This window comes from Bradyrhizobium sp. AT1, assembly GCF_001590795.1.
Taxonomy (GTDB): Bacteria; Pseudomonadota; Alphaproteobacteria; order Rhizobiales; family Xanthobacteraceae; genus Bradyrhizobium.
This window is the reverse complement of the sequence record NZ_JXDL01000001.1, coordinates 2,408,428-2,460,177: the sequence shown is the minus strand read 5'-3', so window position 1 is coordinate 2,460,177 and position 51,750 is coordinate 2,408,428. Positions and strand designations below refer to the sequence as shown.

Genomic DNA, 51,750 nt, shown 5'->3' with positions numbered 1-51,750 from the left:
CGACGTGCGCGCGGCGATGACGAAGGATTTCAACGCCAAGCCCGATGCCATCAGGGCGCAGGACAACGCCGCCGAGCTGACGCACAGCATCCTGCTCTCCGTTCCGGAGTTGCTGCCGAACGGCGGCACCGCCGAGCTCTCCTACGTGTTCGGCTACAAGTCCAAATCGCTGATCCAGGTCGGCGCGGTCTGGTCGAAGGGGACCGACGCGGCGATGACGCCGGAGAAGCTGTTCTCCAACGCCAACATCCTGCGCGCCCACTTCATGGGCGAAGGCTTCAAGCCCGAGTCCATCGCGGTCAACATGCCCGTCGCCGGCGGCATCGTGATGTTCCGCGGCAGCGACGCCAAGGATCGCTCGGTGATCCTGCTGCTGCAGGGCACGTTCGAGAACAAGGAGAACAACCAGCGTCTGCTGACGCCGACCAGCCTGCTGCTGTTCTACGTGGCCGACGCCAAGAGCCCCGACATCTTCAAGCTGCCGCCCGGCCAGTTCTGATGCCGGACGGCGGCACGACATTCTCCCACCCGGTTGTGGATCGGCGCCAATGCCGATGAAGAGGATCTGACATGCGCGGACCATCTGCGGCGCAAGACAATGACGAGCTGACGACGTTGCGCAAGCTTTCGCGCTTCCGCTCGATGTCGCTGCTCTGCGCGATGCAGATGGTCTTCCTGCCGGTGTACAGCGTCCGCGTTCAGGCGCAGACGGCGAACGTCATTCTGCCCGACGGCCGCACCGGGACGAGCTTGCAGACCTCCGGCAACGTCACCAACGTCACGACGTCGACGGTCTCGGGCGCCAACGCCTTCAACTCGTTTTCGCAGTTCAGCGTCGGGCAGGGCAACACGGTCAACCTGCAGCTGCCGACCGGCACGCAAAATCTCGTCAACATCGTTCGCGACGCGCCGGTCTACGTCAACGGCACGCTGAACTCCTACATGAACGGCGCGATCGGCGGTAACGTCTATTTCGCCGATCCCAAGGGCTTCGTGGTCGGCCGCAGCGGCGTGGTCAATGTCGGCAGCCTCAACGTCTCGACGCCGACGCGCGAGTTCACCGACAGCCTGATCGGCGCGGGCGGGCAGATCAACCAGTCGGCGGTCGGCAATCTGATGGCGGGCTCGTTCCCGGTCTCGCCCGACGGCAACATCCGCATCTACGGCCGTGTCAATGCGATCGACGGCGTGCGCCTGACCGGGCAGAACGTCTTCGTCGGCGGCGCCACCCAGCGTGACATCGCCAATCTCGATCATGCGGCCAAGTTCGCGGCCTCAGTCAACTCCAAGGGCCTGCGCAGCGCCAGCTCGATCACCGTCAGCAACGGTTCGATCCATATCGGCGCCGTCAACAACGCGCGTGTCAACGGCCGCCTGACCGCGCGCAGCAAGACCTCGACGCCGAGCAACGTCACGGTCGAGGCCGGCAACAATATCGATGTCGGCAAGAACGCCAGGCTGAACATTGCCAGCAAGACCGGCGATGCCGGCGAGATCCGCCTGAAGGCGGCCCAGAACCTGACGGTCGCGGGCGGGGCCAAGTTCGACGCCAGCGCGAAGACCGGCAATGCAGGTCTGGTCGATTTCAGCGCGAACGGGATCATCGACATCGGCCAGGGTATCAAGGTCAACCTCAGCGCGGACAACGGCAAGGCCGGCACGCTGCTGATCGACCCGACCGACCTTGTCGTCGGTGATGCCGCCCAGGGCGACACGGGCGTGACGCTGTCGAACAGCTCTGTGGCGGCTGCGATCAACGGGCTCAGCGCCGGTGCCACCTACCTCATCCAGGCAGACAACTCGGTCACGCTGGCGGCCCACGCGGTGGTCGATACCCGTCGTCTCGATGCCAATGGTTATTCGACGGGCAATGCCAACGACATCCGGATAGAGGCGCGGATAATCGATATCCAGAACGGCGCGCAAATTCTCGCGCAGGCTGTCAACTCCGCCAGCACGCATTACACCAGCGGCAATGTGACGCTCGCGGCGACGGCGAGCGACAGCAAGCTGTCGGGCCAAGCCACTGCGACGTCGGGAATTACGGTCGACGGCCGGATTACCGGCGGTGACATCACGATCGCATCGGTCTCGACGGCGTCGTCCAGCTTCACGAGCTCGGTCCCTGGCCTCTTTACGCTGGTGGGCACCACGCTCGCGGCCTCAATGCTCGGCATCAACGGCGGCTACGTGGCCGCGAGCGCCACCGCGACGGTCAATATCAACGGCAACGCCAACATCAACGGCACCGGCAACGTCTCCATCGCCTCGCATGGTTCGGAGACGGCGCAGGATCCGGCGATTGCGAGCACCTTGATCGGCGGCTCGCCGATCGGCGCCGCCGCTGTCGTCGGCAAGATCGACGGCAATGTCAGCACCAATGTTGCCTCCGGCGCCACGATCAGCGCAGGCGGCAACCTCGGCATCCACGCCATCAACGATGCAACGTTGGCCGTTACCGCGGTCGCAGCGACCTCCAGCGCGCAATTCGTCGAGACGGTGGCCTATTCCACCGGCTCGGTCTCGACCACAGCCAATGTCGGGACCGGCGCGAACCTTTCGGTCGGCACCGTGAATGCATCCGGCAACTCGCTGACAGTGCGAGCGATCAATAACAACTCGTTCTCGACCGGCGCCACGTCGGTTGCGCTGAGCACGCCGACCGCCAGCGGTGGTGTTGGCGGGGCGCTCGCGATCAGCGACGTCACCACATCCGCAACCGCGAAGCTCGGCTCGTCGCTGGGCACCAGCGCGTCGTCGCGGATGAACGGCTCCGTTCTGGTCGAGGCGACCTCGAACACGACGAGCAACTCGACCATGGCGTCGACCATTGTCGGTACGCCGGCGCTGGTCGGCGCGATCCAGGGGTTCCTGGTCTCCAGCCCCAGCCTGTCGGGGATGATGGCTCAGCAGATGGTCTCGCTGATGCCGGTGAACTTCAATTTCAAGGCAGCCGGAGCGCTGTCGCTGGCCAACAGCACTGAAAACGCGACGGCATCGATCGGCCAGAATCCGAGCGGCGGCGCGCCGAGCCTTTATGTCAGCGGCAACGTCGCGGTCGTCAGCACTCTCATCGATCGGGGCGTGCGCAGCAATGCGACGGCTTCCGCGATCACCAAGGACGTTACCAGCGGCGAGGGCGTCGCGATCAGCGCGGCGGTCGCCTGGGGCAATTTCAACCACAATTCCAACGCCTATATCGGCAGCGGCACCACCGTCAACGCGGCCAATATCGCCGTTGACGCCACCACCTCGATGCCGATCACCAATACCTGGCTGAAGTGGGACGGACTGACCGAGGTCCTCGGCCATCTCAACGGCAATCTCGGCGTTGGCGGCAATATCCTGACGAGCTATGCCAACGCTACGGCCGACGCTGGCGACGTGATCGGCCTCGCCGGCTCGATGAACCATTTCGTCGTCAACAACAACACGACGGCCTGGGTGGCCGGCAGCGCCAGTCTGACCGCGACTTGCACCACCGCGGCCTGCGGCAGCAGCTGGTCCGCGACGGTCAACAACGGTGACGTCCACACCTACGACACCAGCGTCCAGATCGCGGCGACCACGACCATGGCGTCGATCGACGCGGCCGGCAATGTCGGCACGCTCGGCTTCCTGTTCGGCAACACCTCGGGCGGATCGTCCGTGGGCGGTGCGCTCAATCTCGTCCAGTTCAACACCAACACCATCGCCGGCGTTTCGGACCGCGCAACGCTGCGCGCGGCGGACGACATCGCCGTCAACGCGATCACCTCGGACCAGTTCGTCGCCGTCGCGCCGTCGTCCGGCAAGGCCGCCGGAGCGCTGGCGTTGAACGGCATCACCTCGCTCGGTTTCCTGAACAACACGACCCATGCGTCGATCTCGAGCCAGGCCACCGTCTATGCCCCGACCGTCGGCATCCTGGCGCAGCAGGACCTGTCGGTCGTGACCCTGTCCGGCGCGATGAGCTACAATGGCAGCGGCGGTTCGGCGGTCGGCCTGTCGGTCGCCTATCTCGGCGCGAATACCGACACTTCCGCCTATATCGGCGATAACCATTCCGACATCCGGCCCGGCGTGTTCAGCGCCAACGACCCGTTCGCCGGCACCAGCGGCGGAAGCGGATCGGTCAACGTCGACAATCTGACGCTGAGCGCGACCACCTCCGGACGCATCACTGCGGCCGCCGTCGCGGCAGCGGTCTCAGATCCGGCGTCGTCGAGCTTCTCCGACAAGGCCGACGCTGCCGGCGCCGCCGCGACCGGAGGGGCTGCCGGCGTGGCAACGGCCGCCAGCAAGATCAGCTCGACTTCGGGATCCAGCACCAGCGGCTTCAGCCTCGATCTCGCTGGCAGCTCGTCGGTGAGCGACGTCTCGCTCGGCACCAGCGCCTATATCAAGAACACGACGGTCAACAAATACACCACGGCCAGCGCTGTCACGACCAATACGATCGTTCAGGCGCTCAACGACACCATGCTCAACAACGGGTCCGGCTCCGCGGCGCTCAATCTGGCCGGAGCGTCCGCCACCGGGGCTGCGATCGGCGGTGCGATTGCGTCGGCGATGTCGAACAATGCGACGCTCGCCTATATCTACGGCACCACCATGAACGACCAGAGTTCGGTGACGGTGCAAGCGCTCAATGGCGGCTCGGAAACCGTCGTCGCTCTCGGCGTGGCGGGATCGAGATCCAATTCGGCGTCGCTCTCGGCCTCGGTCGGCATCATCACCGACAGCGCCAACGCCTATATCGAGAGCTCGACGATCACGGGCCAGGCGACCGGCGTCAATCGCGCGCTCGAGGTTGACGCCTACCAGACCACGAACATTGCGATCGGGGGCGGCTCGCTCTATCTATCGGGTGGCCAGGTCGGCGTCGGCATCGGGCTGACCTATGCGTCGATCGCCGATCCCTCGGGCGGCAACGCCACCGACGCGCATATCCGTAGCACCGGAATCTCGAACTACGACACCCTGCTGGTGATGGCCGACAGCGCCAGCGTGATTGCGGCTGGTGCGGCCTCGGGCGGGGGAGGGGCCAGCGCCAACAGCCTTGCCGGCGCGATCGTCGTCAGCGAGGTCACGCCCACCACGACGGCTTACATCAACAGCGGCTCGACGGTGAACATCAATGTCGGCAGCGTGACGGTGCTGGCCGACAGCGGCGCGGTCTCGGCGCTGGACACGGCGCTCGGCAACCTCGTCAAGAAGTCGAACAACAATCATCTCGCCACGGACACCTGCACGGTTGCCGGCGGCACGGGCGGGCAGAACTGCATCGACTTCAGCGCGTCCGCGCTCAACGACGGTACCGGCAACGGTCCGGGCGCCAGCATCGTCTCCGTTGCGGGTCTGATCCAGGCCGGCAAAAACAATGTCGGTGCCTCGATCGTCTACAACACCATCGCCACCACGCATTCGGCCTACATCGCCAACGTGCTGATGTCGGCCCCGGGCAATGTCCGCGTCAGCGCGGTCGATTCCTCGAAGATCCAGGCGGTCACGATCGGCTTTGGTCTCGCGACCGGACAGTTCGCCGGCGTCGGCGGCACGACGATCAGCTCGATCAGCAATACCGTTTCGGCCGCGATCGGCAACAATTTGTCGAGCGCGTCGCAATCGTCCGTCACGGGCCGCAATATCTCCGTCAACGCAACCGACAGTTCCAGCATCACCGGGACCGCCGCGATCGCGGGCGCCTCGACGCAAGGAAGCGCCGCGGGCCTCGCGCTCGTCTACAGCAGCATCGCCAACAATGTCAGCGCCGGCGTCACCGGCTCAAAGCTGATCGCCTCGGGCAATGTCGGGGTCAACGCGAACTCGAACGCCAACATCTCGACGGTCGCGGTCGGCATTGCGATGTCCTCGCAGGTTGGCCTCGCGGGTTCGGTCGCCACCAATCTGATGGGGACCAACGTCACCGCCGGCATCACCGCCGCCGGCACCAACGGCATCAACGGCGCCGATGTCACCGCGACCAACAATGTCGGCGTGGTCGCGGGCAACAACGACAAGGCGGCCGTATTCGCCGGCGCCCTCTCGATCAGCAAGGGCGCGGCCGGCGGCGCGGGCTCGCTGGTGACCAACCAGATCACCGGCACCACCGCGGCCTATATCACGGGCGCGAACACCAAGGTCGACGCGCTCGGGACCAGCTCCACCGATACGCTGTCGGTCAACAACGGCACGCTGGTCCATGCGTTCGACCTTGGCACGGCCCACGCGCCGACCGACACCACGCCCGATCTCTCCGAGAACCAGGACAGCGTGCGCGGCCTTGCCGTGGTCGCAAGCTCGCATCAGGCGGTCGTGACCAACGTCGCTTCGGTCGCCGCGAGCGGCGGCATCTCGATCATGATCAACCCGATCACCAACGTGATGAGCGGGGCGACGCGGGCCTATATCGACAGCGCGGCCATCGACACGCGCCTGACCTCCTCGACGCTCAAGCCGCAGATCGAGGTGGCCGCGTCGAGCTTCTCCTATTCGGGCGCGTTCGGCGCCGGTATCGCCTATGGCAGCAGCGGCGGCGGTGGCGCGACCATCATCTCGACGACGATGTCGCGTGAGACCTTTGCCTATATCACCAATGCCACGGTTGGCGGCGTCCAGTCGTCGAGCGAGACGGTCGGCGCCGTCACCGTGAAGGCCAATGCGGAGCAGGATGCGTCCTCGATCGCGATCGGCTTCAACACCGGCTCGGTCGGGCTGAACGTGTTCCAGGCGACCACGGAAGCCTATGTCGACGGCGGGGCGGTGACGGCTTCGTCGTTGACTGTCAACGCCAACAACAACACCGGCATCTTCTCCGCGAACGGCTCCGGCGCCTATGGCAGCCAGGCCGCGATCGGCGCGGCGTTCCTGGTCCAGGTCTCCTCGAACCGGACCCTGGCCTATGTCGGTGACGAGTTCCGCTATCAGGGCAATGGCGCTGCGCACACCACCGCGCTCAACTTGAGCGGCGCGCTCGACGTCGAAGCCAAGACCAAGAACCGTTTCGAGGCCTACGCGATCGGCGGCGCGCTCTCGACCGGCACGGCGGCGATCGCCGGCATGGCCAATATCGAGGTCGCTAACAACACCACCATCGCCGGTGTCTACGACACCACGCTGCAGGGGGTGACGGGCGGTACGGCAGGCGCGGTGACGATCAACGCGACCGAGGACGTCGCGATCAAGGAGATCGCCGGCGCGCTTGCTGTGGGCGCCAGCGGGGCAGGGGTCGGCGTTGGTGCTGCGGCCAACGTCATCGTGTTCAAGAGCCGGACCGTTGCGGAGAGCTGGAACAGCAATCTGAACTCGGTGGGCGCCATCAACGTCAATGCGCTCAGCACCAAGGAAGTGCTGTCCTACGCGGTGACGGCCGGCATCGGCGGCAGCGTTGGCATCGGCGCGACCGTCGGCGTCATCATCATCGGCACCAACACGGCCGATGCGGATACCCAGGGCCAGCAGACCGGCCAGCTCAATCAGGGCGGCAACGGCACCATCGCATCGGTCAACAGCGGCACCAGCAGCACGCACGGCAGTGACGCCGTCGCGAGCGGCACGGCCGGCAATCCGAACAGCGCCAATGTCAACTCGACCTACGACGTCAGCAATGTGCTGAGCGGCGGCAGCGACGTCGTGGTCGCGCAGATCGCGGGCGGTAACGTCAGGGGCTCGCAGGTCAATGTCGGAGCGACCAGCGCCAACGCGGCCAAGATGTATCTGCTTGGTGCGGGCTTTGCAAAGAACGTCGGCATCGGTGCGGGCATCGGCTACACCAGCGTCAACAGCACCGTGGTGGCCAATCTGAGCGACTACGGACGCAACGGCTCCGGGGTGCTGGTGGCCGCGGATACGCCTTTGGCCGTCGTGGCGCCGTCCGTCAGCGTTGCGGCGGTCGTCAAGGACGCCAACACCGGCCCTTATGCCGGCAAGACCATCGACACCGAGGCGATCGCCGGCGGTGCGGCGCTCTACTTCGGCGCCCAGGCCGCCGTGGCGGTCGGCAATGTCACCAACACCGTGACGGCGCTGCTCGGCGGCAATATTAGCGGCACGGGCGGGACCGGCGCTGCCGTCATGGCGCAGGACTCCACGACCCAGGTGGTCTTCACGGGCGGCGTCTCCGCCGGTGCCGTGGCCGTCGGCGCTTCGGTCGCGACAGCAAGCCGGCACAGCTCGGTCGCAGCGCGAGTCTTGAACGGCGCCACCATTAGCACCTCGCAATTGTTGATCGGCGCAGGCGGGGCAGGCACCCTGAGCACGACCGCAACCGCACTCGGCGGCGGCATCGTCGCCGGCTCGGGTGCGGACGCAGAGGCCACCGAGAACTCGGGCGTGCTGGCGGAGATCGGCGCCGGCGCCTCGATCACGACGTCCGCGAGCGGGATCGGCACGCTGGTGTCGGCGGCGATTGCGCCCAATTTGTCGAGCGAAGCGATCGGCGTTTCGGTCGGCGGCGGAGCCGTCGGCGTCGCCATCGCGAAGTCCACGGTCGGCGCCACGGTGACGGCCGATGTCGGCGACGCCGTCAGCTTCTCGGGCGGTGCGCTCGACGTGAGCGCCAAGGCGCTGGTTCCGACCAGCGGCACGACGACCTGGGCGAAGGCGCTTGCCGGCGGCGGCGGCTCGCTGATCGGCGCGCAGGGCAGCTACGCCCAGGCGTCACAGAACGCGACCGTGAGTGCCTATGGCGGGGTGGGGATCAGACTGCCCAACGCCAACGTGACCATCGAGGCCGAAAACGACAGCGCCCAATACGCCGAGGCGACCGGCCTTTCGAGCGGGTTCCTGGCGCTCGGCGCCACCGTCGCGCAGACGTCATCCAGCGCGCACACCTATGCCTATCTGGGGGCGCCCGCGGACATGGATGCCGCGAACCACGGCAATTACACCGGCGTCCTCTGGATCAAGGCCACCGGCACCGACACCAACGTCTCCAATGCGACGGTCGGCGCGGGCGGCACCTATGCCGGCGTGGCGGCGGTCGCCACCACCGGCTCGACCGCGGTGACCAACGCACGGTTCGACGGCGGTTCGACGGACGACACGCTCTATTTCGGCGGCTTCCGCATCGACGCCAAGCACACCACGAACTACATGGCGAGCGGCGACGCCTATCAGGCGTCCACGGCCGGCGTGTCGGCCGGCAAGGCGCGGAACGACGTCGACTCCACCACCACGGCCGAGATCGGCACGCATCTGATCATCAATTCGGCGGCCGGCGACATGGTCGTCATCGCCAACGACATCGTCAACCAGGGCGGCGGCGGTGCGCGTTCGGGTTCCGGCGGCTCGTTCTCGGGAGCGGCCGCGCTCAGCGAATCCTTCGTGACGCAGAACGTCACCACCAATATCGGCGCCGGCACGGTGCTGAGCCTCAACGACGATCCCAGGACCTCGACCGCGGCGATCAACATCGAGGCCTACAACACGCTGAACACCAACGACACCGCCAGCCTCGCCACCGCCAGCTTCTTCGCCGGCGGCGGCGCCGAATCCAACATGACGGCGAATGCCACGCTCGCGGTGAACATCAACGCCCGGCAGCTGTTCAGCGCCGGCAAGATCTATGTCGGCACGGCGGCCAAGATGGCGGCGGCCAACAACGCCAATGCCAGCCTCTATGGCGCGATCGCGGGCGTCGGCGCCAGCACCAACAGCTGGGTGCATGCCACCCAGTCCGTGAATGTCGGCGACAACACGAAGATCGTGGCCTGGCGCGATATCACCATGTATGCCGGCCTCGCCGGCGACGGCTCGGTCTTCAGCAGCGTGCAGGCGACTGCGACGACGGTCGTCTACAACAACACGGCCATTCCGATCTCGACGCTCTACCGCGGCACGGCCAATGCGGACGACACCACCAGCCTGACCCTCGCTCCGACCTCGAGCGTGCTCGGCGCCCGAAATATCTATCTGGGCGCCACGCAGGGGCAGGTCACGGCCGCCGGCAACGGCAGCAACTACAATCCGTATCTCGACATCTTCAGCGCCAAGAACAGCGACAACCACAGCCACACCAGCGGCACCGGCGACGTCGCGCTCAACGGCCTCGTGGTCGCGGGCATCAACAACGATTTGAGCATCACGATCAACCTCGGTGCGAGCACGCCGACCCTGAGCACGACGAGCCCGTACTCCGCGCTGACGCTCGAATCCGTTTCCGACGTCAATCACTTCAACCCGGTGATGAGCTGGAACCACCAGACGGTCCAGTACACCACCATCGGCAACTTCAATCCCTATCAGCTGGTGGTCAACCAGCTGGCGACGCTGACCGGCCTGACCGAGACTCAAGTTCGCTCCCAGCTCGCGGCCGCGACGGCGACGAACCCCGCGACCATGTCGCCCTCCGGCACCGATCCGACCGGCGACATCCAGCGCCAGATCGACACGCTGATCAAGCAGGCGCCGTTCACCTCCGACGCGCCCGGCAACGCCTTCGCTTTCGGCGACATCCTGGTCTCCGCCGGCAACGTCTCCATCCTGGCGCAGAAGCTGACCGGCAACAGCGGCACGAACCCGGCCGCGCCCGCAGTCATCGCGCGCAGCTCGCCCTTGATCAAGATCGAGAACAAGGGCCTCGACTTCATGAGCCTCGGCAACCTCACGGTCACCGACGTGAGCGGAGGCAACATCACCTACCGCCAGATCGACCATGTCGACCCGGATTCACACTCCAACGTGACCTTCACCGCGATGCCGAGCGCTTCGCCGGTCATCGACATCTCGGCCACCTACAATCGCCTGGATCCCGACAGCGGCCAGGGCATCGACCAGAACGGCAACGTGCTGACCCGCACGCCCGACATCTATTTCAACGGTGCCGTCAACAATCCGAACGGCCTGCTCAAGGTCGTCAACAATCTCGGCAGTGTCGTCGCATCGCAGTCGCTCAGCGCCGCGACCGTCCAGATCGTGGTGCCCAAGGGCACGTTCACCTTCCTCGGCGGCATCGGCAGCTTCTACGACAGCAGCAGCGCCGTCACCTCGCAATGGGCCAGCACCGAGAACAGACCGGAGGACGCGCTGACGGCGGTGATGACGGCGGCGACCTATCTCGGTGCCTACGGCGACTACTATACCGCTCCGCATATCGGGTCGGGAGGCGATCACCCATATTTCTATTATTGCTGCGCCAGCGGCAGTAGCGGCATCTATGCACCGGTCGGCAACGCCGACGCCAGCACGATCTTCACCGCGCGCATGCTGATGACGTTCTACGACGGCACGTCGCTCTACTCGTCGATATTCCTGCCGATGGGCCAGGGCGCACCCGGCAACGGCAATCCCAACGCCGGCAGCGTGCCGAGCGTCAGCACGCTGCAGCAGATCGAGGGGCCGACCAGTCAGGTCATCTCGACTGCGCCGTGGGAGAAGACGACCTATGATGGGCGGAACGTCTACGCGGATAGCGGTCCGTACAAGACGCCGTTCAATTGTGCGGGCTGCTCGGCGTTCTTCCAGGTCATCAACATCCAACCGGATGCGATCACGCCGAAGACCGCTGAGACACCGGCCACCGTGACGGACACCCGGACCATCAGTGCCCAGGCAGTGATCATCTCGGCGTCGGTGATCAACATCAACGGCATCATCCAGGCCGGCTCGAGCAGCAATTACTCGGTCAACATCGGCGCCGACGCCGCGCAGCAGGTCACGAATCTCAAGAACAACAGCGCCGCCTTCGCCCAGGCCCAGGCCAACGCGCGGAACGGCAGTTATGTCGACATCGCGGGGGCCAACCTGACGACCTCAGGCACCGGCGACGTCAAGATTGGCGTCAGGTACAACGCTCTCACCGACCAGTTTATGCTGAACGGCGTGGTACAGGGCGCCGGCGGCTACGTCTATCTGAACGGCAAGATCATCTCGACCTCGACCGACAATACCCAGACCCAGGGCAATATCGAGATCAAGGGCGGTGCCGGCACGATCACGGTCAACAACACCAGCGGACTTGCACTCGTCACCAACACCATCAATACCGGCGCCACCGCGCAAAGCGTGGTCGAGATCGTCGACCAGCTCCAGGGGAAGACGACGTGGTATGTCTACGATCCCAAGGCGGCGAGCAACCAGCAGGTAACGAAATACGAGACCAACAGCGTCACTGCGGCCGCGGTCGACCCGTCGATGATTACATCCAGGACTGGTACTGCCGGCATCCAGTACGCGACGCAGGCGAACATGCTCTATCAATGGGTCGACACCGCAACGCTGGATCGCCCGACCAACAGCACGCAGTTCGACTACGGCTGGCACTTCACGCCCAATCAGGCCACGGGGGCGAACTGGACCACCACGACCAGCCTGGTTTCCGGCGTCCAGAGCACCAACTACCAGAAGGTCACCACCGCCACCGGCAGCTATCACTGGGCGGACGGCGTGGACGCGCAAGGCAACATCAATCCACTCAACACCCATCCCGACAAGTGCTGCGGTGCGGACGCCCAGTTCAATTGGTACCAGGCGATCTACGATCATCTGACGCTCACGCTGACCAACACGGTCAAGGCGTCGAACCCGATCAACATCAAGTTCACCGGCGGCGGCAATAGCGACGTCCTGGTCAATTCGACCTCCGGCATCGTCATCAACGGGTCGATCAACAACCTTCAGGGCACGACGACGCTCAACGCCACCGGCACGAACTCGTCCATCACGGTCGGCGCCAATGCCAACAACCCGGTGATATCAGGCACGAGCGTGACGCTTCGGGGTGACGGCGGCATCGGCACGCTCGGGGCCACCAAGGCTCCCGTCCAGGTGCAGCTCTATGGCGGCAGCCTGACTGCGAGCTCGATCGACCGCGACATCGCGATCGCAGCCGTGGGGGCGCTGTCGATCAACCAGGTCAAGGTGAATTCGGCGGGCGCCACGCCGCAGGGCAACGTCTTCCTCTCGGCGGTCGGCGACATCAACTCGGCGTCCGCCTACAACCCCGCCAACCCGGTCGTGATCGGCAAGAACATCGAGATCAACTCCACGTCCGGTGCGATCGGTGCGACGAGCGCCGTCGTCAACGGCGCGAGCACGCTGACCAACATCAATCCGCTGGTGATCCAGGCGACGGGGACGGTCCAGGCGGGCGGCAGCGTCGACGGCGGCGTGCTCGACAGCACTTCTGCCACCGGCACCTACATCATCCAGTCCAAGGGCGACCTCCGCCTCGGCACGATCCAGTCGACCGGCGGCCCGGTCTTCCTCGAAGCCGCCGGCTCCGACGGCAACCAGGCCAGCATCCTCAATGGCCGGGCGGCGGTCGGTCTCACCCAGGCGCAGAGCCAGCATCTGCAGGACGTCTGGGCCAGCCTCGATCTGCTCAGCGGCAACGCCGCGACCAACGCCGTCAACAGCTACCAGTCGATGGTGACGTCGGCCTACAACGACTATTTCCAGCTCAAGAACATCGCTTTCCCCAACGGCAGCACCTACAACCCCACCTCGGTGGGGCAAACGGTGCTGCGGGCGCAAGTGGCTGCCAAGCTCGGCATCGATCCCGCCGACGTCACGACGACGCAGATGAAGACCGAGGCGACGACGCGGTTCCTGCGGGACCAGTTCCTGCTGGGCAAGATCAGCACCGACGAGCTCAAGACCTCGCTGACGAGTTTGCTCGGCACCGCGCCTGCGGATCCGCTGGGGACGGTGTTCGGCAGTTCACTGTCCACAACGCTGTTCACCAAGCTGTTCGACGGCGTCTCGACGGCCAATCAGCGCCTGCCGACCAACACGGCGCTGCAAACGGCGCTGAACACCTATAACGCGAACTACAGCTATACGCTGGCGTCGACCGAGCGGGTCTACGGCATCATCACAGCGGGCGCGCAGTGGACGCAGAGCCAGCTCGCCTACACCGTGTCGTCGTCGTCGATCGGCGCGGCGCCGCCGCCGATCGACGAGAACGTCATCGCCAATGTCAGCGCCAACCAGATCATGCTGTATGCGCCGCGCGGCTCGGTCGGCAATTCGGCCGCGCCCCAGACCTTCACCTTCACCAGCGTCGATGCGTCGTCGCTGACGACGGAGCAGAGGGCATTGCTGTCCTCGGCCGGCCCCGGCCAGCTCACCGTCGGCGCGGTGACCGATCCGACCAGCCATGTCACGACCTATACGGTCAGCCTGTCGCAGCAGAATCTCGTCGTCGTCGACAACCCGATCGCGATCTCGGCCAAGGCGCTGACCAATATCTATCTCGGCAGCAAGAACGGCCTCGCGCTCGGCGGCGTCACCGCGAATTACGGCCCGATCACGGCCGCGCAGGCCAACGGCATCGAGGTGACCGGCCGCGGCGACGTCAAGCTCGACGCCGTCACCAGCATCTCCGCCAATGTGGGCGGGGCGGTGATCTCCGGCGACATCGCCAACCTGACGCTGATCGCCGAGCGCGGCAATGTCGGTGCTCCCGGCGCCGCCGGCGGCAATCCCGCCAACAATTCCAACGCGCTTCAGATCGCCTTTGCCGATCCGGGCCACGACCAGCTCGACCAGGTCTCGTCGGCGCAGGGCATCTACGTGAAGCAGACCACCGGCGATCTCATCCTCGGCAACATCTCCGCCGGCAACGCGATCCAGCTCGCCGCAGCCGGCAGCATCTACGCCGAGGCCGATTTCACCGACCGCAGCGCGATCCACATCCTCGGCACTGACCTCGACCTGCGCGCCGGCGGCAATATCGGCTTCAACGGCTCGTCCTTCCAGCCGTTGCAGGTGAACATCTCCGGCGCGGTGACCGGCACGGCGGTCGGCGATCTCAGCATCCTCGCCGTCACCGGCGATCTCGCGGTCGGCCGGAGCGGCGCCTATGGGTCGCTGACGGCCGGCGGCGCCCTGACGTTGAACGTGGCGCGCGGCGCGCTCGCCATCAACACCAGCATCGGCAGCGATGGCCTGATGCAGCTGCTCGCCAATCGCGGCATGACCTTCGCGGCCGGCACCAGCACGGCGCCGGTGGTCGCGACCAGCAGCTCGGACGGCGTGACGCTAGTGGCCGCGACGCTGTCGATGGGTGCCTATTCGGCCATCAACGCGGCCGGATTGATCTCGGTGACCACCACGGGCGATGCGACGATCGGCCAGCTGAATTCGTCGCAGTCCTATGCCGCCGCATTGAACAGCCCGTCGATCATCGTCACCGCCGGCGGCGTCGCCTCGCTCGGCGCGATCGTCGACAATGGCGACGGCCAGACCAAGTTCCTCGTGTCCGGCGCCGGCGCCGACGTGTCGCTGAGCGCTTCGAACGGCATCGGCGGCGCGACGAGCCGGTTCACCACCAACGCCACGCGGCTGTCGGCCAGTGCGAGCGCCGGCAGCATCTACCTGAAGGCGCTGACCGACACCGAGGTGAGCCTGCTGTCCGCGGCGAAGGGCAGCGTGGACATCATCGGCACGGGCGGGCTGACGCTCGACCAGGTGGTGGCGGGCACCGCGACCGGCGCGACCGGCAGCTTCAGCGCCGTCGCGAACAACGGCAGCATCGTGATCGGCACCGCCGACAGCAGCGGCTCGCAGACGATCCACGCGACGGAGAATGTGACGTTCAAGTCGCTGGCGACCACCGGCAACAGCGGCGATGCCGGAAGCATCAACGTCACCGCGGACACCGGCTTCATCCTGGCCCAGACGGTGATGTCGGGCGGCGTGGCCACGCTCGGCTCAGTCGCGGCCCATGGCTCGGCAAGCCTGCTGGCCGCCACGACCATCACCGGCAATACGCTCGCGGCGACGACAGGCTCCGGGCTGCTGACGGCCAACGGCGGCGCGATCAACTGGAACGCCCTCAATGTCGGGACGACGCTGGGCGTGACCGCGGGGCAGGGCAGCATCAATTTGCAGACCGCCCAGAGCGGCGGCACGCAGACCATTCACGCCCGCGACAATTTCACCTTCAATGCGCTGACCACGACGGGCGTCAACGGCGATGCCAGCAGCATCAACGTCACCGCGGACAACGGTTTCATCCTGGCGCAGACGGTGATGTCGGGCGGCGTCCCGACACTCGGCTCGGTCTCCGCCCATGGCTCGGCGAGCCTGATCGCCGCGGGCACCAACACCGGTCACAACCTCACGGCCGCGACCGGCAACGCAGTCCTGAGCGGCACGGTCGTTCGTTGGGATAATCTCAACGTTGGCGGCACGCTCGACGTCACCGCGACGACGGGAGGGATCACTCTCGGCACCGCTATCAGCGGCGGCACGCAGACCCTGCATGCCGTGAACGACATCGTCTTCAGCCAGCTCACCACGACCGGTATCCCGGGCGATGCCGGCGACCTCATCGTCAGATCCGACACCGGTTCGCTCCGCGGCGGATCGATCTCCGCCAACGGCGATACGCGTTTCGAGGTGGCCGGATCGGTCTCGTTCGACCGGATCAGCGGCAACATCGTCAAGATGACGTCGTCCGGGGATCTGACGATCAACTGGGTCAGTGTCGTGAGCGAGCTCGATCTCGCGGCCGATACGATCAACGTCAGGGGCGAGCAGGTCCGGTCCAACCCGGCAATCCCGATGATCCTGAACATCACCGGCTATAACGGCGGCGTCGCCAAATATGCCAACGTCTGGATCGATCCCGACAGCATCATCGTCAACCAGTTCAGGGTGGTGGATGCGAACTTCTGGACCGACGCGCACGCCGTCTCGATCCTGAACGGCTATGTACCGGGTCAATTGTTGCTCACCACGGCAACCCAGCAGATCCTGCTCAACAATCGTTCGCTGGCGCCGGCCAACGGGCCGAGCCTCCAGCTCTACCAGCCCGGCGGCGTGTTCACGATGAGCCAGGTCGGCAACGCCAATGTCAGCAACGCCTATGTGGTGTACTACACCGGCGATATCTCCGCGACTGTCACCAATTACGGGCCGAGCCACATCTGCTGCAACGCCTTCACCGGCGCCAGCATGATGCGCAACATCGCGGTCGACGGCGAGGGCAAGGAGAGTATCGAGTCCTGGCTCGCAAAGAAGGATGGCGGAACGTTCTACCTGCTCGGCCTCTCCGGCCAGGCGCGTCTCGACGCGCTGCTGACGCCGCGGCCGGTCGAGGCCGTCGGCTCCGGTCCCGCCGTCAACATCGAGGGCCTCAGCGACATGCGCAAGCTGCGCCAGAAGGGGCAGCGTGCGGGCCGCGCCGGGTGGAAGGACGCAAGCGTGCAGACGGCGAAGCCGGCCGTGAGCCGTCTCGCGGAGGCGTGGTAGAGAATGCGGGTTCTGAGGGCAGCTCTGGTGATCGGGCTTGCAGGGTCCTGCATTGCATCCGCACGCGCCCAGTCGATCAATCCCGGCGTGATCCAGAACGATGTCGACCGGCAGCGCCGCCAGCTCGAACAGCAGAGCGCACCGCCGAAGCTCACGGGGCCGGCTGTGATCGGCGGCGAGCGCGAGAAGCCACAGCTCCTGAGGCCGGGCGGGCCGAAATTCCGCCTGCGCAAGGTCACGTTCGACGAATCCAGGTTCATCACGCCGGCCGAGCTGGATGAAATCGCGAAGAAATATGTCGGCAAGGACGTCGATATCGCCGCGCTGTTGCAGCTCGTCGCCGACATCAACGCCGTCTATGCCGCGCGCGGCATCGTCACGGGCATCGCGACGCTGCCCGAGCAGGATGCCAAGGGCGGAATCGTCCGCGTCAAGCTGACCGAAGGCCGGCTGCAAAAGACGACCGTCGAAGGCAACAAGCAGACCCGCACCGACTACATCCTTCAGCGCGTGAAGGAGCCCGAAGGCGAGGTGCTCGACGTTCCCAAGCTCAACCGCGACGTGATCTGGTTCAACCGGACCAACGACGTGCAGATCAAGGCGCTGCTGCAGCCCGGCACGAGCTTCGGCCTCACCGACCTCCAATTCGCGGTGATCGAGCCGCCGGTCGACACCCTGCAGCTCTTCACCGACAACCAGGGCGCCGAGAACACCGGGCGTTGGGAGGGCGGGGCCTTCTACAAGCGCCACGGCCTGTTCGGGGTCGATGACCGCCTGACCTTCTATGGCGTCCGATCCGACGGAAATCTCAACGGCAACGTCGCCTACAGCATCCCGGTCAATCCCTGGGGCGGTCGCGCCGGCCTCAGCTATACCGAAGGCAAGATCAAGATCGTCCAGGGACCGTTCGTCGCGCTCGACGTCACCGGTCGGTCGAGCCAGGCGGCGGTCAATTTCAGCCAGCCGGTCTGGGTGACACAGGACTGGCTGGTGCTGCTCAACGCAGCCCTGACCGAGGGCAAGACGGTCAGCCGCTTCGCCACGGTCGCCGTGACCGACGACCACTACGACAAATCCACGGCGGGCCTCTCGGTGACCAAGTCGGGCAACACCTATTCGATCACGGTGTCGCCGGCGGTGAACTACGTAGCGTGGCACGACTACGTGCTCGGCAACAACCGCGCGTTCAGCACCTATACCGGCTCGCTGATCGCGACCAGCGCCGCGGGACCGGCGAACTTCAGCGCCAATGTGCTGGCGAGCTGGCAGTACACGCAGGAGAAGCTGCTGCCGGGCGACCAGATCTTCTCGATCGGCGGCCCCACCACCGTGCGCGGCTATCCCTCCAACGCGGCATCCGGTGACAGCGGCTATTATTTCAACGCCGAGCTGCACTACAACTGGTCGCAATGGCTGAGGGGCTTCGACACCTATATCTTCACCGATTACGGAGCGGTGTATTCGACCTTCCCCGGCGTCACCGAAATGGCTTCGGTCGGCGTCGGCTTCTCCTGGACCTATGCGTCATTCATGACCTTCGAGGCGAACTACGCGACGCCGCTGAAGATGGCGGTCTCGACCCAGAACCATTACGAGGCCTATGGCCGCGTGATCTTCCGGCCGCTGCTGATGTTCCAGAAGCAGGAAAGTGCTGCGCCGGCGGTTGCGGCACGTAAGTCGTAACCGGCGCTTCCCGTGTTCCGGACGCGGTGCGGCACGCAGTGACGCGCCGCAGAGCCGGGACCCAGAAGGCCATAGCGCCGGCTGTCGCGTGGGCCCCGGCTCTGCAGCGCACCGCCAAAGAGGCGCTGCGCTGCGTCCGGGGCACGAAACCGGAAGTCTTGAACAGTTTGCGTCCGGCGAACGAGCTTGTGCGCCGCTCGATCAACGCCGCAGCGTAAATTCCTCCGCCCCGCGCCGGTGCTCCCATCTCGCCTGCTCGAGCTCCGGCTGGTCGCACTCGACTTCGGGATAGCCGATGCAGAGATAGGCAATGAACTTCCAGCTATTGGGTACGTCGAGAACGGCGTGGATGCGATCCGGATTGAGGATCGACACCCAGCCGAGACCGATGCCCTCGGCGCGCGCGGCGAGCCACATCGCCGTGATGGCGGCGACCACGGAATATTCCGTGGTCTCCGGCATGGTAGCGCGGCCGAGGCCGTGGCCGATGTCGCTGGCCTTTTCGGCGAACACGGCGAGATGGCCGGGCGCCTGCTCCAAGCCCGACAGTTTCAGCGTGGCATAGCGCGCCGCACGTTCGCCGGCATAAGAACCCAAAGCGTCGGCATTGCAGGCCTTGAAATCGTCGGCCACGGCACGGCGGCGTGCGGCATCGTCGACGACGACGAAACGCCAGGGCTGGCTGAGGCCGACCGATGGCGACAGACATGCGGTCTCGATCAGGCGATCGATCGCGCCATCCGGAAGCGGGTCGCTGCGAAACCGGCGTACGTCGCGACGCCACACGAACAGCTCGCGCAAATGCCGGCGGAAAGTGTCGTCGAACTCGACCATGAACTAGCCTCCCACCTGGAAGGCGGCCGCAACCAGCAGGATCAGGATCTCGCCCAATTGCTCGAACGCACCGAGGATATCGCCGGTCTGCCCGCCGATCTGCCGGATGGCGAGCCGCGCCAGCATCAGGCCCGCGAGCGACAGCAGAAGCAGGCCGACCAGCGCCTTGCCGGGCCCCAGCGCGAGGGCGAGGGCGAGGGCCCCAAGTGCGAACGCAATGGCGACGCTGCGGCCGGGCGGCGCTCCCGCACTCGCCGAGAGGCCGTCTGGCCGCGCCGGGGGTACCAGCGACATGAAGGCGGGCACACCCGCGCGGGCCGCAATGTGCGCGGCGCAGAGCGCCAGCGTGACGGCCCATGGATTGGCGATCGCGGCGATCGCGCTCCAGCGCAGGCCAAACGACAGGATCAGCGCGCAGACGCCATAGGTCCCGATCCGGCTGTCGCGCATGATATCGAGCTTGCGCTCGCGCGTTCGCCCGCCGCCGAGCCCATCGGCAGTGTCGGCAAGGCCGTCTTCATGCAGTGCGCCGGTGATGAGAGCGGTCGCCGTCAAGGCGAGCAGGGCGGCAAGGTTCGGTGTCAGTCCGAACCGGCTGGCGATCTTGTAGACCATCGCGCCGACAAGGCCGACCAGCAATCCCGCAACGGGAAGCGCCCAGGTCGCGCGCGCCACGGCACCGTCGCCTGCGGGCTTCGACGATGCGACGGGAAGAATCGTCACGAACGACGCCGCCATCCGGAGATCGGCAACGATGTCTTTGAGAAGCTCGGCGCGCGGCATCATTTCAATTTCATGGGAAGGCCGGCGACGATGAACTCGACCTCGTCGGCAACGGCCGCGATGTTCTGGTTCATGATACCCGCGGCGTCGCGAAAGCTGCGGGCCAGCGCGTTGTCGGGGACGATGCCGAGGCCGACCTCGTTGGTGACGAGGACGACGGGGCTGTTCAGACGGGGCAGGGCGGCGGCGAGCTCGGTCACCTCTCGTTCCCAATTGCGCTCGGCGTGCATCAAATTGGAGAGCCACAGCGTCAGGCAATCCACCAGCCGTGCGCCGCCGCCATCGCTCGCGACCAGCGCGGCCAGGAGATCGAGCGGCACCTCGCGCTCGATCCAGTCGGTTCCGCGCCGCGCGCGATGGCTGGCGATACGTGCTTCCATCTCGCTGTCGAGCGCTTCGGCCGTCGCGACGTAGACGGGCCGCCCAGGAAAGGCGCGCGTACGCATTTCCGCGCGCTTGCTCTTGCCCGATCGCGCCCCGCCCGTGATCAAGATGACGGCCATGAAAGTCTCCTCGAGGGCCTGACTAATCACCAAACGCGGTCAAAGACAAAGCCGAAATCAGGCCGCCGGGGGCTTGCGCTTGGCCCACGCTTTGCGCAACAGGGGCGTGACAGGAGGTAGGATTGGGCTTTGCGGGCGCGATGGTGGTGGCGATGGCGGTGGATGCCCTCTTGGGCTGGCCGTCGTGGCTGTTCGCGCGCATCGGCCATCCCGTGACCTGGCTGGGGCGGCTGATCGGTGTCATCGATGCCGGTTGGAATCGCGATTCCGATCCACCGGCACTCCGCCGTGCCGCGGGCGTTGCTGGAGCGTCCGTGGTGATCGCGATCTCGGTTGCGGTCGGCTGGATGCTTCAGGTTTTGCTTCCCACGGGCTGGCTCCAGATCGTGCTGGTTGGTGTCCTCTCCTGGCCGTTGGTCGCATTGCGCTCGCTGCATGATCATGTCGCGGCGGTGGCGGCGCCGTTGCTGGCCGGTGATATCGCCGGCGCCCGCGAGGCGGTCTCGCGCATCGTCGGCCGTGATCCCACAGCGCTGGATGAGGCCGGCATCGCGCGCGCGGCGATCGAGAGTCTTGCCGAGAACGCCTCGGACGGCATCGTCGCACCGGTGTTCTGGGGCGCGGTGTTCGGGCTGCCCGGAATCTTGGGCTACAAGGCGATCAACACGCTGGATTCCATGATCGGCCATCGCAGCGAGCGCCACGAAGCGTTCGGCTGGGCGGCCGCGCGCATCGACGATCTCGCCAATTTCATTCCGGCGCGCCTGACCGGATTCCTGTTCGTGCTGCTGGCACCAAGACGATCCGAGGCGCTGTCGTGCATGACGCGCGATGCGCGCCGTCACCGCTCGCCCAATGCCGGCTGGCCGGAAGCAGCCATGGCCGGCGCGCTCGGCGTGCGGCTCAGCGGCCCCCGGATCTATCACGGCAGCACGACCGACGAGCCCTGGCTGAACGAGGGCGCGCGCGATCCGCTCGCCCGCGACATCGCTGAGGCACTGACGGTCTATCGCCGCGCCATGCTGCTGCTCGCCGGTATGCTTGCGATCCTGGCCTTCGCGTGAAAGAAGGAGGCATGCGCGAGCACGGTGGAAATCTCGATCTGGCCCAGCAGCGGTTTGGCGGCCGCACTGATGACTGGATCGATCTGTCGACCGGAATCAACCGGGTGCCTTACCCCGTGGGCGGGGTGAGCGCGCACGCATGGACCGCGTTGCCGTCGCGTGCCGAGATCGAGGCGCTGCATCGGGCGGCGCAGCACGCCTATCGCACGCGCGCGCCGATCGTGGCGACGGGCGGTGCGCAGGCCGCGATCCAATTGCTGCCGCAACTCGGGCCGCCCGGCCGCGCGCGCATCCTAGCTCCGACCTATAATGAGTATGCCGGTGTGCTGTCGGCCGCGGGCTGGGATGTGCAGGAGGTCAGCGAGCTCGGCGCGCTGGCAAGCGCAGACCTCGCCATCGTCGTCAATCCCAACAATCCCGATGGCCGGAATCAAGCGCCAAAGGATTTGCTGGCGCTGCTGCCGCGCGTCGGCCGTCTCGTCATCGACGAAAGCTTTGCCGACTCCGTCCCCCAGACATCGCTCGCGCCCGAAGCGGATCGGCCTGGACTGTTGGTCCTGCGCTCCTTCGGAAAATTTTACGGCCTTGCGGGACTGCGGCTGGGATTTGCAATCGGTCATGCCGCCGATATCGACAAGCTTGCCGCGATGTCGGGGCCATGGCCCGTCTCAGGTGCGGCGATCGCGATCGGCTGCCGCGCCTTGCGCGATGGTGCCTGGTCGGAAGCCACGTCCGAGCGGCTCGCGAGGGACTGTGCTCGCCTCGACGAAATGGCGCGAGGGCAGGGCTGGCGGCTTGTCGGCGGCGCTTCGCTGTTTCGACTTTACGGGACGCCGGACGCTCTTGCTGCGCAGGAGAAGCTCGCACGCAGCCAGATCTGGTCGCGCGCCTTCGCGCACAATCCGGCGTGGCTGCGCCTCGGGCTGCCCGGCAGCGAAAGCGAATGGACGCGGCTTGCCGAAGCGCTAGCGCGCTAGCGCGAGCAGGCCGTCGACGTCGAGATGTTTTTCGATGTGTTCGGCCAACGCATCGAGCGCGCTCTCGACCCGGGCGTGATAGGGCTCGCTGCCTGCGGGAATGTCGAGCTTGGCGAGATAGGCCTTGCGAAAATCATCCGAGGTGAAGAGGCCATGCAGATAGCTGCCCTGCACCCGGCCGTCGCGCGAGACCGCGCCTTCCGGCTCGCCGTTCAGCTTCGCGAATGGGCGAGCGCGATCGGGCCCGTCGGTGCGGCCGATGTGAATTTCGTAGGCCTCGATCGGCTGATCCGTCGCCGCATGCACAGCCGCGACGCGTGTCAACGTCTTGTGCGGGCTCATCACCGTCTCGACATCCAGCAGCCCCAGCCCTGCTGTGTCTCCCGCAGGGCCTTCGATGCCTTCGGGATCAGCGACGCTGCGTCCGAGCATCTGATAGCCGCCGCAAAGGCCGAGCACATGGCCGCCCCTACGGTGATGAGCAAGCAGATCGATGTCCCAGCCCTGCGCGCGTAAAAAGGCGAGATCGCCGCGGGTGGACTTTGAGCCGGGGATGATGACGAGCCTGACGTCGCCGGGGATTGCCTCGCCCGGGCGCACCATCACGAGGTCGACGCCGGGCTCGAGCTTGAGCGGATCGAGATCGTCGAAATTGGCGATGCGCGACAGCGCGAGGCAAGCGATCTTGCATTGGCCGGGCTTGCGCGCATCGCTCAGGCCCAGCGCATCCTCGGCCGGCAACTCGCCGGCGCGGGCAAACCAGGGCAGCACGCCGAAGCCACGCCAGGCCGTCTTCTCCGCGATCAATCTGTAGCCGTCGTCGAACAGCGTGGGATCGCCGCGGAACTTGTTGATGACGAAACCCTGGATCATTGCGGCGTCGTCAGGGTCGATCACGGTCTTGATGCCGACGAGCTGGGCGATGACGCCGCCGCGGTCGATGTCGCCGACCAGCACGACCGGAACATCGGCCTTGCGCGCAAAGCCCATATTGGCGATGTCGGACTTGCGCAAGTTCACCTCGGCCGGGCTGCCTGCGCCTTCGACCAGCACCAGATCAGATCGTGCCTTGAGGCGCTCGAAACTCTCCAGCACCGCGCCCATCAGTGACGGCTTCATCGCCGCGTAGTCGCGCGCACGCGCGGTCGCGATGCGCTTTCCATGCACGATGACCTGCGCGCCGACGTCAGTCTCGGGCTTGAGAAGCACCGGATTCATGTCGGTGTGCGGCTCGACGCCGGCGGCCAGCGCCTGCAGCGCCTGGGCGCGGCCGATCTCGCCGCCGTCGACGGTGACGGCGGCGTTGTTCGACATGTTCTGCGGCTTGAACGGCAGCACACGCAAGCCCCGCCGCGTGAAGGCGCGCGCAAGGCCGGCGACGATGAGCGACTTGCCCACGTCCGAGCCGGCCCCCTGGATCATCAACGCGCGTGCCATCGTCGTTCAGAACTCGACGCCGGCCTGCGCCTTGATGCCGGAGCGGAAGGGGTGCTTGACCAGCGTCATCTCGGTGACGAGATCGGCGATCTCGATCAGCTCGTCCTTGGCGTTGCGCCCGGTGAGCACGACGTGAGTCATCGGCGGCTTCGAGGTCGTCAGGAACTCCACCACCTCGGCGATGTCGAGATAGTCGTAGCGCAGCGCGATGTTGATCTCGTCGAGCACGACCATGCGCAAGCTCTCATCTGATATCAGTTCCTTGGCCTTCTCCCAGCCGGCGCGGGCGGCGGCGATGTCGCGGGCGCGGTCCTGCGTCTCCCAGGTGAAGCCTTCGCCCATCGCGTGGAACTGGCAGAGATCGCCGAAATGGCCGGTGAGCAGGCGCCGCTCGCCGGTGTCCCAGGCGCCCTTGATGAACTGCACGACGGCGCAGGGGAAGCCATGGGCGACACAGCGCACGATCATGCCGAAGGCCGAGGAGGACTTGCCCTTGCCGGCGCCGGTGTGGACGATGATGAGGCCCTTTTCGCCGCTCTTGGTCGCCATGATCTTGTCGCGGGCGGCCTTCTTCTTCGCCATTTTCGCGGCGTGCCTGCTGTCGGTATCCTCAGTGGTTTGGGTATCCGGTTCAGGCGTCATGGGTCCCGGTCCTTCGGCTTGACAAGAGGCGGCCACCGGCAAATGGTGACCCTGCGTTGGTTCCTGTCCTATGACAGGCGAAGAGGGAATGCGATAGGGTCCGAATCGGCAAGATTTGGGTCCAAAATGCAGCCGCCCCCGCGACCGTGACCGGAGAGATGCCCAAAGCCACTGATTCCCTGGGGGATCGGGAAGGCGGGGATCGAAGGGCAAAACCCTGCTCCGCAAGCCGGGAGACCTGCCAGCGCGACGAGTTTTGGACCGGCGGACGGGGTGTTCCGCGACGGGGAAACGGGCCTTCTGAAGAATGGTCCGTGTGCCTCATCGCCTCCCGCTGATATCTGGAAGAGGCGATGACCGTCACACTTCACGTCTGCATCACCTGCCGTGCCGGCGAGACGCTCGGCGAGGGCGAGACGACGCCCGGCAAGCGCCTGCATGGAGCGATCCTCGAGGCGGGCGTGCCCGAAGGCGTCAATGTGGTTCCCGTCGAATGCCTCTCGGCCTGCAGCCAGGGCTGCTCGGTGGCGCTCAGCGCGCCCGGCCGGTGGTCCTATGTCTATGGCCGCCTCTCCGAGACGAACGCCCAGGATGTGGTCGCAGGTGCTGCGGCTTACGCAGCCGCGCCCGACGGGCTCGTGCCCTGGCGCAGCCGGCCGGAAATATTCCGCAAGCAGTCGCTTGCCCGCATTCCCCCTATTGCCGCGTTGCCGGAGGCCGCCGAATGAACTCGCTCGCAAAAGTCCCGGTTACGGTGGTCACCGGCTTCCTCGGTTCCGGCAAGACCACGCTGATCCAGCATCTGCTCGCAAATCCCAATGGCATGAAGCTCGCGGTGCTCGTCAACGAGTTCGGCAGCGAGGGCGTCGATGGCGAGATCCTGAAATCCTGCGCCGATGAAAACTGCCCCGAGGAGAACATCGTCGAGCTCGCCAATGGCTGCATCTGCTGCACGGTCGCCGACGATTTCATCCCGACCATGGAGAAGCTTTTGGCGCGCCCGGTGCGGCCCGATCACATCCTGATCGAGACCTCGGGCCTGGCGCTGCCGAAGCCGCTCTTGAAGGCGTTCGACTGGCCCGAGATCCGCTCGCGCATCACGGTCGATGGCGTGATCGCGCTCGCCGACGCCGAGGCTGTCGCGGCCGGCCGCTTTGCGCCGGATCCGGCTGCGGTGGAAGCGCAGCGTGCGGCGGACGAAAATCTCGATCACGAGACGCCGCTGTCGGAAGTGTTCGAGGACCAGATCGCCTGCGCCGACATCGTGCTGCTGACCAAGGCCGATCTTGCCGGCAGCGCAGGGATCGAAGCCGCCAAGGCGGTGATCACCGCCGAGATGCCCCGCCGCGTGCCGATGCTGCCCGTCACCGACGGTGCGATCGATGCGCGCCTCATCCTCGGCCTCGGCGCTGCCGCCGAAAACGATCTCGCCGCGCGCCCCTCGCACCATGACGGCGAAGAGGAGCACGAGCATGATGATTTCAACTCTGTAGTGATCGATCTTCCTGAGGTGACCGACGTCGATGCGCTGGTCGCATCGGTTCAGCGTCTGGCGCGCGAGCAGAATGTGCTGCGCGCCAAGGGCTACATCGCGGTCGCGGGCAAGCCGATGCGCCTGTTGCTGCAGGCGGTGGGTGAGCGCGTGCGCCACCAATTCGACAAGCCATGGGGCGCGGGTCTCCGGCAGTCCAAGCTCGTCGTGATCGGCGAGCATGGCGATATCGACGAGGCCGCCATCAAGGCAGGACTTGGGCTTTCAGGATCTGGCATCTGATGCACGTCGTCTTCCGCGAGAGCCGCGGTCTGGAGGAGACCGCGACGCCAAGGGACATCGGCCAGGACCCGGCCGATCTCGTGGCGCTCTCCTATTCGGATTCCGATCTCGCCGCGTTTGCCGCCGGCTGGCGGCGCGGCCAGAGCAGCCTGCCGTCGCTGCGCCTCGCCAATCTCGCGGAGCTGCGCCATCCGCTCTCGGTCGACACCTATATCGAGAAGACGCTGTCGCAGGCGCGCGGCATCCTGGTGCGGCTGATCGGCGGCGAGTCCTATTGGGCGTATGGCCTCGCGGCTCTTCAGCAGCTCGCAAAGGATCGGGGCATCGTCCTTGCGGTGCTGCCGGCGGACGGTCGCGATGACGTCAGGCTCGATGCGTATTCGACACTGCCGGTCTCGACGCTGCGCCGGCTCAAGGTGCTCTGCGACACCGGCGGACCTGTCGCGGCGCAAGCGGCGATTGCACAGCTCGCGCTGGCTTCCGGACTCTATGCCGGTCCCGTCATCGGCGAGATGACCGTGCCCGAGATGGGATTTTACGATCCCGCGCGCGGTGTCATTGCAGCGCCGGCGGGTGGCGCGCAGCCGCTCGCGCTCGTCACGTTCTATCGCTCCTATCTCACCGCCGCGGATACCGGCCCGGTCGATGCGCTGATCGCCGCGCTGCGCGATAAGGGATTCGACGCCTACGGCGCGTTCGTGACCTCGCTGAAGGCCCCGGGCGTTGCCGATTGGCTGCGCGCGTATCTTGCGACGAATCCTCCGGCGGCGATCGTCAACGCGACGGCGTTCTCGGCCATCGGCGACGACGGCACGACGCCGTTCGATGCTGCATCGTGCCCGGTGTTCCAGGTTGCGCTCTCGACCGCGCAGCGCGAGGATTGGGCGACCTCGCTGCGCGGCCTCTCGCCCGGCGATCTCGCGATGCATGTGGTGCTGCCCGAGGTCGATGGCCGGCTGTTCGCGGGCGTCATGAGCTTCAAATCGGCCGCCGACCGCGATCCGGATTTGCAGTTCTCGCACCTGGCGCACAGACCCGATGAAGAGCGCGTGAAAGCCGTCGCCGCGCGCGTTGCGGCGTGGCGGCGCCTCGCGGAGCGGGCAACCGCCGAGAAGCAGCTGGCGATCGTGCTTTCGAACTATCCGGGGCGGCCGCATCAGATCGCGCATGCGGTGGGACTCGATGCGCTGGCTTCGGCCGAGGCCCTGATGTCCGATCTCGCCGAGGCTGGCTTCGATGTCGCGCCGGTTCAGGCTCTCGGTGAGACGCTGCTGACGCAAAATTTGACCTGGAGCGTCGCCGACTACCGCGCGGCGCTCTCGCGCCTGCCGCAAGCCTTGCAGGACGATCTCGCGCAAGCCTGGGGCGCGCCGGAGGCTGATCCGAGCTGCCGCGACGGCGCCTTTCATTTCGCCGCCATCGCGTGCGGTCAATCGATCATCGCAGTGCAGCCCGAGCGTGGCGACGCGGCCACGCGTGATGCCGACTATCACGATCTCGCGCGCACGCCGCGCCACGCTTACGTCGCGTTCTATCTCTGGCTCCGCGAGCAGGGGATCGACGCCGTCGTGCATATGGGCGCGCATGGCACGCTGGAATGGCTGCCCGGGAAATCCGTCGCGCTGTCATCCGCGTGTTGGCCGGAAACCTTGATCGGCGATCTCCCCGTCATCTATCCCTTCATCGTCAACGATCCCGGCGAGGCCGCGCAGGCCAAGCGGCGCATCGGCGCCGTCACCATCGGTCATCTGCCGCCGCCGCTGGAAGCCTCCGCGGTGCCGGAAGGCCTGCGCCGGCTCGAACGTCTGCTCGACGAATATTCCACCGCCGACGGTCTCGATCCCGCGCGCCGCCAGCGGCTGATCGCGGCGATCCGCGACGAGGCGCGGGCGGCGGGTCTCGAAGACGATCTCGGTCTCGATGCCTCGGCCGCGCCCGCCGAAGCGATTCCGCGCATCGATCGCTTCGTCTGCGATCTCAAGGAAAGCCAGTTCGGCGACGGTCTGCACGTGTTCGGCCGCGGCGTCTGCGGTGACGCCGAGCGCGATGCGCTGCGCGCCGCACTTGCCGGCCAGCGCGTCGCGCCAGGGCCATCGGGCTCGCCCTATCGCGGCCGTCACGACGTGATGCCGACCGGGCGCAATCTCTTCGCCGTCGATCCGCGCGCGGTGCCGACGCCGTCGGCGCATGCGCAGGGAATAAAACTCGCCGAGGAGCTGCTGCGCCGTCATTTGCAAGATCACGGCGACTGGCCGAAAGGCCTCGTCGTCGATCTCTGGGGCTCGGCAACGATGCGCACCGCCGGCGAGGAGTTCGCCATGGCGCTGCATCTGGCCGGGCTCGCGCCGCGCTGGGATCACGCCTCCGGCCGCGTCACCGGTTACGACATCATCGCGCCCGCCGAGCTCGGCCGCCCGCGCATCGATGTCACGTTGCGCGTCTCGGGCCTGTTCCGCGACGTCTTCGCAGGCCTTGCGCAAATGTTCGAGGCCGCTGCCGAAGCGCTCGCAGGCCGGGACGACGAGGGCGAGGAGAATCCATACCGCCACCGCACCTCGCGCGTGTTCGCGCCGCGGCCCGGGCAATATGGCGTCGGCCTCCCCGCGATCCCCGATGCCTTCACGCCCGAGACGCGCGACGCCGCGGGCGAAGCCTGGCTGTCGGCCTCGTCCTGGGCGTTCTCGGCCGACGGCGAGATGCAGCAGGATCGCGCCGGGATCGAAGCGCGGCTCGCCTCGGCCGATGCCTTTGTCCATGTCCAGGATTTGCCGGAGACCGATCTGCTGCTCGCCGCCGATTACGCCGCGCATGAAGCGGGCGTCGCAGCGGCTGCGGCGCATCTCGGCGCGGCAGGACCATCGCTCTATCATCTCGACACGACGCGCCCTGAGCAGCTGCATGCGCGCACGCTGACGGAAGAGATTTCCCGCGTGGTCCGCGCGCGCGCCGCCAATCCGGCCTGGATCGCGGGCATAATGCGTCACGGTTTTCGCGGGGCCGCCGAGATCACCGCGACGCTGGAGCACATGGCCGCTTTCGCGCATCTTGCCGGCGCCGTGCCGCCGCATCTGTTCGATCTCTACTACGATGCGACCCTCGGCAATGATAACGTCCGCGCCTTCATGGCGCGCGAGAATCCGGCGGCCCTTGCCGCGATGGAAACCTGTTTTGCGCGCCTGCACGATGCGGCGCTGTGGCAGACGCGCCGCAACTCGATCGCCGCGGCGCTGCGGGAGGCCTCATGAGTACGGCCGCGGTCAAAGGCTGGTGTCCCGGCGCGCTGCGTCCGATGTTGTCGGGCGATGGGCTTGTGGTGCGGGTGCGGCCGTTCGGGGGACGGCTTGAAGCGCCACAGATCACAGGACTCGCCGAACTCGCCGGGCAACACGGCAATGGCCTGATCGATGTGACGAGCCGCGCCAATCTGCAGATCCGCGGCGTCAGTGAGCAAAGCCATCGGCCGCTGCTCGACGGCCTTGCGCAACTGGCGCTGCTCGATCCCGACGCCGAGATCGAAGCCCGGCGCAATATCCTGGTGATGCCGTTCTGGAGCGGCGACGACCAGACACAGTCGCTCGCCGCAGAGCTGGAGGAGGCGCTCGCCGACAGCGGCCTCGCGCTTCCCACCAAGTTCGGCTTCGCCATCGATGACGGACGATCGCGGGTGCTCGCCGGCGATTCCGCGGACATCCGTATCGAGCGCGATCGGTCGGGCCGTCTCCTGGTGCGGGCCGATGGTGCAAGGCTCGGCCGCTCCGTCGCACGCGGCGAGGCCGTCAGAACCGCGCTCGCGCTCGCAAGCTGGTTCCTGGTCTCCGGCGGCGCGAGGGACGGGCGAGGGCGCATGGCGGCCCACATCGCCTCGGGCGCAGCTCTGCCGCAATCGCTGCGCGGCGAGACCGAGCCCGCGCCCGTCATGGCGGCGTCGCGGCCCGGACACTATCCGCAAGGCGCAATGGTCGGCGTCGCGTTCGGGCAGTTGCTGCACACGACGCTGCATCAGTTCGCGGCCTGCGGACATGCTCTGCGCATGACGCCTTGGCGGATGGTGCTGAGCGAGGGCAAGCGCGAGATGCCGAGCGCGGCGGGCCTCATCACCGAACCGTTCGATCCCGCGCTGCGCGTCATCGCCTGCAGTGGTGCGCCCCGCTGCCGCGAAGCCCATGCCGATACGCGCGCGCTGGCCGCGGCGCTCGCGCCGCGCATTGCCCCAGATGCACGCCTGCACGTTTCCGGCTGTGGCAAGGGTTGCGCGCATTCCGGTTCGGCCGCCGTTACGCTGGTTGCGACAGGCGCCGGCTTCGATCTGGTCCGCGACGGCTCGACGCGCGACGAGCCGGCCCTGCGTGGCCTGGCCGGCACCGACATCGTCAGCGATCCCTCCATCCTGGTGGGAGGGCACTGATGCCGCACACTTATGAGACCGATGGCGCGGCGATCTATCGGCAGTCCTTCGCGACGATCCGCGCCGAGGCCGATCTTGCGCGCTTTTCGCCCGACGAGGAGCCGGTCGTGGTGCGAATGATCCATGCCGCCGGCATGGTTGGCCTGGAGGCGCATATCCGCTTCACGCCAGGCATGGCGGCTGCCGCGCGCGCCGCCTTGCTGAGAGGCGCGCCGATCCTGTGCGACGCGCGCATGGTCTCGGAAGGGATTACGCGCGCAAGGCTTCCCGCGGCCAATGCCGTCATCTGCACGCTCGGCGACGAGAAAGTGCCCGCGCTCGCCCAGTCCATGCGTAACACCCGTTCGGCCGCGGCGCTGGAGCTGTGGCGGCCGCATCTCGGCGGGGCAATCGTCGCGATCGGGAATGCGCCGACGGCGCTGTTTCATCTGCTCAACATGCTGGAAGATCGCGATTGTCCGCGGCCCGCGGCCATCATCGGCTGTCCCGTCGGTTTCGTCGGCGCGGCCGAGTCCAAGGCGGCGCTGATGGCCGATCCGCCGGTGCCGGCGCTGACGGTCGAAGGCCGTCTCGGCGGCTCCGCAATCACGGTCGCCGCCGTGAACGCGTTGGCGAGCCGGAGCGAATAGCGATGGGACGTATCATCTGCTGCGGTCTCGGCCCCGGTGATCCCGATTTGATGAGCGTGCGCGCCGATCGCACCGTGCGCGCCGCGCAGCACGTCGCCTATTTCCGCAAGAAGGGTCGGCCGGGTCAGGCGCGGCGCATCGTCGAGGGTATGCTGCCCACTGGCGTCACCGAATACCCCATGGAATATCCTGTGACGACGGAGATTGCCTTCGACAGCGTGGAATACGTTCAACTGCTTGCCGGCTTCTATGACGAATGGGCCGAGCGCCTGGCGCGGTTGTCGCGCGCAGTCGACGTCGTCGTGCTCTGCGAGGGCGATCCCTATTTCTACGGCTCCTTCATGCATCTGCACACGCGCCTGCAAGGCCGCGTCGAGATCGAGGTGATCGCCGGCATTCCCGGCATGGTCGGTTGCTGGAATGGCGTGGGCCAGCCGATCGCGCTCGGCGACGACGTGACGACGGTGCTGATGGGCACGCTTCCCGAAGCTGAGCTCGAGCGGCGCATGCGGGATTCCGACGCGCTCGTCGTCATGAAGACCGGCCGCAATCTCGCAAAGGTGCGCCGCGCGCTCGCATCTGCCGGCCGGCTGGACGATGCCTGGCTGGTCGAGCGCGGCACCATGCCGGGCGAGCGTGTCGCGCGGCTGGCGGAGATCGACGCCGCCGATTGTCCTTATTTCGCGATCGTGCTGGTTCACGGCAAGGGCCGCCACCTGGACGCCGCCGAATGACGGGGACGCTGACCATCGCGGGCCTCGGGCCGGGCAGCGACGCGCTGGTGACGCCCGAGGTCACGGCCGCGCTGGCGTCAGCGACTGACATTCTCGGTTACGCCCCCTATGTCGCGCGCGTGCCGCCGCGTGCTGGACTTAACCTGCATCCTTCCGACAATCGCGAGGAACTGCAGCGCGCCGGCGAGGCTTTGCGGCTTGCCGCGGACGGCGGGCAGGTGGTCATCGTGTCCTCCGGCGATCCCGGCGTGTTCGCGATGGCCTCCGCGGTGTTCGAGGCGCTGGAGCAGGCGCCGCAATATCAGGCGCTGCCGATCCGGGTGCTGCCCGGCATCACCGCCATGCTGGCAGCCGCCGCGCGCGCCGGCGCGCCGCTCGGCCATGATTTCTGCGCGATCAATCTGTCCGACAATCTCAAGCCCTGGCCAGTGATCGAGAAGCGGCTGCGGCTCGCCGCGGAGGCCGATTTTTCCATCGCGATGTACAATCCGCGCTCGGCGAGCCGGCCGGCAGGATTTGGCCGCGCGCTTGCGGTGCTGAAAGAGATCGGCTGCGGCGAGCGCCTCGTGATCTTTGCACGCGCGATCAGCGCGGCCGATGAGAAGATCGAGACGTTGACGCTGAACGAAGCGACACCCGAAATGGCTGACATGCGCACGCTGGTCATCGTCGGAAATTCGCAGACACGCCGCGTCGGCCGCTGGGTCTATGCACCGAGACGGGCCGAATGACCGAGCCACTGCATCACCTCAGCGACGCTCTCGACCCGGGGCCGCCCGGGCAGCTCCGGTCGCGAGATCATGACCACGGGCAGGCCGAGCATTCGCGCCGCGTCGATCTTGGCGCGCGCGCCGTCGCCGCCGGAATTGCGGGCGACGATCCACGCGATCTCACGGGTGCGCATCATCTCGAGCTCGCTGTGAAGCGTAAACGGTCCGCGCGACACGATCACGTCCGCCGCGAAGGGCAGGGACGTTTCGGGCGGATCGACGAAGCGCAGCGTATAGGCGTGCTGCGGCTTGCCCGCGAATGGTGCGATGTGCTGGCGGCCGATGGCGAGGAAAACGTTTGCGGTTGCCTCCGGCAGTGCGGCGACGGCAGTGTTGACATCTGCGACCTCGATCCAGTTGTCGTCGGACATCCCGGTCCAAGGTACTCGTTCCAGCGCAATCAGCGGCGTATCGGTCTCCATGCACGCCGCGACCGCGTTGCGGCTCATCTCGGCAGCGAACGGATGCGTCGCGTCGATCACATGCGTGATGGCTTCGCGGCGAATGTAGTCGGCAAGTCCGCTCACGCCGCCAAACCCGCCGATGCGGGTCGGCAGCGGCTGGTTGGCGGGCGCGCGGGTGCGGCCACCATAGGAATAGACAGCGTCGAGCCCGGCCCGCGCGATCTCCGCGGCGAGCAAGCTCGCATCGGCCGTTCCGCCCAGTATGAGGGCGCGCATCATGTCTGATCCCTGGCTGACCATCATCGGTATCGGCGAAGATGGCCTTGAGGGGCTATCCGAAGCAAGCCGAAAGGCGCTTGCGGGGGCTGAAACCGTGTTCGGCGGCGAGCGTCATCTTGCGCTGGCGGACGTAGGCGGCCGCAGCCGACCGTGGCCGGTGCCGTTCGACGCGGATGTCGTGCTGAACTGCCGCGGCCGGCCGACCGTGGTGCTGGCCTCCGGCGATCCGTTCTGGCACGGCGCAGGCGCCGTTCTCGCCGAGAAGCTCGGTAGCGACGAGTGGATGGCGCATCCGGCACCGTCGACTTTCTCGCTCGCGGCCGCGCGCTTGGGCTGGCGGCTGGAGTCGGTGACGTGCATCGGCCTCCATGCCGCGCCATTTGAGCGTCTCGTGCCGCATCTGGCGCGAGGGGCGCGCATCATCTGCCTCTTGCGCGACGGGAAGGCGGCTGGGGATCTCGCCAGATGGCTGGCGGAGCGCGGATGGGGCGCCTCCGCATTCTGGACCCTTGCTGCGCTCGGCGGACCGCATGAAAGCGTTCGTGAGCATCGCGCTGGGAGCTATGCAGACGCTGCCATGGGAAAGCTGGTTGCTGTCGCGCTGGAGGCGAAAGGAGCGAGCGGCTTGTCTCGCAGCTCGGGGCTGCCGGACGCTCTCTTCGCTCACGATGGTCAGATCACCAAGCGGCCTGTGCGCGCCCTGGCGCTCTCCGCGCTCGGGCCGCTTGCGGGCAGCACGTTGTGGGACATCGGCGCCGGCTCGGGCTCGATTTCAGTTGAATGGGCGCTGTGCGGCGGGACGGCGATCGCCGTCGAGGCGTGTGAGGACCGTGCAACGAACATCCGCAGCAATGCGGAGGCGTTTGGGGTGGAGCACAAGATCTCGGTCATCACAGGCAGGGCGCCCGAAGCTCTCGCGGCGCTGAAAGTGCCGGATTCCGTGTTCATCGGCGGCGGTCTCGATAATACAATGTTCGACGCCATCTGGTCTCGGCTCGCGCCTGGCACGCGGCTTGTCGCGCATGCGGTGACGCTGGAAACAGAAGCACTGCTCGGCCAGCTGCACCAGCATCACGGCGGCGAACTGATGCGGGTCGAGATCGCGCACGCCGCGCCGCTTGGCCGCTACCGCTCCTGGGATGCGTCTCGCCCGGTGGTGCAGTGGAGTGTAGTCCGATGAAGGTCGCCGGGCTCGGATTTAGAAGGGATGTCACGCTGGCGTCGCTGCGGGAGGCTCTGCTGGCTGCAGGCGGCTCCGAGGGCCTCGCAGCTTTGGCGACCGTCGCCGACAAAGCCGACGCGGAGGCGCTGCAGCAACTCGCGCGTGAATGCGATGTGCCGATCAAGGCCGTTCACGCCGACAAGTTGTCCGGCATCGATACGCCGACGCGATCAGAACGCGTCGTGGAAAAATTCGGCACGGGATCGGTCGCCGAGGCCGCGGCGCTCGCTGCGGCGGGCCCTCGGGCCCGGCTGATTGCGACGCGCGTGGTCTCGCAGGATCGCACCGCGACCGCGGCGATCGCCGAAGGAGACGGCGCATGACGGTGCATTTCATCGGCGCAGGACCGGGCGCGGCCGATTTGCTGACGCTGCGTGGACGCGATTTGATCGCGGCCTGTCCGGTCTGCCTCTATGCCGGCTCGCTGGTGCCCGAAGGCGTGCTGGCGCATTGCCCATCCGGCGCGCGCATCGTCAACACCGCGCCGCTGTCGCTCGACGAGATCATCGCGGAGATCGCCGCCGCGCATGCTGACGGCAAGGATGTCGCGCGGCTGCACTCCGGGGATCTCTCGATCTGGTCGGCGATGGGCGAGCAGCTGCGCCGCCTGCGCGCGCTCGGCATTCCCTTTACGGTGACGCCGGGCGTGCCGTCTTTCTCCGCCGCCGCGGCTGCGATCGAAGCGGAGTTGACGTTGCCCGGTCTTGCCCAGACGGTGGTGCTGACGCGCACGCCGGGCCGCGCCAGCGCGATGCCCGACGGCGAGAAGCTCGCCAGCTTCGCCGCGACCGGTGCGGTGCTCGCGATCCATCTCTCGATTCATCTGCTCGACCAGGTCGTCGCCGAGCTCACGCCGCATTACGGTGCGGATTGCCCGGTCGCGATCGTCTGGCGCGCCAGCTGGCCGGACCAGCGCATCGTCCGCGCGACGCTCGGCGCACTCGATGCCGCCGTCGGCACGGAAATGGAGCGCACGGCGCTGATCCTGGTCGGCAGGACGCTTGGCGCTGCGGATTTCGACGAGAGCCGCCTCTATGCGGCCGATTACGATCGGCGCTATCGGCCCGTCGGCACTGAACCGCGTTTTCCGGAGGCGAGCTGATGGCGGCGAGCCTCGTCATCTCCGCACCGGCCTCCGGCGTCGGCAAGACCACGCTGACGCTGGCGCTCGCGCGTGCCTTTCGCCAGCGCGGATTGAACGTGCAGTGCTTCAAGAGCGGGCCCGACTATATCGATCCCGCTTTTCACGCCGCGGCGACCGGACGGGCCTCCGTCAACGTCGATAGCTGGGCGATGGATGGCGGCAGCATCGCGCATCTCGTCAGCCGCGGTGCGGATGCCGATGTCGTGCTTGCCGAGGGCTCGATGGGCCTGTTCGACGGCGTCGCCGCGCGCGGGGTCTCCGGCACCGGCGCCACCGCTGATATCGCGGAGATGCTGGGCTGGCCGGTGCTGCTGGTGATCGATCCCTCGGGGCAGGCGCAGACCGCAGCCGCCATCGCCGCAGGCCTGCGTGATTATCGCCCCGGCGTGAGGCTCGCGGGCGTCGTGCTCAACCGCGTCGCCAGCCCGCGCCATGAAGATCTCGTGCGGCGCGCACTCGGCGATGCTGGCATCGCCGTGTTCGGCGCGCTGCCGCGCCATGCCGAGATCAGCCTGCCGAAGCGGCATCTCGGTCTGGTGCAGGCCGAAGAGCAGGCGGAGATCGGCAAATTGATCGACGAAGCCGCGCGCTTCGTTGCCGAGCATGTCGATCTCGATGCGGTGTTGCGATCTGCAGCCGGATGGTCGCCGCAGCCGGCCGCAAATGGCTTGAACGTGACGCCGCCCGGCCAGCGCATCGCGCTGGCACGCGATGCCGCGTTCTCCTTCGTCTATCCGCACATGCTGGAGGGCTGGCGCGCGGCGGGCGCGGAGATCGTGCCATTCTCGCCGCTGGCCGACGAAGCGCCTGATACGAACGCCGATGTGTGCTGGCTGCCCGGCGGCTATCCCGAGCTTCATGCCGGCAGGATCGCGGCCAATGCGCGTTTTCGCGAGGGCCTGCGCGCCTTCGCCGAGACGCGCTCCGTGCACGGCGAATGCGGGGGCTATATGGTGCTGGGAACCGCCTTGACCGACGCGGACGGTGTCCGCCATGAGATGACGGGCTTGCTTGGGCTCGAGACCAGCTTTGCCAAACGCCGCATGCATCTGGGCTATCGCCTCGCAACGCTCGCCGCGCCGACGCCGGGACATCGCGCCGGGGCACGTCTGCGCGGCCATGAGTTCCACTATTCGACCATCCTCGCGCAGCCTGACACGCCGCTCGCGGTCGTGCATGATGCGACCGGCGCTGTCATCGCCGAGACCGGCTCGCGGCGGGGCCACGTCAGCGGCACGTTCTTCCATCTGATCGCGGAGGACCGGTGAGCGGTTTTGTCTCCTTCGTCTCCGCCGGTCCCGGCGATCCTGAACTGCTCACGCTCAAGGGGGCCGCGCGGCTGCGCGAGGCCGACGTCGTGCTCTATGACGATCTTGCCTCCGGCGCGATCCTCGATCTCGCCCGGCCCGGGGCCAATCTCGTCGCGGTGGGAAAACGGGCCGGGCGCCCCTCGACCAAGCAGCACCATGTCAACCGTCTCCTGGTCGACTATGCCGCCACAGGCGTGCGCGTGGTGCGGCTCAAGTCGGGCGACGCCGGCATCTTCGGCCGGCTCGAGGAGGAGATCGAAACGCTGCGCGAGGCGGGCATCGGCTATGAGATCATTCCCGGCGTCACCTCGGCCTGTGTAGCCGCCGCGCAAGCCGGCATTCCCCTGACCCGCCGCCACACCGCGCGCCGGGTGCAATTCATCACCGGCGCCGATGTCACAGGCGAGCTGCCACCGAACCTGAACTGGGCGGCGCTGGCCGATCCTGAGGCGACGACCGTGGTCTATATGGGCCGGCGCACCTTTCCGGCGCTTGCCGCAAAATTGATCGCGCACGGCCTCGCCGGGGATACGCCGGCGCTGGTCGCCGAATCCCTCGGCCGTTCCGACGAGCGGCTGGTCCGCACCACCATTGCCGAGCTGGCCGAGCAGCTTGCCCGCGGCGGCGCCCCGTCGACTGCCGCCGTCATCCTGTTCGGCGCGCTGGCGGGGGATTATCCGTCATGATCGCTTCGGCCGCGCTTCGCCCCTTGACGCCGGCGCGCCGAAAGGAGCACACAGGAGAGGCATGGTGCTCGACGCGGCGCAAAGCGCCGGAGCATAATCGGGAATGGGGGTGGGCGGACCCAGTTGCGGCGCCCAAAACCCCAGCCGCCCCCGCGACTGTAAGCGGTGAGGGACTCCGATCAGCCACTGGGCCGCAAGGCTCGGGAAGGCCGGAGACACCCAGTGAACCGCGAGCCAGGAGACCGGCCCTGCACGTTTTGAGGCCAAGGCCGTCGGGTGTGACGGCAGGAAGGAATTGAGCCATGCATATCGAACCCGGTGTCGTGACGGGCGCCAAGCTCGTGTTGAGTTACGCAACCGGCATCGCCGCAGGCGGCGTTGCCTTGAAGCTCGCGGCCGAGACCGTGCGCGAGCAGGGCATCGGCTCGTTCGCGGCGCGCACTTTGGCCACGACGGTCCTCGTCTTCACCTTCTTCGAGATCCTGCCGCACTTCCCGGTCGGCGTCTCCGAAGTGCACTTCATCCTCGGCTCGACCCTGTTCCTGCTGTTCGGCGCCGCGCCGGCCGCCTTCGGTCTCGCCTTCGGCCTGCTGCTTCAGGGCGTGTTCTTCGAGCCGGCCGACATCCCGCAATACGGCATGAACGTCACGACGCTGCTGGTGCCGCTGTTCGCGATCCAGGCGATCGCCTCGCGGATCATCCCGCGCAACACCGCCTATGTCGATCTCAGGTATCGCCAGGCGCTGGCGCTCTCGACCACCTATCAGGCCGGCGTGATTGGCTGGGTGGCGTTCTGGGCGCTCTATGGCTCGGGCTTTGCGATGAGCAACCTCGCGAGCATCGCGACGTTCGCGGCGTCTTATGCGCTCGTCATCGTGATCGAGCCGCTGGCCGATCTTGCCGTGCTGGCGCTGGCAAAATCGCTGCGCGGCGTCACCGCGCCCGGCTTCGTCACCCCGCGCCTGCACAACGCGGCCTGAGAGATCAGCGAAGGGCGGTCCGCCGCCCTTCGCGCTCGCGATGCTCACGCTCTCCCTGATAGGCATCGGCTGCGGCGATCCCGATCAGCTCACGCGCGCCGCGGTTGATGCGATCAACGCGGCCGATCTCGTCCTGATCCCGCGCAAGGGGTCTGCAAAATCCGATCTCGCCGATCTCAGGCGGACGATCTGCGCAGATGTGCTGACCAATCAAACGACGCGCATTGCGGAGTTCGATCTTCCGGTGCGCGATGCCGGTGAAGCGGACTATCGCAAGGGCGTGGACGATTGGCACGACGCGGTCGCCGCGACCTGGTCGGAGACAATCGCAAATCATCTCAACGGCGAGGGCAAGGTTGCGCTGCTGATCTGGGGCGATCCCTCGCTGTATGATTCCTCGCTGCGCATTGCGCGGCGGCTCGATCCCTTGCCGACGATCGAAGTGGTGCCCGGCATCACCTCGATCCAGGCGCTGTGCGCGGCGCATGCGTTGCCGCTGAACGACATCGGCGAACCGTTTCTGGTCACGACGGGGCGGCGCCTGCGCGAAGGCGGCTGGCCGCAGGGGATCGACACATTGGTGGTGATGCTCGACGGCGACACGGCATTCCAGTCGCTGGATCCGGCCGGGCTTCATATCTATTGGGGCGCCTATCTCGGCATGCCGGATCAGATCATCATGTCCGGCGCGCTCGCCGAGGCCGGCCCGCGCATCGTGGCCGTGCGCCAGGAGGCGCGCGAGCGGCACGGCTGGATCATGGACAGCTACATTCTCAAGCGCACGCGTTAAGCGAGGCCAGCATGCTCCCCGAATGGATTTATCGACAGTGCCCCGAGATCTCCGCGATCCATCGCGAGGCAGCGATCGCGCGGCAGGCGCAGCTGACCAAGCCGACCGGCGCGCTCGGCCGGCTGGAGCAGCTCGCGATCGAGCTCGCGGGCTTGCAGGCGACCGATCAGCCGCGCGCCGCGCGCGTGCCGATCATCGTGTTCGCCGGCGATCACGGCATCGTCGCGCAGGGCGTCTCGGCCTATCCGCAAGAGGTGACCATCGCGATGATGGCGAATTTTGCCGGCGGCGGCGCCGCGATCTCGGTGCTGGCGCGCGAGCTGGGCTCGAGCCTGGAAGTGGTCGACGCCGGCACGCTGGCGCAGGAAGCCATGGCCGGCATCGTCACCGACAAGCCGCGCCATGGTACGCGCGATTTCAGCGTGGAGGCCGCGCTCACACCTGCGGAGCTGGCGTTCGCCTTCGAGGCCGGCCAGCGCGCGGTGGCGCGTGCAGAGGCGGGCAAGCCTGATCTCTTGATCTTCGGCGAGATGGGCATCGGTAACACCACCACGTCGGCGGCGATCGCGGCGAGCCTGCTCGGGATCAGCGCCGGGGAGATCGCGGGCAGCGGCACCGGCGTCGATGCGGCCGGCCGCGCGCGCAAGGCCCATGTGATCGATGCGGCGATCGGGCGTCATGGCGTTGCCGGCGCTTCGCCGGAAAAGATCCTGTGCGCCGTCGGCGGCCTCGAGATCGCGGCGATCTCGGGCGCGATCATCGCCGCGGCGCAGCGCCGTATTCCCGTGTTGATCGACGGCTTCATCGTGTCCGTCGCAGGGCTCGCAACCGTGCGGCTCAACCCGTCGTGCCAGCCGTTCCTGCTGCCCTCGCACCAATCCGCCGAGCAGGGGCATCGCCTCGTGCTGCGCGCGCTGAACGCGCAGCCGCTGATCAGCCTCGATCTAAGGCTCGGCGAGGGATCTGGTGCGGCCATCGCGCTGCCGCTGGTTCGGCTCGCCTGCAGCCTTCACAACGGCATGGCCACTTTCGCGCAGGCCAACGTGCCTGACAGGCCTAGCTGATCCGTTGGTTGACCGACACGACGCGCCAGCCGCTCGCGAGACGATCGATCCGGGTCAGCGACAGCGGATCGATCACGAAGCGCAAGGCGGCCTGCGGCGTGAGATCCAGTGCGATGCAGAGTGCGGCGCGGATGGTGCCGGAATGCACGACGAGCGTGGCCGGTCCAGCTCCGATCCGCGAGAGGCCCACCCGGACGCGCGCGACCTGGTCCGCAAAGCTTTCGCCGCCCGGCGGCCGTCCGCCGGCCGGATCGCTCCAGAACTGCGCGTAAGTCTCGCCGCCGACGGCGGCAAGCGCGTCGTGCCGATGGCCGGTCCAGTCGCCGAAATCCTGCTCGCGGAATTCACCGACGAGCTCCGGTTCGAGCCCGAGCGCGCGCGCCGTCTCGACCGTGCGCCGCGACGGACTGGCATAGCTGGCAGCATTCGGCGGCAGATACTGCCGCAGCGCCTCCAGCTGCGCGCGATCGCCGAGATCGGCCGGCGCGTCGGCCGCGTGGATCGTTCCTTTGACGCCGTCGACCGGCGCGTGTCGGATCAGCCAGAGGAAGGTCTCGCCTTCCATGCTCATCTCCAAGGAAGTTGGTTGCTGTGGCAATAACGTCGCACGGGATACATTGACTCTGTCCTGATGGTAATCCTAGATGCTCGCGACGGTTTCCCCGAGAGGGGATGAAAAGGGAATGCGGTGCGGGGACATTGTCCCCAATGCCGCGGCTGCCCCCGCAACTGTAAGCGGCGAATCTTGCGTCAGGAGCCACTGGGTATCTCGGTCCCGGGAAGGCGATGCAAGGTACTGACCCGCGAGCCAGGAGACCTGCCGTCAGCCGTGGTCACACGCGAAGATGTCGGTCGGGGAGTACAGACATTCGGCTTCATCGGACGGCCGCACGGCCAAAAGGTGAGACCTCGTTCGCTGTGACGTGCCACTGACGTCATACCGAGGTCCAAAGCCGTGCCTTCTATCCGTATCGTACCACCGCGAGAATTCCTGCTCGCCTCCGTCGCGCTGACGTTTGCCGCAGCGGATATGCCCGCCGCCCTCGCGCAGCAGGCTCGCGAACCGCTGCCGCCGGTCGAGGTGTCGCCGGCCCAATCCCGCAAGCAGGCGAAGCCAGTCGGCAGGGAAGGGCAAAGCACGCGCCGCGCGTCATCGCGCAGATCCGCTGTCGCTGCGGCGCCAAAGCCTGCGGTGCCGGGCGCTGGCGCACAGACGCAGGCGGCGACACCGCTCAACAGCAATGCCGTCGCCGAAAGCGCCTCGCGCCTCGGTCTGACGGTGCGCGAGATGCCCGCGACCGTCGAAGTGATCTCGGCCGAGACCATGCGCGAGCAGGGCTATCGCACCGTGTCCGAAGTGGCGCAGGGCGCAGTCGGCGTCACCTCCGGCGACGCCCCCGGAGAGCCGGCGGGCTTCTCGATGCGCGGCTTCACCAACAGCCAGATCAACACGCTCTATAACGGCATCAAGATCGGCCCGCAGAACATGACGTCGCGCATCATGGACACGGCCAATCTGGAGGCCGTGGAATTCCTGAAAGGTCCGGCCTCGCTGATCTCGGGCGAGGGCGCCGCCGGCGGCGCGATCAATTTCGTCACCAAGCAGCCGCACACGGGGCCGATCCGGAACGAGGCCGATTTCTCCTGGGATTCGCTGAACTCGTTTCGCGCGCATTACGGCTCGGGCGGCAGCACGAACGTGCAGGGCCTCGACTATCGTTTCGACATCAGCCGTTCCGCGCTCAACGGCTTTGTCGACGACACCAACACCAAGATGCTGGATGTGTCGGGTCAGCTCAACTATCGCGTCTCCGACAGCCTCAAGGTCTGGGGCGCGATCGAATATCGCGAGGATCGCGGCAAGGCCTATTGGGGCGCGCCGCTGGTGCCGGTCGCGTTCAGCGGCTCGCATGCGACGAGCGGGATCGTCTCCGGCAATTACATTTCGAATTACAACAAGACCAATCTCGGTGCCGTCACCATCGACGACCGCACCTTCAACACCAATTACAACGTCCTCGACAACCGCAACGTGGCGCAGGAAGTGTGGCTGCGCGGCGGCTTCGAGCTGAAGCTGGCGCCGGACCTGATCCTGAAGAGCCAGGCCTATGGCTATGGTGCCGAGCGCAGTTGGTTCAACAATGAGATCGAGGCGTTCAACTCGACCTCGAACCTCGTGGATCGCGAGCGCTTTTATGTTGCGCACAGCCAGCGGCTGGTCGGCAACATCACCGACCTGATTTGGGATGCGAACATCGCCGGCTTCGACAACCGCCTGGTTACGACGCTGTCGTCGAGCTATCTCGATTTCGTCAGGCCGGGTGCTGCGAACTTCCCCGGCGACTCCGTGTCGCTGGTCGATCCCAACCGCGGCTTCTACGGCACGCTCACGACCAAACTGCAGACCGCGCGCATCGACAACGAGGCGCTGTCGTTCGAGGACAGGCTGAAGCTGACACGGACGTTCTCGCTGATCGGTGGCCTGCGCGTCGAGCATATCGGGCTCGACCGCAATTCGACCGACGCCGCCGGGGTCGTGAACGCGGGCTTTCCGTACACGAAGGACTGGGCGCCCGTGACGGGGCGCATCGGCTACACCTGGGAAGCCGTGCCCGGCCTGACCTTCTTCAGCCAATACGCCACTGGCGCGGACGTCTCGGCCAACAACATCTTCCTGCTGTCGCCGACCCAGCCGCTGGATCTCACCACCGCGCGCACCTACGAGACCGGCGTCAAGCATCTGTTCTGGGACAACAGGGCGGAGTGGTCGTTCTCGGCTTACGACATCCTGCGCAAGAACGTCTATGCCGCGGCCGGCGGGCAGGCGCTCAACATCGCCGGGCGGCAGGAGTCCAAGGGTGTGGAGCTTGCCGCGTCGGTGCGGCCGATCGAGCCGCTGCGGCTGTGGGGCAACATCGCCTATGTCGACGCGCGCTATACCGATTACAATTTCGTCGGCGGCTCGTTCTCCGGCAACACGCCGCCGAACGTGCCGCGCATCGTCGCCAATGCCGGTGCCTCGTACCGCTTCTTCACGCCCTGGCCGGTCGAGCTCGGCATCACCGGCCGCCATGTCGGCGACCGCTACAACACCGACGCCAACACGGTGACGATGAAGGCCTACACCGCCGCCGATGTCTACGCCTTCGTCGACATTCCCAAGACGGTGTTTGGCGCGGTCGACCAGGCCCGCCTGACCTTCCGCGTCCGCAACATCACCGACAAGCGCTACGCGATCTGGGGCGATCCGTTCTATCCCGACCAGATCCTGCTGGGCGCGCCGCGCACTTACGAGCTCTCGGCCGCGTTCAAATGGTAGGGCGCTGACCGCATGATGAGCGCGATCGTCCTGCTACACCGCTGGCTCGGGATCGCGTTCTGCCTGCTGTTCGCGATGTGGTTCGCGACCGGCGTCGTGATGCACTTCGTTCCGTTCCCGTCGCTGACGGAGGCGGAGCGCTTTGCCGGCCTCGCGCCGCTGGATCGCATGGAGCCGCGGATCGCAATTGCCGATGCCGTGGCCGCGAGCGGACTAGCCGACGCGACACGCGTCAGGCTGATCCGGCGCAGCGACGGGCTCGCCTATGTCATTACGGGACCATCGCGCCTGCGCGCGGTGCGCGCCTCCGATGGCAGCGATGCATCGGTGGTGTCCTCCGATGTGGCGCTTGCGATAGCGCAGGATCACGCCCGCGGCCGTGGGCTCGACGCCGCGGGCGCAACGGTCCTCGCGCAGGCGGACTACGACCAATGGACCGTGCCGAACGGTTTCGATCGTCATCGTCCCCTGTTTCGCATCGCGCTCACCGATCCCGCCGGGACGGAGGTCTATGTCTCCTCGCGCACCGGCGAGGTCGTGCTGGATACGACGCGACGCGAGCGTGGCTGGAATCTCGTCGGCAGCGTGCTGCACTGGATCTATCCGACGGTTCTGAGAAGCAATTGGGCGCTGTGGGACGGCGTCGTCTGGACGCTATCGTTGCTGGCCCTGATCGCAGCCGTGCTAGGCGCGGCGCTCGGGATCGTGCGGGTCAAGACGAACGGCGGCCGGCTCGCAACGCCTTATCGCGGTTGGCACGCCCTGCATCATATCCTTGGCCTTGCGGCGTCGGTGTTCGTGCTCACCTGGATCTTCAGCGGCTGGCTGTCCATGGATCACGGCCGGCTGTTCTCGCGCGGACAGCTGACGGGCGTCGAAGCGGACGTGATGTACGCGGCGCCCGATTGGGCGGTTGCCGCGTCGCTCGACCGACCACCGGTATCGGCGTCGGCCCGGGAGATCGAATGGTTCGGCTTCGACGGCAAGCTCTACCGTCGCGACCGGCTCGCGCTGGATTCGCAGGCGCTGGTCAGGACAGAAGGTGTGTCCGACGCAGGACCTACCGGATTCCTCGGGGCGCGCGAGGTTCAGGCATTGACGGCCCGCCTTGCCACGGGCTGCGACGTCCCCACCATGCTTGCCGACGGTGATGACTATCCCGCACGATCCGCCATCCCCGGTGCGCCGGTCTACCGCGCGCGCTGCGGCGAGATTTGGTTCGATATCGACGGCGCCGACGGCAATTTGCTGCAAAGGCTGGATGCCTCGCGTCGTGCCTATTGCTGGTTCTACAGCGCGCTGCATACGTTCGACTTCCCAGTCCTCATGGCGCATCCGCGCTTGCGCGATATGATGATCGTCGGGCTCTGTGCGCTGGGGTTCGCGTTCTCCCTGACCGGTGTCGTGATCGGCTGGCGGCGCCTGCGGCTGTCGCTTTGAGCGCCCGGTTCAGCCCGCCGCCGGAATCGCCCGCAACACGTCCTTGAAAAGTCCGGACTGCAGCTGAAACGCGCGCGGGCTGTAGTCCTGATAATATCCCGCGGTCACGGCCACCACGAGATCGAGTTCGGGAACGATGCGGATGGACTGACCGCCGCGGCCGAGCGCGGCGTCCCAATGGATCTCGCGTCCGCCGTGGAGGGAGCGGCCGAGCCACCACAGATAACCGTAGAAATAGGGACCCGTGGCCTCCAGCCGCGGTCTCGTCGAAGCGTCGATCCACGCCTTCGACACGATCTGACGATCGTTCCAGCGTCCGCCCGCGAGGACGAGCTGACCGATCTTGACCATGTCGCGTGGACGCAGGCGCAATCCTCCGCCGGCATTGGTATCGCCCTTCACGCGGGTCCACTCGTAGCGGGTTATGCCGAGCGGCTCGAACAAGGCCTCGCGTGCGAATTCGTCGAGCGGCTTTCCCACGGCCTTTCGGACGATGGCCGAGACCAGCGTGAGCGCGCCGGTGTTGTAGAAGAAGTCCTGGCCCGCGGGCGTCGTCATGGGAAGACCGAGCACATAGCGACAGGGATCGCGCGCCATGTGCATGCGGGACTCGTCGTTGTCATAGTTGCCGGTGCTCGGCGTTGCCTCCACCCATTTCAAGCCTAGCGACATGGTGAGCGCGTGTGACAGAAGGATGCGGTCCTTCTCGGGGGAGCGCAGGTCGGACAATTCAGGAAAGAAGCTGAAGATCGGTTCGTCGACGCCCGCGATCAGTCCCCGATCGATCGCGATCCCGAGCGCGAGGGATGCCACGCTTTTGGCCACCGATTTCATGTCATGCAGCGTATCGGCATCGAAACTGGCGTTCGCAATCGGACGATCGTTGATCTCGTCGGAGCCGGTCAAATAGCGCTCGAACACCAGTGCGCCGCCGCGCGCGACCAGCACGGCGTGCACGTTGGCGGACGCCGCGAGCCGGTCGGTCATCCTGCACAGTGCCGCGACATCGACGAGGCTCTCTATGCTGGACGCGACGGGGGCAGGTGCAGCGCAACTGGCTGGCTCTGCGGTTACAGGCATTCCGGCGAGCGGTGACAATGCCGCTCCTCCGACGAGCGACATGAAGTGGCGCCGTTTCATCCGATCTCGCCGCTCTCGTACATGACAACCTGATAATGCATCGCACAATGCTGCCATCTGGAATTGTCGAGGGCAACAGCTGTTTCGCCGGACCGACGCTGCCGACGGTTCTCGAAATCAGGCTCACGAAAATGACAGCGAGATCCTGCTGGTGAAGGCGTGATTAGTGGCATACCATTTGCTTGCTAATGAGCTCTGGTTTCACTGCTCTTGGCCAACGATGGCCGGCATCACGGCATTACTGGGAGGACGTCATGGATCGCAGGACCGTATTGAAGGGACTGGCCGGCGCGGGCGGTCTGGCATTGACCGGTCTCTCGGCACCGGCGATTGCGCAGGGGGCATCTGCCCGCACTTTACGCTTCGTGCCGCAGGCCAATCTCGCCAATTTCGATCCGATCTGGGGCACGCAATATGTCGTGCGCAATGCCGCCGCGCTGGTCTGGGATACGCTTTACGGCATCGATTCCTCGCTGCAGCCGCAGCGCCAGATGGTCGAGTCCGAGGAGACCACCGACGACGGCAAAACCTGGACGTTCAAGCTGCGTCCCGGCCTCAAGTTCCACGACGGCGAGCCGGTGCTGGCCAAGGACGTCGTGGCGAGCCTGTCGCGCTGGGCCGCGCGCGATCCGATGGGGCTGATGATCATCGCGATCCAGCAGGAACTGACCGCGGTCGACGACCGCACATTCAAATGGGTCTTGAAGCAGCCCTTCCCGAAAATGCTCTATGCACTTGCCAAGAACAACGCGCCGTGCTCCTTCATCATGCCCGAGCGCATCGCAAAGACCGATCCCTTCAAGCAGATCACCGAATATGTCGGCTCGGGTCCGATGAAGTTCGCCAAGGGCGAATGGGTCCCCGGCGCCAAGGCCGTGTTCGAGAAGTTCACGGATTACGTCCCGCGCCAGGAGAAGGCATCCTGGCTCGCCGGCGGCAAGCAGATCATGGTCGACCGCGTGGAATGGATCGTGATGCCGGACCCCGCGACCGCGGCGGCGGCCTTGCAGAACGGTGAGGTCGACTGGTGGGAGAACCCGATCGCCGATCTCGTGCCCGTGCTGAAGAAGAACAAGAACATCAGCGTCGACATCGGCGATCCCCTCGGCAATATCGGCTCGTTCCGCATGAACCATCTGTTCGCGCCGTTCAACGACGTGCGGGCGCGACGCGCGGTGCTGATGGCGCTCAGCCAGGAGGATTACATGCGGGCGATCGTCGGCGACGACGACGCCTTGTGGAAGCCGCTGCCCGGCTTCTTCACGCCGGATACGCCTGTCTACAACGAGCTGGGTGGCGACATCCTGAAGGGCAAGCGCGATCTCGACGCTGCCAAGAAGCTGCTGGCCGAGAGCGGCTATTCCGGCCAGCCGGTGACGTGCCTGGTCGCGCAGGACCAGCCGATCACGAAAGCGCAAGGCGACGTCACCGCGGACCTCCTGAAGAAGCTCGGCATGAACGTGGATTTCGTCGCCACCGATTGGGGCACGGTCGGCTCCCGTCGCGCCGCCAAGACGCCGCCGGGGCAGGGCGGCTGGAACATGTTCCACAGCTGGCATGCCGGCGCCGACTGCATCACGCCCGCCGCCTACACCGCCATCCGGGCCAACGGCGACAAGGCCTGGTTCGGCTGGCCGAACAGCCCGAACACCGAAAAGGAGATCACAGGCTGGTTCGAGGCCAAGAGTGTCGATGAAGAGAAGGCGGCGATCGGGCGGGTCAACAAGGCCGCGATCGAGGATGTCGTCTACGCGCCGACCGGCTTCTTCCTGACCTACACGGCCTGGCGCAAGAACGTCTCCGGCATCGCCAAGGGGCCGCTGCCGTTCTTCTGGGGCGTGTCGAAATCGGCATGATGCGGCGCTGAGGCCAGATGCTCTCCTACATCCTCCGTCGCATCGTCGCGACCTTGCCGGTCATGGCGATCGTCGCGCTGTTCGTGTTCAGCCTGCTCTATATCGCGCCGGGTGATCCCGCCGTGGTGATCGCGGGCGACCAGGCGAGCCCGGAGGATGTGGAGCGCATCCGCCAGAGCCTCGGCCTCGACCGCCCGTTCCTGGTGCAGTTCGGCAGCTGGGTCTGGCGCATCCTGCACGGCGATCTCGGCACCTCGATCTTCACCAATCTGCCGGTCTCGGCGATGATCGGCCAGCGCCTTGGACCGACCCTGTCGCTGATGATCGTCACGTTGCTGCTGACGATCGTGGTGGCGGTGCCGCTCGGTGTGGTGGCGGCTTGGAAGGCCGGCAGCCTGATCGACCGCGTCATCATGGGCTTTGCCGTGTTCGGTTTCTCGCTGCCCGTCTTCGTGGTCGGCTACATGCTCGCCTACATCTTCGCCCTCGAGCTGGAATGGCTGCCGGTGCAGGGCTATACGCCGCTCAGCTCCGGCTTCTGGCCGTGGCTGGAGAATTTGATCCTGCCCGCGATCGCGCTCGGCTGCGTCTATATCGCCCTGGTCGCGCGCATCACCCGCGCGGCCATGCTCGAAGTGCTGCAGCAGGACTATATCCGTACGGCCAAGGCCAAGGGCTTGGGGCAGGGCGGCATCCTGTTCATTCACGCGCTGAAGAACGCGGCGGTGCCGATCGTGACCGTGATCGGCATCGGCATTGCGCTCCTGATCGGCGGTGCGGTCGTCACCGAAAGCGTGTTCGCGATCCCCGGCCTCGGCCGCCTCACGATCGATGCGATCCTGCGCCGCGATTATCCCGTCATCCAGGGTATCGTGCTGCTGTTCAGCTTCGTCTACGTCCTCGTCAATCTGATGATCGACGTCATCTACACGCTCGTTGACCCGAGGATCCGCTATTGACCGATACGACCGTCAATCCGCAATCGCTTCCGGCCGGCCTCGTTCTCGCGCCGCAGTTGCCGGAGATCCTCCGGCCGGTCACGATCCGGCGCGGCTTCATCGGGTTCTTGCGCGGCCATCCCACCGTTGCGATCGGCGGCGCGCTATTGCTCACGCTGGTCCTGATCGCGGTCTTCGCGCCCTATCTCTGGACGGTGGATCCGACCGCGCTTGCACCGGCAAAACGCACCCGCGCGCCGTCGGCCGCTTTCTGGTTCGGCACCGACGTGCTCGGCCGCGACATCTATTCGCGCGTGCTGTTCGGCGCGCGGGTCTCGCTCACGGTCGGTCTGTCGGTTGCGATCTTCGCCTCGGCGGCCGGCCTTGCCATCGGTATGGTCTCCGGCTTCATCCGCTGGGCCGACGGCATTTTGATGCGTTTCATGGACGGGCTGATGTCGATCCCGCCGATCCTGCTGGCGATCGCGCTGATGGCGCTGACGCGCGGCAGCGTCGGCAATGTCATCCTCGCCATCACCGTTGCGGAGATCCCGCGCGTCTCGCGCCTCGTGCGCAGCGTGGTGCTGTCGCTGCGTGAGCAGCCCTATGTGGATGCGGCCGTGGCCTGCGGCACCCGCACGCCGATGATCATCCTGCGCCACATCCTGCCCAACACGGTGGCGCCCATGCTGGTGCAGGCGACCTATATCTGCGCCAGCGCCATGATCACCGAGGCGATCCTGTCCTTCATCGGCGCCGGCACGCCGCCGACCATTCCGTCCTGGGGCAACATCATGGCCGAGGGCCGCGCGCTCTGGCAGGTGAAGCCCTACATCGTGTTCTTCCCGGCGGCGTTCCTGTCCGTCACCGTGCTCGCCGTGAATCTGCTCGGCGACGGCCTTCGCGATGCGCTCGACCCGCGCATGGCCAAGAGCCTGTGAAGGGCTGATCGCGATGGCGCTGCTTGAAGTCGAGAACCTCCAGACCCATTTCCGCACGCCGGGCGGCATCAACCGCGCAGTGGATGGCGTATCTTTCCACGTCAATGAAGGCGAGACGCTTGCGATCGTCGGCGAGTCCGGCTGCGGCAAGTCGGTGACCTCGATGTCGCTGATGCGCCTGATCCCGGAGCCGCCGGGCAGGATTGCAGGCAGCATCCGCTTCGCGGGCAAGGATCTCCTCGAGCTCTCCGATCGCGAGATGCGCGCGATCCGCGGCAACGACATCTCGATGATCTTCCAGGAGCCGATGACGAGTCTCAACCCGGTGCTCACCGTCGGCCGCCAGATCCGCGAGACCCTGATGATCCATCAGGGCCTCGACAAGGCCGCTGCCGAGGCGCACGCGGTCGAGATGCTGACGCTGGTTGGCATTCCCGAGCCGAAACGGCGGGTGCGCGAATATCCGCATCAGCTCTCCGGCGGCATGCGCCAGCGCGTCATGATCGCCATTGCGCTCGCCTGCAATCCAAAACTTCTGATCGCCGACGAGCCCACCACCGCGCTCGACGTGACGATCCAGGCGCAGATCCTCAAGCTGATGCTGGACCTGAAGCGCCGGGTCGGCGCGGCCATCATTCTGATCACCCACGATCTCGGCGTCGTCGCCGAGATCGCCGAGCGGGTCATGGTGATGTATGCCGGCCGCAAGGTCGAGGAGGCGCCGGTGGCGGAGCTGTTCCGCTCGCCGCGCCATCCCTACACGCAGGGCCTGCTGGGTGCGGTGCCGCGGCTCGGCTCGTCGCTGACAGGCACGGCACGGC

The 51,750-nt window shown here is 66.6% G+C and carries 33 protein-coding genes, 1 pseudogene and 3 riboswitches; of the genes and pseudogenes, 26 read left to right on the top strand and 8 right to left on the bottom strand.

The features are described from left to right. From SE92_RS11800 to SE92_RS11790, 3 genes and pseudogenes are all read left to right on the top strand, one after another. Window positions 1–499, top strand: a pseudogene (locus tag SE92_RS11800) (hypothetical protein); the annotation flags it as partial. A 71-nt stretch (window positions 500–570) separates the two neighbouring features. Continuing rightward, on the top strand, window positions 571–17,181 hold the full coding sequence (locus SE92_RS11795) for a leukotoxin LktA family filamentous adhesin (RefSeq protein ID WP_063195857.1): 16,611 nt from the start codon (window positions 571–573) through the stop codon (window positions 17,179–17,181). A 3-nt stretch (window positions 17,182–17,184) separates the two neighbouring features. Next, the gene (locus SE92_RS11790) at window positions 17,185–18,864 is read left to right on the top strand and encodes a ShlB/FhaC/HecB family hemolysin secretion/activation protein (protein ID WP_063195856.1); all 1,680 of its coding nucleotides are present in this window, start codon (window positions 17,185–17,187) and stop codon (window positions 18,862–18,864) included. 201 nt (window positions 18,865–19,065) lie between these two features. Here the strand turns inward: SE92_RS11790 and bluB are convergent, their stop codons facing one another. The 3 genes from bluB to cobU are packed head-to-tail and all read right to left on the bottom strand — an operon-like array spanning window position 19,066 to window position 20,984. Continuing rightward, on the bottom strand, window positions 19,066–19,698 hold the full coding sequence (bluB, locus tag SE92_RS11785; RefSeq protein WP_063195855.1) for a 5,6-dimethylbenzimidazole synthase: 633 nt from the start codon (window positions 19,696–19,698) through the stop codon (window positions 19,066–19,068). A gap of 3 nt (window positions 19,699–19,701) precedes the next feature. Continuing rightward, the gene (gene cobS, locus SE92_RS11780; protein ID WP_063195854.1) at window positions 19,702–20,484 is read right to left on the bottom strand and encodes an adenosylcobinamide-GDP ribazoletransferase; all 783 of its coding nucleotides are present in this window, start codon (window positions 20,482–20,484) and stop codon (window positions 19,702–19,704) included. Beyond that, window positions 20,481–20,984, bottom strand: coding sequence for a bifunctional adenosylcobinamide kinase/adenosylcobinamide-phosphate guanylyltransferase (gene cobU / locus SE92_RS11775; RefSeq protein ID WP_063195853.1), 504 nt, complete (start codon window positions 20,982–20,984; stop codon window positions 20,481–20,483). Before cobU ends, cobS begins: the two co-directional genes overlap by 4 nt. A gap of 122 nt (window positions 20,985–21,106) precedes the next feature. Here cobU and cbiB point away from each other — a divergent pair, with 122 nt between their 5' ends. Together cbiB and cobD are read left to right on the top strand one after the other, a co-directional pair. Beyond that, entirely contained in the window at window positions 21,107–22,048 is a 942-nt protein-coding gene (cbiB, locus tag SE92_RS11770; RefSeq protein ID WP_063195852.1) for an adenosylcobinamide-phosphate synthase CbiB, read from the top strand. A gap of 11 nt (window positions 22,049–22,059) precedes the next feature. Next, window positions 22,060–23,025: a threonine-phosphate decarboxylase CobD gene (cobD, locus tag SE92_RS11765; protein ID WP_063195851.1), complete on the top strand. Its 966-nt coding sequence runs from the start codon at window positions 22,060–22,062 to the stop codon at window positions 23,023–23,025. Here cobD and SE92_RS11760 read toward each other — a convergent pair. Both SE92_RS11760 and cobO read right to left on the bottom strand, forming a co-directional pair. Beyond that, window positions 23,014–24,462: a cobyric acid synthase gene (locus SE92_RS11760; RefSeq protein ID WP_063195850.1), complete on the bottom strand. Its 1,449-nt coding sequence runs from the start codon at window positions 24,460–24,462 to the stop codon at window positions 23,014–23,016. The two genes, cobD and SE92_RS11760, sit on opposite strands and share 12 nt — an antisense overlap. 6 nt (window positions 24,463–24,468) lie before the next feature. Next, window positions 24,469–25,104, bottom strand: coding sequence for a cob(I)yrinic acid a,c-diamide adenosyltransferase (cobO, locus tag SE92_RS11755; RefSeq protein WP_063195849.1), 636 nt, complete (start codon window positions 25,102–25,104; stop codon window positions 24,469–24,471). A gap of 40 nt (window positions 25,105–25,144) precedes the next feature. Continuing rightward, window positions 25,145–25,364: riboswitch (cobalamin riboswitch) on the top strand. A gap of 93 nt (window positions 25,365–25,457) precedes the next feature. Between cobO and SE92_RS11750 the strand changes: the two genes are divergently transcribed. From SE92_RS11750 to cobJ, 7 genes are read left to right on the top strand one after another with little or no spacing between them, the layout of a single operon-like run. Further along, complete coding sequence (locus SE92_RS11750) at window positions 25,458–25,832, top strand: DUF1636 family protein (RefSeq protein WP_063195848.1); 375 nt, start codon at window positions 25,458–25,460, stop codon at window positions 25,830–25,832. After that, window positions 25,829–26,878, top strand: coding sequence for a cobalamin biosynthesis protein CobW (gene cobW, locus SE92_RS11745; RefSeq protein ID WP_063195847.1), 1,050 nt, complete (start codon window positions 25,829–25,831; stop codon window positions 26,876–26,878). The genes SE92_RS11750 and cobW overlap by 4 nt, the downstream gene beginning before the upstream one ends. Continuing rightward, the gene (gene cobN, locus SE92_RS11740) at window positions 26,878–30,123 is read left to right on the top strand and encodes a cobaltochelatase subunit CobN (RefSeq protein WP_063195846.1); all 3,246 of its coding nucleotides are present in this window, start codon (window positions 26,878–26,880) and stop codon (window positions 30,121–30,123) included. Before cobW ends, cobN begins: the two co-directional genes overlap by 1 nt. Next, window positions 30,120–31,283, top strand: a complete 1,164-nt coding sequence (gene cobG, locus SE92_RS11735) for a precorrin-3B synthase (protein WP_063203473.1) — start codon at window positions 30,120–30,122, stop codon at window positions 31,281–31,283. The genes cobN and cobG overlap by 4 nt, the downstream gene beginning before the upstream one ends. Further along, window positions 31,283–31,912, top strand: a complete 630-nt coding sequence (locus SE92_RS11730; RefSeq protein WP_063195845.1) for a precorrin-8X methylmutase — start codon at window positions 31,283–31,285, stop codon at window positions 31,910–31,912. The genes cobG and SE92_RS11730 overlap by 1 nt, the downstream gene beginning before the upstream one ends. A 2-nt stretch (window positions 31,913–31,914) precedes the next feature. After that, window positions 31,915–32,646: a precorrin-2 C(20)-methyltransferase gene (locus SE92_RS11725; RefSeq protein ID WP_063195844.1), complete on the top strand. Its 732-nt coding sequence runs from the start codon at window positions 31,915–31,917 to the stop codon at window positions 32,644–32,646. Then, window positions 32,643–33,377, top strand: coding sequence for a precorrin-3B C(17)-methyltransferase (gene cobJ / locus SE92_RS11720; RefSeq protein ID WP_063195843.1), 735 nt, complete (start codon window positions 32,643–32,645; stop codon window positions 33,375–33,377). Before SE92_RS11725 ends, cobJ begins: the two co-directional genes overlap by 4 nt. Here the strand turns inward: cobJ and SE92_RS11715 are convergent. Further along, entirely contained in the window at window positions 33,353–34,099 is a 747-nt protein-coding gene (locus tag SE92_RS11715; RefSeq protein ID WP_063195842.1) for a cobalt-precorrin-6A reductase, read from the bottom strand. The two genes, cobJ and SE92_RS11715, sit on opposite strands and share 25 nt — an antisense overlap. Between SE92_RS11715 and SE92_RS11710 the strand changes: the two genes are divergently transcribed. The 8 genes from SE92_RS11710 (at window position 34,098) to cobT (ending at window position 41,295) form a co-directional block, all read left to right on the top strand. After that, the gene (locus tag SE92_RS11710) at window positions 34,098–35,279 is read left to right on the top strand and encodes a bifunctional cobalt-precorrin-7 (C(5))-methyltransferase/cobalt-precorrin-6B (C(15))-methyltransferase (protein ID WP_063203472.1); all 1,182 of its coding nucleotides are present in this window, start codon (window positions 34,098–34,100) and stop codon (window positions 35,277–35,279) included. The genes SE92_RS11715 and SE92_RS11710 overlap by 2 nt on opposite strands. Continuing rightward, window positions 35,276–35,644: a cobalamin biosynthesis protein gene (locus tag SE92_RS11705; RefSeq protein WP_063195841.1), complete on the top strand. Its 369-nt coding sequence runs from the start codon at window positions 35,276–35,278 to the stop codon at window positions 35,642–35,644. The genes SE92_RS11710 and SE92_RS11705 overlap by 4 nt, the downstream gene beginning before the upstream one ends. Then, entirely contained in the window at window positions 35,641–36,423 is a 783-nt protein-coding gene (cobM, locus tag SE92_RS11700) for a precorrin-4 C(11)-methyltransferase (protein ID WP_063195840.1), read from the top strand. The genes SE92_RS11705 and cobM overlap by 4 nt, the downstream gene beginning before the upstream one ends. Beyond that, window positions 36,423–37,733, top strand: a complete 1,311-nt coding sequence (locus tag SE92_RS11695) for a cobyrinic acid a,c-diamide synthase CobB (protein WP_063195839.1) — start codon at window positions 36,423–36,425, stop codon at window positions 37,731–37,733. Before cobM ends, SE92_RS11695 begins: the two co-directional genes overlap by 1 nt. Continuing rightward, complete coding sequence (gene cobA, locus SE92_RS11690) at window positions 37,730–38,461, top strand: uroporphyrinogen-III C-methyltransferase (protein WP_063195838.1); 732 nt, start codon at window positions 37,730–37,732, stop codon at window positions 38,459–38,461. Before SE92_RS11695 ends, cobA begins: the two co-directional genes overlap by 4 nt. 45 nt (window positions 38,462–38,506) lie before the next feature. Then, a riboswitch (cobalamin riboswitch) is annotated at window positions 38,507–38,726 on the top strand. A 37-nt stretch (window positions 38,727–38,763) separates the two neighbouring features. After that, the gene (locus tag SE92_RS11685) at window positions 38,764–39,441 is read left to right on the top strand and encodes an energy-coupling factor ABC transporter permease (RefSeq protein ID WP_063195837.1); all 678 of its coding nucleotides are present in this window, start codon (window positions 38,764–38,766) and stop codon (window positions 39,439–39,441) included. 40 nt (window positions 39,442–39,481) lie between these two features. Beyond that, window positions 39,482–40,231, top strand: coding sequence for a precorrin-6A synthase (deacetylating) (gene cobF, locus SE92_RS11680; protein WP_063195836.1), 750 nt, complete (start codon window positions 39,482–39,484; stop codon window positions 40,229–40,231). Window positions 40,232–40,242: 11 nt separating this feature from the next. Continuing rightward, on the top strand, window positions 40,243–41,295 hold the full coding sequence (cobT, locus tag SE92_RS11675) for a nicotinate-nucleotide--dimethylbenzimidazole phosphoribosyltransferase (protein ID WP_063195835.1): 1,053 nt from the start codon (window positions 40,243–40,245) through the stop codon (window positions 41,293–41,295). Here the strand turns inward: cobT and SE92_RS11670 are convergent. Then, window positions 41,288–41,860, bottom strand: a complete 573-nt coding sequence (locus tag SE92_RS11670) for a histidine phosphatase family protein (protein WP_063195834.1) — start codon at window positions 41,858–41,860, stop codon at window positions 41,288–41,290. The genes cobT and SE92_RS11670 overlap by 8 nt on opposite strands. Window positions 41,861–41,932: 72 nt before the next feature. Continuing rightward, window positions 41,933–42,134, top strand: a riboswitch (cobalamin riboswitch). A 116-nt stretch (window positions 42,135–42,250) separates the two neighbouring features. Between SE92_RS11670 and SE92_RS36615 the strand changes: the two genes are divergently transcribed. Next, complete coding sequence (locus SE92_RS36615; protein WP_063195833.1) at window positions 42,251–44,614, top strand: TonB-dependent receptor; 2,364 nt, start codon at window positions 42,251–42,253, stop codon at window positions 44,612–44,614. A gap of 12 nt (window positions 44,615–44,626) precedes the next feature. Continuing rightward, a complete protein-coding gene (locus tag SE92_RS11660; protein WP_063195832.1) occupies window positions 44,627–46,054 on the top strand; it encodes a PepSY domain-containing protein in 1,428 nt (475 codons plus the stop codon). 9 nt (window positions 46,055–46,063) lie between these two features. On the opposite strand, the gene SE92_RS11655 is transcribed toward SE92_RS11660, so the two are convergent. After that, window positions 46,064–47,041 (bottom strand): serine hydrolase domain-containing protein, encoded by a 978-nt coding sequence (locus SE92_RS11655; protein ID WP_245324553.1) that lies wholly within the window; start codon window positions 47,039–47,041, stop codon window positions 46,064–46,066. Between the two features lie 407 nt (window positions 47,042–47,448). Between SE92_RS11655 and SE92_RS11650 the strand changes: the two genes are divergently transcribed. The 4 genes from SE92_RS11650 to SE92_RS11635 form a co-directional block, all read left to right on the top strand. Next, the gene (locus SE92_RS11650; protein WP_063195830.1) at window positions 47,449–49,050 is read left to right on the top strand and encodes an ABC transporter substrate-binding protein; all 1,602 of its coding nucleotides are present in this window, start codon (window positions 47,449–47,451) and stop codon (window positions 49,048–49,050) included. A 17-nt stretch (window positions 49,051–49,067) separates the two neighbouring features. Then, window positions 49,068–50,009 (top strand): ABC transporter permease, encoded by a 942-nt coding sequence (locus SE92_RS11645; protein ID WP_063195829.1) that lies wholly within the window; start codon window positions 49,068–49,070, stop codon window positions 50,007–50,009. Beyond that, window positions 50,006–50,929 carry an ABC transporter permease gene (locus SE92_RS11640; RefSeq protein ID WP_063195828.1) on the top strand — a complete coding sequence of 308 codons (924 nt, stop codon included), beginning with the start codon at window positions 50,006–50,008 and terminating at the stop codon, window positions 50,927–50,929. Before SE92_RS11645 ends, SE92_RS11640 begins: the two co-directional genes overlap by 4 nt. A gap of 13 nt (window positions 50,930–50,942) precedes the next feature. After that, window positions 50,943–51,750 (top strand): ABC transporter ATP-binding protein (locus SE92_RS11635; protein WP_063921215.1); only part of this gene is annotated, 808 nt, incomplete at its 3' end.

Excerpts from the sequence above, each read along its gene's own strand:
- SE92_RS11795 (WP_063195857.1), top strand. The coding sequence starts at position 571 with ATGCGCGGACCATCTGCGGCGCAAGACAATGACGAGCTGACGACGTTG.
- SE92_RS11790 (WP_063195856.1), top strand. The coding sequence starts at position 17,185 with ATGCGGGTTCTGAGGGCAGCTCTGGTGATCGGGCTTGCAGGGTCCTGC.
- bluB (WP_063195855.1), bottom strand. The coding sequence starts at position 19,698 with ATGGTCGAGTTCGACGACACTTTCCGCCGGCATTTGCGCGAGCTGTTC.
- cobS (WP_063195854.1), bottom strand. The coding sequence starts at position 20,484 with ATGATGCCGCGCGCCGAGCTTCTCAAAGACATCGTTGCCGATCTCCGG.
- cobU (WP_063195853.1), bottom strand. The coding sequence starts at position 20,984 with ATGGCCGTCATCTTGATCACGGGCGGGGCGCGATCGGGCAAGAGCAAG.
- cobD (WP_063195851.1), top strand. The coding sequence starts at position 22,060 with ATGCGCGAGCACGGTGGAAATCTCGATCTGGCCCAGCAGCGGTTTGGC.
- SE92_RS11760 (WP_063195850.1), bottom strand. The coding sequence starts at position 24,462 with ATGGCACGCGCGTTGATGATCCAGGGGGCCGGCTCGGACGTGGGCAAG.
- cobO (WP_063195849.1), bottom strand. The coding sequence starts at position 25,104 with ATGACGCCTGAACCGGATACCCAAACCACTGAGGATACCGACAGCAGG.
- SE92_RS11750 (WP_063195848.1), top strand. The coding sequence starts at position 25,458 with ATGACCGTCACACTTCACGTCTGCATCACCTGCCGTGCCGGCGAGACG.
- cobW (WP_063195847.1), top strand. The coding sequence starts at position 25,829 with ATGAACTCGCTCGCAAAAGTCCCGGTTACGGTGGTCACCGGCTTCCTC.
- cobN (WP_063195846.1), top strand. The coding sequence starts at position 26,878 with ATGCACGTCGTCTTCCGCGAGAGCCGCGGTCTGGAGGAGACCGCGACG.
- cobG (WP_063203473.1), top strand. The coding sequence starts at position 30,120 with ATGAGTACGGCCGCGGTCAAAGGCTGGTGTCCCGGCGCGCTGCGTCCG.
- SE92_RS11730 (WP_063195845.1), top strand. The coding sequence starts at position 31,283 with ATGCCGCACACTTATGAGACCGATGGCGCGGCGATCTATCGGCAGTCC.
- SE92_RS11725 (WP_063195844.1), top strand. The coding sequence starts at position 31,915 with ATGGGACGTATCATCTGCTGCGGTCTCGGCCCCGGTGATCCCGATTTG.
- cobJ (WP_063195843.1), top strand. The coding sequence starts at position 32,643 with ATGACGGGGACGCTGACCATCGCGGGCCTCGGGCCGGGCAGCGACGCG.
- SE92_RS11710 (WP_063203472.1), top strand. The coding sequence starts at position 34,098 with ATGTCTGATCCCTGGCTGACCATCATCGGTATCGGCGAAGATGGCCTT.
- SE92_RS11715 (WP_063195842.1), bottom strand. The coding sequence starts at position 34,099 with ATGATGCGCGCCCTCATACTGGGCGGAACGGCCGATGCGAGCTTGCTC.
- SE92_RS11705 (WP_063195841.1), top strand. The coding sequence starts at position 35,276 with ATGAAGGTCGCCGGGCTCGGATTTAGAAGGGATGTCACGCTGGCGTCG.
- cobM (WP_063195840.1), top strand. The coding sequence starts at position 35,641 with ATGACGGTGCATTTCATCGGCGCAGGACCGGGCGCGGCCGATTTGCTG.
- SE92_RS11695 (WP_063195839.1), top strand. The coding sequence starts at position 36,423 with ATGGCGGCGAGCCTCGTCATCTCCGCACCGGCCTCCGGCGTCGGCAAG.
- SE92_RS11685 (WP_063195837.1), top strand. The coding sequence starts at position 38,764 with ATGCATATCGAACCCGGTGTCGTGACGGGCGCCAAGCTCGTGTTGAGT.
- cobF (WP_063195836.1), top strand. The coding sequence starts at position 39,482 with ATGCTCACGCTCTCCCTGATAGGCATCGGCTGCGGCGATCCCGATCAG.
- cobT (WP_063195835.1), top strand. The coding sequence starts at position 40,243 with ATGCTCCCCGAATGGATTTATCGACAGTGCCCCGAGATCTCCGCGATC.
- SE92_RS11670 (WP_063195834.1), bottom strand. The coding sequence starts at position 41,860 with ATGGAAGGCGAGACCTTCCTCTGGCTGATCCGACACGCGCCGGTCGAC.
- SE92_RS11660 (WP_063195832.1), top strand. The coding sequence starts at position 44,627 with ATGATGAGCGCGATCGTCCTGCTACACCGCTGGCTCGGGATCGCGTTC.
- SE92_RS11655 (WP_245324553.1), bottom strand. The coding sequence starts at position 47,041 with ATGACCGACCGGCTCGCGGCGTCCGCCAACGTGCACGCCGTGCTGGTC.
- SE92_RS11650 (WP_063195830.1), top strand. The coding sequence starts at position 47,449 with ATGGATCGCAGGACCGTATTGAAGGGACTGGCCGGCGCGGGCGGTCTG.
- SE92_RS11645 (WP_063195829.1), top strand. The coding sequence starts at position 49,068 with ATGCTCTCCTACATCCTCCGTCGCATCGTCGCGACCTTGCCGGTCATG.